The organism is Paraburkholderia sp. J12 (assembly GCF_905220215.1).
In the GTDB taxonomy this organism is placed as follows: domain Bacteria; phylum Pseudomonadota; class Gammaproteobacteria; order Burkholderiales; family Burkholderiaceae; genus Paraburkholderia.
In genome coordinates, this window is the sequence record NZ_CAJMZC010000010.1 from 227,774 (window position 1) to 276,930 (window position 49,157).

A 49,157-nucleotide genomic window follows, 5' to 3' on the forward strand; every position below is an offset into this window, starting at 1 on the left:
CAAGGACCCCATCGTGACTTCTCATGCGACACAGACGGACGCGCTCGCGCGGCTCGACAACATGCCGTGGACGCGCTTTCATACGCTGATGACCGTGGCACTCGGCGTGGGCTGGGCGCTGGACTCGTTCGAGACCAACATCATCGGCAGCGTGTTCGGCGCGCTCAAGGCGCAATGGCATTTGTCGGCCTCGCAAGGATCGCTTGCCGTGAGCATCTGGGTGTTCGGTATGCTCGTGGGCGCGATCGCGTTCGGCTATCTTTCCGATCGCTTCGGCCGCAAGCGCCTTTTTCTCGCCACGCTGCTCTGGTATGCGGCATTCAGTGTCGCGACGGTGTTCGCCTGGAACTACGAATCGTTTCTGTTCTTCCGCGCGATGACCGCGCTGGCGGTGGGCGGCGAGTATTCTGCCGTTACCGCAACGATGGGCGAATTCATTCCGAAGAAACACCGCGGCCGAACCGATTCGCTGATCCTCTCGGGTTTTCCTGTGGGCGCGCTGCTCTCCGCCGCCGTTTCATGGGTTGTCCTCAACAATCTTCCCGGCGATGTGTCGTGGCGCGTGGGCTTTGGCTTCGGCACGACCATGGCGTTGCTCTTCTTCTGGATTCGCCGCGTGATTCCGGAGTCGCCGCGCTGGCTGCTGCAACAGGGCCGCGTGGCGGATGCCGAAGCCGTGGTCGAGCGCATCGCCGCCGCGGCCTCGCATGCCGGCGCCTCCGCCGAGATGCGCGCCGCCGTCGCGAAGCGCTACCCGCCGGTGGCGTTTGTGCCGCAGCATCCCACCTTCTGGCGCAACGTGGGCACGCTCTTCGGCAAGTACCGCATGCGCTGTGCGCTCGCGAGCGCGCTGAACTTCTCGCAGGCGGCCATCGTCTATGGCGTGCTTTCGCTGATGGCGCTCGTGATCCTGCCGTACATGAAGGTGAGCGCCGCCGATATGCCCATCTACTACCTCTACGGCAACGCCGCAGCGCTTGCGGGCGGGCTGACGGCTGCACTGCTCGTCGAGGCATGGGGGCGTCGCGCTTCGCTGTTCGTGAGTTATACGTTCACGACGCTCGCGGTCTGCGTGATCTACGCGATGCATACGCTTGCCGGCATGGTGATTGGCTACTGCCTGATCCAGTACGGCGTGACGTGGGCGTATATTTCGGGCTACGTAGTTTCGTCGGAGGTGCTGCCCACGCGCATTCGCGCCACGGGGCTGGGCGTTTCGGTGGCGATCGGGCGCGTGGGGGCGATGGTCGCGCCGCTCATGCTCACGAGCGTGTTCGCTTCGTCGGGCACGCCTTCTTCGGCGCTCGTCGTGCTGCTCGTGCTGGCGCTGCCGGGTCCGCTGGCGGCCGCACTCTGGTGGTGGCAGGGGCGCGAGACGCGCAACATTTCGCTGGAGGACGGCAGCACGCAAGGAGTGGCCGACACGTGGCCCGAGACGGCCGCCGTGGCGCGCTGAGTCTGGCGGTACTGCCGCCGCACGATGCCTGCTAATTAGTGCAGATGCCGCAACTTATCCGGATTGCGCACGACGTAAATCGCCGCGACCTTGCTGTCTTCGATTTCGAGCGCCGTGGTCTGCAGTTCGCCATCGGCTTCGAGCGTGACGAACCCAGGCAGGCCGTTGATGAAGCCCACTCGCACGAAGGTCGATCGCTTCTCGCGAAAAAGTCTGGCCAGCCAGGCGTGCACCTTCATCACGCGCTCGAAACCCAGCACGGGCAGGCGCGCAGCCGGCCGCTTGCCGCCGCCGTCGGCGTGCAGGCTCACGTCGTCGGCCAGCAGGGCGCCCAGCGCTCCCATGTCGCCGCTGCGCGAAGCCTCGAAGAAGGCCTTCGCCAGTTCCAGCCCACGGGCTTTCTCCACGCGAAAACGCGGGCGCGATTCCCGTACATGGGTCCGCGCCCGCGCCGCAAGCTGGCGGCACGCAGCCGGCTCGCGCTGGATCGTCGCCGCCACTTCTTCGAAGTCGAGCCCGAATACGTCGTGCAGCAAAAACGCCGCGCGCTCGAGCGGCGAAAGACGTTCGAGCGCGAGCATGAGCGGCAGCGTGACGTCTTCCCGCTCCTCTTCTTCGACGACCGGGTCGGGCAGCCACGGCCCGATATAGGTCTCGCGCTGGTGCCGCGCGGACTTGAGCTGATCGAGGCACAGGCGCATGACCATGCGGCGCAGGAACGCCTCGGGCACACGCACTTCGTCGCGATCGACGTGCATCCAGCGGATGAACGCGTCCTGCACGATGTCCTCGGCATCGGCTACCGAGCCGAGCATGCGGTACGCCACGCGGATCAGCTTGCTGCGCAGCGGGTTGAAGCCCGCCGCGGCCTGCGCGGAAGCCGGGTCCGTCATGCCGCGACCGCCCTCGCCATGGCCTTCGCCGCCGCCGGATCGACCCACAGGCCGAAGCCGACTGCGAGACGGTTCCAGCCATTGATGACGTTGATCATCAACGTGAGCTTCACCTGCTCCTCCTGGGTAAATTGATCCTCGAGCGCCGCACGGGCGCCCTCGATCGCGTGGCCCGCTGCCCGGCCTTCGCAGAGCCGCGTGAGGGCATCCGTCCAGCCCAGCGCCGCCCGCTCGCGATCGGTGTAGCAGGGCGCCTCGCGCCAGGCATCGAGCAGGTAAAGGCGTTGCTCGGTCTCGCCGCCGTCGCGCGCATGGGCCGTGTGCATATTAAGGCAGTTCGCGCAGCCGTTGATTTGCGACGCGCGCACCTCCACGAGCGCGATGAGGCTGGGCTCGAGGCTGGCAGCCGCGGCGAGCGACGCGCTCATCCAGGACTTCATCAGGGCGGGGGCGACGGCAAACGGGTCTAGCCTGGCAGTCATGGTTCCATCTCCTTGTGTGTGGGTTCCGATGACATGACGAGGCAGCCCGCGCCGAATGTGACATCGGCACGAGATTTTTTGCGTGAGCAGCGTGAGCAACGTGAGGCGGGGCGAATCTCAGTCGTCGGGGCCGGGCGGCGGATCGACCTGCCTGGCCGTTCCCGCGCCTTGTTCGGCGATGGCGCGCGCGAGCAGGCGCTTTGCTTCGCGGCTCGAGGTATCGAGAGTCACGGCGTGACCGGCGTTCTGCCACACGCAGACCCATTTGGCCTCGCGCTCGCAAAGTCGCGCGTAGCCCAGCAGGGAATCGCGCTCCTGCTCGCGGGAGACGAGTTCGGTGCGCATCTGCAGCGCTTCGCTGTTGTTGGGCTGCTCCGCGAGCGCCGTGGTGACGGCCCGCCGGGCCGGCCAGAGGCTGTTCTTGTCGAGGCTGGTGCGTGCGCTCGCCAGGTTGCGGGCGACGTCGCTGCGTGTCGGGGATTCGGCGTTTTTTGCGGCGGCTGCGTGGTCGTCGGCAAGCGTCGCTGCCACCGGCACCGGCGGTTGAGCGCGATGCGGCGGCACGACGGCGACGACGGGCGCGGCATGACGGGAGGCGGGAGATCTCGTCGCTTGCGCCGCCGAAGCGGCCTGCGGTTCGACCACGGACCCCTCCACCACCTGAACGCCAGGTGTCGGCTCTTTTTCGTCGCGATGCGAAACGATATAGGCGGCAAGCACGAGCGCAATCACTGCCAGCACGCCGCACGCGTAATAAGGCAGGCGCGCTTGGGGGAATCCGCTGCCTTCATATTCCTCGCGCTCGACATGCAAGCTGGCTTCGTGCCTCGGGTATCGGCCGGCGAGCGCCCGCGCCCCGCCAAAATGGAGAGGCAGCGCGCTCCAGTACCCGCGCAGACGCTGCGCGAGGCCATGCGGCGCTTCATGCGCCATGGCGTTGCCCGCCGGCGCCATGCGGGGTGAACCGGCGATCTGGTTGGCCCCGCACTGGGGACAAAAGATCAGCGGAGCATTGAGCTTCGCGCCGCAATAGAGGCATTGCAGCGAGCCGGCGCCGCCGCGGCCAGATTCGTTGAACATGGGAGAGCTACGGCTTCGATAGCATCAAATGACCTGCTGCCGCGCTCGAGAGCGTCGCAGCGGGGGACGACGGAGCGCTACGGGGCACGAAGCCATACGCGCAAGACGAATTGCGTGCCGGATAGCGCGGATCGATGGGCGGTAGACGGAATCGTAGCCTTGAATATGGGCTACATCGTCGTGAAGATCAATCGGCGGATTCCGCCAGAATGGCGGCTCTTTTGGCGCTTCTACACGCGCGTGGCCTGATGAATTACCGTGCTCAACCGGGGCGCCCGATGGGGCGGCAGCGCTCCACGGCCGCGAAGAACGAGGCGACGAGGCGGCTCTCGCGCCGCTCGCGCAGGCAGCACACGTGGATATGGGTGACGACCGGGTCGCCCTCGATGGCGAGCGGACACAGGCGCTCGTCGGGCACATATTCGGCCTGCGAGACCGTGCCCACGCCGAGGCCCCGCGCGACGGCTTCGCGCAGCGCCTCGCGGCTGCCGATTTCCATTGCTATGCGGGCGGCAAGCCCCGCGTCGTGCAGCGATTCCTCCAGGGCGCGACGCGTGGTCGAGCCCGGTTCGCGCATGAGAAGCGGTTCGTCCGCGAGTTCCTTCAAGGTGATCGATGCGCGTCCCGCGTAACGGTGCGCCCGGTTGACGAAGGCGATCACGGGGAACGTGGCATAGGACTGCGTTTCGTAGCGCTCGTCCTCGAATGCGCGCGCGACCACGCCCACGTCGCACGCGTACTGGTCGAGATCGCGCAGCACCTCCTCGGAATTGCCGAGCGTGAGCGACAGATGCATGCGCGGATGGAGCGCATGCCACGCCTCGATCATTTCCGTGACGTGAAACGGCCCGACTGCCCCGATCTTCAACGTGCCGCGCTGGAGCCGGCCGCTGTCGTGCAGGAGCGAAATGGCGTCGCTCTCGTAGCCACTGATGCGCCGCGCGAGCGGCAGAAATTCCAGCCCCACCGTGGAAAGCTCCACCCGCCGGCCGCGGCGATGAAAAAGCTCGACCCCATGCTCGTGTTCCAGCGCCTGGATCTGCGAGGTGATCGTCGTCTGGCTCGTCGAGAGCGCCCGCGCGGCGGCCGTGAAGCCGCCGTGCTGCGCAACCGCGATGAAGCTGCGGATCTGGGTGAGGGTCATGGCGGCATCCAGCGAAAAAATCGTGCAGCGAAGCGGAATCGAACGGAAACCTCAATCTATCCGCATCGTATGACAGTTGTGGTTTCCGTCCCTCGTGTCGAGGTCAAAACGCGTAATCCGCCGTGCTGGCGAGACGCACGAAGGGGCCCGCGAGCGTGGCGTTGTGGTGCGCGACGATTGCCGCCGCGCCGAGCGCGGGCGTGTCCATGCAGGTGTGCGCGTCGGCGATCAGCACGGGGCGCAGGCCCAGATCGGCGGCCGCTCGGCAGGTGCTGTCCACGCAGTACTGCGTCTTCATGCCCGCGATCACCAGTTCGCCGATATCCGCTTCGGCCAGCCACCCGGCGAGCGGCGTGCCATGGAAGCAGTTGGGGAGCGTTTTGTCGAACACGCCGTCGCGCCGTTCATCGACGAGCAGCTCGGGCAGCAGTTGCGAGAGCGCGCTGCCGGGGGCGAGCGGCGAACCCGGGGGACCGGTATGCCGCGCGGCGAACACCGGCGCCTGGGCTTCGCGTGCCTTGCGGACGAGCGTATTGATGTTGGCCAGAACGCGGTCGCCGTCGTGCGGGCGCTCGGGCCCGGCAAACATGCCTTGCTGGATGTCGATGACGAGCAGCGCGCGGCGCGGCCGATGGGGTTCATGCATGGCGTTTCTCCAGTTGAGCCTGCGGCGGACGGAGAAACGACAAGGCCCCGTCCGATGCGGGCGGGGCCTTGGGGGATACGGTGACTTGCCGGTGATACGTTCGCGCCCGTTCCCTCACGACCCGCCTGAGGCGGTCGTGGTGGTCGCTGTGGCGAAGGTGGCGAGGGCGGAGATCATGAGCTTCATCGTGAAGGGCGCTCTGTCAAATGTCAATTTAAATCAGAAGACTGCACGGCCGGGCATCGGGCATTGATCCTGCGCAAGTTCCATGATATTTATCCTGTTCGGGATAAATACTTATCCAGCAAGATAAGCCCAAGTCGTCTTGAAAGGGATCGGACATGCTGGAGTCGAGCGATGTGGGCAGCTTTCTCGGGGAATGCCAGTTAGTAGAGCTAATAGCTATGCCGAAGGTGGGACGCAACAAGGGAGAGGCGCCACGGGAACAGCACCGGATTGCATGGGCCAGGGGTTCAGCGTGAACGACAAGCAGACAGCACGGACCCACCGCATGAGCCGGGCTCTCGTACGCAACGGCGACCCGACAACAACCGGCGGCGTGGTGATCGCAACCACAAGCAGCCGGTGCGACGGCGGCAAACCCCTTGCTCTCGATGGCGAGGAGGCCACCTGCGGAAAATGCAAGGGCATCTTCAAGATCTTCGGAACATGCACCAAAGTCACCTGGCAGGGAAGGGCAAGTGTCTTTGACGGGGATCTGGTGTTGTGCCCTTGCGGACAGAACCGGGTGATCGCCGGGCCCGATGCGCGTTGCTTTGCGGTGAGCGGGGATCGACTTCCTGTAGCAGTCCGTACCTTTTCTGTGGACCCGGAGGAAGTCACGTCGGGTTTGAGCGATGCCTATAACGAACTCGAACATTACTTCGAAATGATCGATGCGGTTGCTGGCGTACCCGTCGAAGGGATGACCTACACGTTGCTAAGCAATGGTTACTCGCTGGTCAAGAGCGAATTGCTCGTGGCTGGAAAAACCGTGGCCGTCTCGAGAGACGATCACCCGGATCTGAGAATGATTGCGTGGCGAAGCGGAAGCGTGCGATGAGCGATGCGATCGACAAAGACGAGCGCTTGCTTGCCGCCGTAGCCTACGGAGAAGCATCGACGGCAAACGATCCCGAGGAAATTGGCGGTATAGCGTTTGCCGTGGCCAACAGGTGTCGTGCGTGGGGGAACAAAACGGTATCGGAGTTGCGTAGTGCCGATCCAAACTATGCCTATGCGTGGGACGGTTCCAATGAGCGCTTCAACAAGCTCATGCGAACGCCCGATGCCGCAATAGCATCGAATGCCGGGATGAAACTGGCGCTCGATTGGGCACAAAAGGCGCTGGCCAACAGTGGCCCGGATCCGTCAAACGGTGCGTTCTGGTGGGACGGCCTCGATTTCAAGACCGGATATGCCAGACATCCCAAGGTTCGGGATGGGTTCAGGTGGGGGGATCCCTCGCACAACCTGTTCGACGTGCCGGAACAGCGCCGGAGTGTCGTTGTGTATTGGCGGGTGAGGAACAAGAAGACCGGGCAAATGGTTTCCGGGACCGAACGCGGTCGATACGACTCGGTCTGGACTTCGACAGCAGCACACGGCAGTACGATTTTCTGGATCCACACGCCGGACTACCTGCAAGCCACAGGCGGAAAGGCATACAGATGAAAATTTCGACATTCATCGTGGCCACGCTCTGTGTCGTTTCGACAGGCTGCCATGCAGAGCGTCGTTACAGCGACTATGACGTGTTTTATGCCGGGCAACCCGGTGCACTGTTCAAGACTCCGGTCAACCAGGACCGATCCGCCGTTTATGCCAATTCGGGGGGAGGCGGAATCTACACCGACGTGCAGGCAACGATAGGCGGCAAACCGGTGAAAATTCAGGTTGGGTCGAATTATCTGTCGATCAATCGGAAACGATATCGATTTGCGCAAGCCGCAATCTTTCCGGGCGAACACGTAACGGAGTTGTACCCCAATGCCGCCGATATTTTCATTGCGCAAAGAGCGGGCAATGTCCCGCCGCTTCTCTGCCTGGAAGGACATGGCAATGGATCCGGCGAAGCCGATCGTTACCAGCAGGTCTACCTTCTGGTCGACCCATTAGGCAGGAAAGGCAGGAAACCTGAATTTCTCCATTTGCCCAGCCTCCTTTCCTCATGCCGGGCCGTATTGAAAACCGCTGACGACCGCATTGCCTTCCCAAAGAACGACTACCTCGTCGACGAGAGGCAAGGTACACGGGTAGGGCTGCTTGTCTCCTACTTCACATACGAGCACGGCAGCTTTATGCCGACGAACGACACAATCCGTCTTCGCTTCGTCAGCCCGGATAACCCGTTCCAATTTTCACGGCAAGACGAATGACGCAGGCAAGCGCCGTGGCCCGGTCGGTGGCCGCGGCGCTTGCTACATCGCTCTATCGCTGTGCCTCGATACGCTTCACGCCCAGCCGCACCGCCCGATCCGGCCGCAACGTGATATTCAAGACCGGCCGCGGCGCCGCAGCGCCCGCCGGCACTTCCAGCACGAACTGCTGCAGCACCATCGCCGCGATGACCATCATTTCGTTCATGGCCAGATGCTGCCCGAGGCAGACACGCGGCCCGGCCCCGAACGGCAGCCAGGCGCCGCGCGGTATCGGTGGTGCGTCGGCGGCGAATCGCTGCGGGAGAAAGCGCTCGGGCTCCGGAAACCATCGTGCGTCGTGATGCATCACCTGAACCGGCAGCATGAAGAGCGTGCGCGCCGGGAATTGCCAGGCACCGAGCGCGACCGGTTGGGTCGTGCGGCGGCTGATGAGCAGGGGCGCAGCCGGATACAGGCGCAGCGTTTCTTCGATCGTCTGCTTGAGCCAGCGCAGCGAGCCCAGCATGCCCGCTTCCGGCAACCGGCCTTGCAATACACGGTTGATTTCGTCGCGTGCGATCGCCTGCGCTTCCGGATTGGAGGCCATGCACCATGCCCACCACGTGAGCGTGGCAGCCGAGGTTTCGTGGCCGGCGAGGAAGATCGTCATGCATTCGTCGCGGATCGCCTGCAACGGCCACGCTTGCGGGGCATCGCGGTGCAGGCGCAACAGACGCGTCAGCAGATCGTCGGGCCACTGCTCCTCCGGCACGCGCAGCCGCATTTGCAGATGACGGTCGATCAGGTTCTTCAGTGCCGCCACGGCCTCTCTCTTGGCGCGCTTCCACGGCAACCAGTCGGGGCCGCTCACGAGCGCGTAAAACTCGGCGTTGGCCGCTTCGCTGGTCGTGCGGACCGCCTGTTCGGCCACGCGGGCATCGTCGCCGATGGCCTGCGAAAACAGCATGCGCACGATCACGTCCATTGCCAGCGAGGTGAGGGCGCTTTCGATCGGCCAGTCCGGATTCCCGACGGGCCACGCCGCCAGGGTTTGCTCCGTGACCGCTGCAATGGCCGGGACGAATGCCTCGACCGGCTTCGGGGCAAAGCCGGGCTGCAACGCATGACGTTTGCTCCGCCAGGCTTCGCCTTCCGCAACGAGCACGCTGTGCCCATGCACCTCGCGAAAGACGCCGATGCCCCGCTCCCAGCGGATGAGCGACGTGTGGTGGGTCACCAGCAGTTCGCGCACGAGCGCCGGGTCCGTTACGCCGATCACGTGTTCGGGGCGAATGTGCAGGTGAACCACATCGCCATAGGTGCGCTGCCAGTCGGCGAGTGTGCTGGGCAGGTCGCGCGCCATGCTGCGCAGCAGGCCCCAGCCCAGCAGGCCCGCAGGCGGCCCCGGCGGCCAGACGCCGGGCGGGTGGCGCTCGACAGGGGCCGAGGGTGGCTCGGCGTGGAAGGGGCAGCGGGAGGAGGTCGGCGTGTTCATGCGAGGGATTGTGCCGGGACGACGAAGGGCCGTCTTGAACGTAAGCGACATCGACAGGCCCGCCGCGCATCCCTATACTGCGCCCTCATGTCCTGCCAACCGCCTTCCACGCCGCCGATTTGTCCCGCGCTGCTGGCGCGCGCGCCGCGTGCGTCACGCACGTCGCATAGCGGCCGCGAGCCGCACAGCCGCCTTTATGTCGCGCCGCCGGGCCTGCACGGCGCGGTGGTGGCCGTGGTCTGCCGCGACATGCGCGACTTCGCCCTGAACGATGCGCAGCGGCTCTCGCATTTCCCGGCCTCGCCGCTCGTCTGTCTTTCCTGGTATCAGTGGCTGGACGCAGGGCTCGTCGAGCAGACGGCCGGCGGTACGCAGTGGCGTCCGTTCGGAACGTCGGTCACCCTTTCGGGCAGCCAGTCGCGACCCACGGCAAGCTGGGGGTCGGGCAACGGGCGGGGCGGCATGATCTGTTTCACCACCGACGTGGCGAAGATCCTGTTCGGCGTCGATCCCGCCGCCATTCACGACCGTTTCTGCGATGCCTTCGCACTGCTCGACGACAGCTGGCAGCCGTTTCTCGCCGCACTGCTCGAGGCGGACGACGATACCGCGACCCTGGCTGCCCTCTCGCACCATCTCGCGCCGCGCTGGCTCGCGCTGCGGCCTGCCAGTTCTCCGGCCGCGGCGTTGCGCGAGGCCGGGCGTCGCTGGGTTGCGCGGCTCGCCTGGCAGGCGCGCGAATGGCGCACGACGCATAGCCCGCGTCAGGTCGAGCGCCGCATCAAGGCTTTCAGCGGCCGTTCGCTGCGCGAGTGGCAGATGCTGGTCAAGACCGAGGGCGCGTTCTTCTCCGCCCGCGAGCGGTTCGATGTCGGGGAGCCGGTCGACTGGGCCGCGCTCGCGCACGAGGAGGGTTTTGCCGATCAGGCCCATCTGAGCCGTGCGGTCCGGCGCACCACGGGTTTTTCGCCGGGCGAGTTCGTGCGCCGCTTCGAAGAGGACGAATCGTTCTGGATGTACCGCCTGTGGGTGTGACGGGGCGGTTCGCACGCTGTCCCGGCTCCCGGATGCGTTGGGCCCGATGCCATTACAATGCGTCGTCAACGCTTCAGAAAACGTAATTGCACCATGAAAACCCTTCTTGCACCGACCATTGCAGCGCTGCTGCTCACCTGCAATACGGTCGCGCACGCCGATGCGTCCAGTACCGGCGTGACATCGGCAGATCAATGTTCCGTCGCTCACCTCACCGGCGTAGGCGGGTCGGTCCAGAGCCTGCGCGAGTACCTGGCGGCGCCGGATCGCGACCGGGTTCGCTATGTGATCGACCATCCGATCCAGTGCAAGGTCTCGGACGATGGCCGCGCCTCCGACTGCACGGGGCTCGACAGCTTTCGCAACGAGCGCGTCAGCGTGTACGACGACATCGACAGCAACATGATGTCCGTGGTGGTGCGCGTGGATCTCGACCACGGCACCGCGCCGGCTATCATCGCCGTGCTCAAGAAAGACCTGCGCTGCGACCAGTAAGTCAGTTGGTCAGACAGTCGCGCACTGAACGGCGGCGTGCAATGCGCCGCCGGTGCCTTTTCTCTTCTGCCTCCCCAGGCGCAGATTTCCCTCGAAGAAGCCGCACACCGTGTTTCAGCGCGGCCAGCGGCTACGGGAAACGATAGCGAAACTCACGGCAATCGATCCGGTCTGTGCACGCTCGTTCTCCGCCGGCGTCACGAGAGCGAAGCGACGGCGGCGCCCGCGTCGCTCGCCGCTTTGGCTGGCGTCGCGCATCGATTCGGGATCTCCGGCATCGTTGCAGGCATCGGCATGGATACGGGTGGGCGTCGGCAGGCAGGATTCGAGTCGTCGGGAGCGCATGGTCGGTGACGTGAGCGAGAACATATCCGTATTGAACGCGTTGCGGATCGATTAGTAAAATGAATGATTCGATCGATACGATAACGGCGTGGAATGGAAATCAAACTGCTGAAAACCTTCCTCACGGTGGCCGAGTTGCGGCATTTCGGGCGCGCGGCAGATGCGCTCCATATGAGCCAGCCCGCGTTGAGCAAGCAGGTGAATGCGTTAGAAGAGAGCCTGGGCGCAAGGCTTTTCGAGCGCGGGCGGCACGGCGCGGAGCTCACGACCTTCGGCGAAATGTTCCTCCCCGACGCGCAGGCGCTGGTCTATGACGCCGACGAAGTGCTCGCCCGCGCGAGGGAGGCCAGCAGCGGCCGGCGCGGGCACTTGCGCGCGGGCATCTGCCTGTCCGTGCTGACCATCGCGCCGCCGATCATTGCCGACTTTCGCCAGCAGAATCCGGGCGTGGCCGTCTCGCTGAGCGACCTCTCTTCGGGCGAGCAACGACGCCGCCTTCTGGCAGGCAAGCTCGACGTGGGCTTCATGCGGCTGGCGGGAAGCGAGGACTTCGCGTCGCTCGCGGTGATGGAAGAAAGTCTCGCGCTTGCGTTGCCACCGCGTCTCAAGCGCATTCGCTTGCCCGAAGACTTCGGCATGCTAAACGATATCGGCTTCGTGACCTTGAGGCGCGCACGCGGCGCCGGCCTTGCGGCGCAGATCGACAACTGGTGTCGCGAGCACGGCTATGCACCGAACGTGACGCAACAGGCCGACGACGTGCAGTCCGTTCTCGCAACCGTGGCGGCCGGCGCGGGGGTGGCCTTCATTCCATCGCGTGCCGCCCATCTGCTGAGGGATGCGACGGTCCTGCCGCTGCGGGGCAAGCATGCGAAATGGCGGGTGGGGCTCGTCTGGCCGCGCGGGCAGGGCAATCCCGTCACGGAGCGGTTCGTCGCGTTCGTGCGCGCCGCGTTGAAGAGTCCGCGCAAGGACGCATTGAAGGATGGGTGAAACGCGCCGCCGTTATCGCGAGGCCGGATAACGCCGAGTGGCGCGCGCTCAGCTCGAACTCTCGATGCCGCCCATGGCCGATTGCTGGTAGTTCTGGATGCCGACCTTGTCCACGAGTTCGATCTGGATTTCGAGCCAGTCGATATGGTCCTCGGTGTCGTCCAGAATCTCGACGAAGATCTCGCGCGAGACGTAGTCGCTCACCGATTCGCAGTACGCAATCGCTTCCTTCAAGGTGGCCTGGGCGGTCACCTCGAGCTTGAGGTCGCACTGCAGGCACTCCAGCGTGTCCTCGCCCACCAGCAGCTTGCTCAGGTCCTGAAGATTGGGCAGCCCGTCGAGCATGAGAATGCGCTCGATCAGCTTGTCCGCGTGCTTCATTTCCTCGATCGACTCTTCGTACTCGTGCTTGCCGAGCGCTTCGAGCCCCCAGTGCTTGTAGAGCCGGGCGTGGAGAAAATACTGGTTGATCGCCGTGAGCTCGTTCTTCAGTTCGGCGTTCAGATATTCGATAACCTTCGGATCGGCTGCTTTCATATTCCCTCCTGGTTCTCGCCCATGCGCTGATCGGCCATCTCCCTGCAGGATAGACCGTCAGCGCGAGAACGGCGCGAATGATGGAGGGAAAAAGAACCGTTTCGGTTCAGGCGGGCCGCGCCCACATGCGGCGGCAATATCGTCTGATAAAACCGTCCTGCTGGAAGAGGCCCATGCCCACCATCATCGTGCCGATGAGCAGGGTGGCGAACTGGTCGAGGTGGGCGAGGCCGGTCATCGTCCCCAGCACGCCGATGGCGGCGGCGCCGGCCGACATGGCGTCGGCGCGCGCATGCCAGGCGCTTGCGGAGAGGGTATCGGCGGCGCGAGCGTGCGTGGCGTTCACGCGCGCCGCCACGGCGTGCAGGTGACGCGCCACGGCTTCGCGCGTGCCCAGCACGAGCAGCGCGACCAGCAGGCCGCCGAACTGGGCCGAAGCCGGCGCCGCGGCGGCGCTGCCGGTTTCGGCGAGCCCCTGGCGGATCAGCTCGGCGCCCGTGAGCGTGAGCAGCGTTGCGGCGACAACGGACGGAAACGCCGCGCCCAGCGCGCCCGCGCGGGCCAGCAGCGCCATGCCGGCGGGCCGCAGCGTGAAGAAGAGAAGCGCGTCGATGACGAGATCCACGAACGTGTGGATGCCGTCCGCAACGATCGCGTGCGACCCGGTCAGCCAGCCCGTGGCGATCTGGACGGCCATCAGCGCCGCATTGGCCGCAACGGCTATACGGGCGGCCCGAAGCGTGGCCTGTTCTGGTTGTGCACTAGCTGGGCGCATGCGGCGTTGGGGAAATTTGTTTTCCGCGAGAGTAGGTGCCGCAGATGGCACGCGGATGACAAGTGACAGAGCACGCTAACTTTCCCCTCACTCGGGCTCGTCAAGATCGCGTCCATCGACTCACAGGACGCGATCATCATGAAACGCTCATCGACCCAAGCCAGCCCCCGTACGCCCCGCAGCGCCCGTTTTACCCGGATTGCCGTGCCGCTTGCCCTGATCGCCGTTGCGCTGACCGGCTGCGCCGTGGTGCCGCCCACCGGTCCTTCCGTCGTGGCGTTGCCGCCGAACGGCAAGCCGCTCGCCCAGTTCCAGCAGGAAGACTATGCCTGCCGCGACTATGCGTTCCGCTCCGATGGCGCCGCACAGGCTTCGTCGCAAGGCGGGATGCAAAGCGGCGTCGGCAGCAGCGCGATCGGGACGCTGGGTGGGGCAGCGGCCGGCGCGCTGCTGGGCGCCGCCGCAGGCAACGCGGGCGTAGGCGCGGCCATCGGCGCGGGCACGGGCCTCCTGCTCGGCAGCGCGGTGGGAGCCAACAACGCCAGCGTCTCGTCGGCCAGCCTGCAGGCGAGCTACGACGCGGCTTACGCGCAATGCATGGCTTCGAAGGGCAACCGCATTTCGCAGCCCGCGGTGTACTCGACCGTGCCGGCCTATGCCGCGCCGCCGGTCGTTTATGCACCGCCGATGGTGTATGGGCCGCCGCCGCCCGTTGGCGTCTGGGCCTGGTAAAGGGTAAAGGGCCGTTGGCGGCGCTCAGTGCCGCCAGGCTGCCCCGTCGGGAAACGCGTACTCGTCGAGCGAAGCCGCGTGCATTTCGATGCTGTAGCCGGGGCGCCTGGGCGGCATGTAATGGCCGTTGCGGATCACGACGGGGTCCACGAAGTGTTCGTGCAGATGATCGACGTATTCGAGCACCCGGTTATCGAGCGACGCCGAAACGCAGATGTAATCGAAGAGCGAAATATGCTGGACGTATTCGCACAGGCCCACGCCGCCTGCATGCGGGCACACCGGCACGCCGAATTTGGCCGCCATCAGCAGCACGACGATCACCTCGTTGAGCCCGCCCAGGCGGCAACTGTCGATCTGGCAAAAGTCGATGGCCTGGGCCTGCAAGAGCTGCTTGAACATCACCCGGTTCTGGCAATGCTCGCCCGTGGCGACGCCGATGGGCGCGATGCGCCGGCGGATGGCTGCGTGGCCCAGCACGTCGTCGGGGCTTGTCGGCTCCTCGATCCACCACGGGTCGAATTCGGCGAGGCGCCGCATGTTCGCCACGGCCTCATCGACGTCCCACACCTGATTGGCGTCCATCATGAGCTTCAGGTTCTCGCCGATTTCTTCGCGCAGAATGCGCGCGCGCCGCATGTCCTCCTCGATATTGGCGCCCACCTTCTGCTTGAAGTGCGTCCAGCCGTTCGCCACGCCTTCGCGCGCGAGCCGGCGGATCTTGTCGTCGTCGTAGCCGAGCCATCCGGCCGAGGTCGTATAGGCCGGATAACCGCCGGCCAGCATCTGCGCCTCGCGCTCGCCTCGCGTCTTCGCGTGGCGGTGGAGCAGGGCAATGGCTTCCTGCGGGGTGAGGGCGTCGGTCACGTAGCGAAAATCGAGGCAGCGCACCAGTTCCTCGGGGCTCATATCGACGAGCAGCTTCCAGACGGGCTTGCCCGCCGCCTTCGCCCAGAGATCCCAGACCGCATTCACGAGCGCCGCCGTCGCAAGATGGATGGCGCCCTTGTCCGGCCCGATCCAGCGCAACTGGCTATCGGACGTGATGGCGCGCCAGAAGGCCCCCATGTTCGCCGCAATGTCTTCGAGCGTCTTGCCGACCACGAGCGGCGCGAGCGCCTTCGCCGCGGCCACGCAGATCTCGTTGCCGCGCCCGATGGTGAACGTCAGGCCGTGGCCCGTGAGTCCGGCGGGCGAATCCGTTTCGAGCGTCACGTAGGTCGCAGAGTAGTCGGGCGCGGCGTTCATCGCGTCGGAGCCGTCGAGCGAGCGCGACGTGGGGAACCGGATGTCCTTGACGGCAAGCGCGGTGATGGTGGTCATGGGAATCGCCCTCCACAGATGCGACGGCGGCGGACGCCCCGCCGCCGTGCCATGCAGCCGCCGGCGCCGGTTATGGCGCCGGGCGGGTCGAAGCAATGCGAAGCAGTTCGAAGCAACCCGCTCAGTCGTAGAGCACGGCCGAGATCTTCGGGTCGTTCATGTTGCTCTTGTCGTACCAGTAGAAGCCGGTATCGATACGCCTGGGCAGCGTTTCGCCCTTGAGCGCCTTCACCGCCGAATCCACGACACACTTGCCGATCCCCACCGGGTTCTGCGTGATCGCGCCGAGCATCAGGCCGGAATTGATATCGTCCTTCTGCTCCTTGCCCGAGTCGAAGCCGATCAGCACGAGCTTCTTGCCCGACTCCTTCACGCCGATCGCCGCACCTTCCGCCGACCCTTCGTTGGAACCGAAGATGCCCTTGAGGTTGGGGTTCGCCTGAATGATCGTCTTGGCGATTTCGGCCGATTTCAGGTGGTCGCCGCCGCCATACTGCACGGAAACGATCTTGATGCCGGGATACTTCTTGATCTCGTTGAGGAAGCCGTCGCGGCGGTCGATGCCGGTGCGGCTCGTCTGGTCGTGCACGATCAGCGCGACGTCGCCCGACTTGCCGATGGCCTCGGCCATCTTGTCGGCGGCGAGGCCAGCGGCGGCGAGATTGTCGGTCGCGCAGGTGGTGATCGGAATGTCGCTATCGACGCCCGAATCGAACGCGATCACGGGAATCTTCTCGTTCTGCGCGCGCCGCAGGAGCGGAATGGCCGCCTTGCTGTCGAGTGCGGCAATGCCGAGCGCCTGGGGATGCTTGGCGAGCGCGGCCGAGAGCATGTCGATCTGCTTGTCGACCATCGCTTCGGTTTCCGGACCCTCGAACGTGATCTTCACGTTGCTTTCCTTCGCCGCCTGTTCGGCGCCGGCCTTCACGGCCTGCCAGAACTGATGCTGGAAGCCCTTCGAAATGAGCGGAATGTAGGGTTCGTCCGCGTGTGCGAGCAGCGTGCCGCCCACGAGCGCGCTAACGCCTAGCGCAATGCCGAGCAGTCTTCTCTTCAACATGGTCTTCTCCTCCTGGGGTGGGGCCATCAACCATCAGCCGTGGGGGGAGCCGCTATGCGCTCCCGTTGTTCACTGCGTCATTTCACTGCATAAGCACGAGTACGAACCTGAGTACGAAGTCGCGCGTCAAAGCTTCTTGCGCCGCAGGATATCGGCATAGACCGCGAGAATGATGATGAGGCCCGTGACCACGATCTGCCATTCCTGGGCCACCGAAAGAATGCGCAGTCCGTTGGTCAGCACGCTCATGATGAAGGCGCCGATGATCGTGCCGAGTATCGTTCCCGAGCCGCCGGAGAGCGAGGTCCCGCCGATCACGACGGCGGCGATGGCCTCCAGTTCGTAGCCCTGACCCAGTGCGGGCTGCGCCGAATTCAGGCGCGAGGCGATGAGCAGCCCCGCCACGCCGCAGATGGCGCCGCCGAGACCATAGATGGCGATCTTCCAGCGATCGACGTTCACACCGGAGAGCCGCACGGCTTCTTCGTTGCTGCCGATGGCGAACGTATAGCGGCCGAGTGCCGTGCGATTGAGCGTAACGGAGCTGACGATCGCAAGCAGAAAGAGAATGAGCACCGCGTTCGGAATGGGCACGCCCGGCAGCAGATAACCGATCAGCGAGTCCTGCGAGATCATGTAGAAGTTCTCGGTGTCGGTGAAATAGATCGGCTGGTCGGAGGACACGACAAGCGAGAGGCCCTTGAGCAGCATCATCATGCCGAGCGTAGCGATGAAGGGCGGGATCTTCATCTTTGCGGTGAGCGTGCCCGAAACGGTGCCGCACAGGGCGCCCGTACCGATGGCGGCGAGCACGCCGGTCCACATCGGCAGATGCCAGTAGGTGAGGAACACGCCGCAGATTACCGCCGTGAAGGTCATCAGCGTACCGACCGAAAGATCGATGCCGCCCGTGATGATCACGAAGGTGCAGGCAATGGCCAGCACGCCGTTTACGGCCGTCGCCTGCAGAATGCCGAGCATGTTGTCGATCTGCATGAACGCCGGCGAGGCGAAGCTGAAGAACACCAGCAGCAGGATCAGGCTCACGAAAGCGAGCAGCTTCTGCACCGTGGCGGGCGCGAAGATGCGTGCCTTGAGGCTCGAGGGCCGGTCCTCTTTGGCCAGTACGGAGGTGTCCGAACGCAATGTCATGGAGTGGGCCTTGTAGACTTCAAGCAGGGTTCACGCGGAATCAGGCCGCTTTCAGGGATTCGCGCAGCGTGGCGAGCTGCATGATGCGCTCCTGCGACGCCTGCTCCGCCGTCAGTTCACCTGTGATGCGGCCTTCGCACATCACCACCACGCGGTCGCTCATGTGCAGGATCTCGGGCAATTCCGAAGAAATCATGACGATGGCCTTGCCCTGCGCGGCGAGCGTGCGCAGCAGCTTGTAGATCTCGCTCTTGGCACCCACGTCGATCCCGCGCGTGGGCTCGTCGAAAAAGAGCACGTCGCAGTCGCGCTCCAGCCACTTGGCGATCACGATCTTCTGCTGGTTGCCGCCCGATAGGAGGCGCACCTGCTGCGCCGCCGAGGGCGTGCGGATGGCCAGCAGCTTGATGAAATGCGTGGCGCGCTGACGCATCTGGGCGCGGCGCAGAAAGACCCGCAGCGAAAGAAACTTGCCGAGGTTCGACATCACGATGTTCGACTCGACGTCCATGCCGACCGCAAGGCCGAATTGCTTGCGATCCTCCGAGAGATAACCGATGCCGCGGGCCACGGCGTCGCTCGGCTTCCTGATCACGACCTTCACCCCTCGCACCCACGTTTCGCCGGATTCCACCGGATCGGCGCCGAACACGGCGCGCGCCACCTCGGTGCGGCCCGCGCCCATCAGGCCGGCAAAGCCCAGAATCTCGCCCTGGCGCAAGGTGAAGCTCACGTCCCGCACGAGCGGGCCGGCATTCAGGTGCTTCACTTCGAGCGCGATCTCGCCGTGCCGGGCCGTGCCCTGTGTGGGCTCGACTTCGGCCAGCTTGCGCCCGACCATCATGCTGATGATCTCGTCGACGCTAGCGTCCTTCGTTTCGACCGTGGCCACGTACTCGCCGTCGCGCAGCACCGTGACGCGCTCGGAGATGCGCTTGAGCTCGTCCATCTTGTGCGAGATGTAGATCACGCCCACTCCGCGGCTTTTGAGCTCGCCGATGATGCGAAAGAGCTCGGCAATCTCGGCGTCGTTGAGCGCGGAAGTCGGCTCGTCCATGATGAGCACGCGCGAATCGAAGGAGAGCGCCTTGGCGATTTCCACCATCTGCTGGCGGGCCACGGTAAGCGTGCCGACGAGCGCGCGTGGATCGAGCTTCACGTGCATGCGCGCAAGGATGTCGCGGGCCTGGGCATTGAGCCGGTCTTCGTCGAGAAAGAAGCGCAGACGCGACCGCGGCTCGCGGCCGATGAAGATGTTCTGCGCGACGGTGAGGTGATTCATCAGATGGAGTTCCTGATGAATGATGCCGATACCCACGGCCTGGGCTTCGCGCGGGCTCTGGAAATTCACGGGCTGGCCGTCGTAGAGAATCTCGCCCGTATCGCGGGTATAAACGCCCGCCAGGATTTTCATCAGCGTCGATTTGCCGGCGCCGTTTTCGCCCATCAGGGCGTGCACCTCGCCGGGCCGCAGCTCGAACTGCACGTCGTGCAGCGCCCGCACGCCGGGAAAACGCTTGCTGAGCTTCGTGACCGAGATGAGCGGGTTCATGGCGCGGCTTTCACGACAAATCCACGACGGCCTCGAGGCCGGATCGGGAGAAGCGGTTGAGAAAGCGCCGGGCGCGGCGGCTTCGGGCGTCGCCTTGCCTGGCATCCTGAATCGGGTGTCGCCTTCGGGTGAGGCCAGCGGGCGCCCTGTCGCCCACGCCAACTGCACAAAGTAAAACGATTCTACGACTCGGGTTGGCTGCGATTCAAGATCGGGAATTTGCCTATGCCTGATTTATTCACTGGTAAATTTCGACGCGTTATGTTGTGCGACGCAGCATTCGCTTCGTGGTGAGTGCAGTGCACAAGCGTGTTGACGCCTTCACGAACAAACCGCAGTTGCGCGCCGTTGAACTTATGCACCGTATATTCCGCGAGCGTATCTAAGGAGAACGTAATGGCCGGGTTTGCCGCTGCGATATCTGCCTTCACGTTTATGTATCTGTTCAATTCAAGCGTGAAAGGGGCCGCTCATGTGGACGCTACCGTTGATCATTCTCGTTCTGGAAGAACGGCCGCCTTATGGCGTGGATCGTGAATGGTCATTACCGCACGCCGCGCATGGGCTATTTGATAAGATCAGACGCGTAAGGAGATCAGGCTAATTAAAATATTCATCCAGCATCGAGATGACCCAATACGTTCAAACGATTTACTTTGGCCCGCCAGGATGCGGAAAGAGTTTCAAGCTACGTGAAGTCTCCCGGGATCAATTGATGATCGAACCCGGCAGTGCCCGTTTGATCGAGACGACCTTTCATCCCGAATACAGTTATGGCGATTTTGTCGCCAGGTTGTTGCCTCAATCGCGTCGTCACCAGCAGGAATACGTGGTCGCGAACGAGGGTGGCACACTGCACGGCGTGAAGCTGCGGGAAATGCACGAGGGCGTGAAGATCGAATACAACGTGCACGCCGGCCCGTTCATCAAGGCGCTCGCCATGGCCTATACGGAGGCCCAGCAGGTGCTGCTTGCCATCGACGAGATCAACCGCGGCAACTGTGCGTTGATTTTCGGCGACATGTTCCAGTTGCTGGATCGGGACGAATCGGGCTGGTCGCAATACGGCATCGATCTCTCCGATATTCACCAGTTTGCGCTAGAGGAAGAGTTGAAGCGGCTCGGAAAGTCCATTGCCGATATTCCCGACCACTTGTGTATTCCTTCGCGTTCCGGCGGCAAGCCGCGTATCAAGCTCAAGCTTCCACCGACGCTGTCCATCGTAGGCACCATGAACACGAGCGACGAATCGGTGTACTACATGGATACGGCCTTCAAGCGACGCTGGGACTTCGAGTATATGCCGTGGACCGGCACGGGAAGCGGCGAGGCGGTGCAAGCGCAGAGCAGCGTGCTCATCGAAGGCACGGACCATTCCTGGCGAGCGTTCCTCGAACGGCTCAATGCCTATATCGCCGAGCGCTTCATGGGGCGCAACGTGGACGACAAGCAACTGGGCTTGTGGTTTCTGCGAAGGGGGCGCGGCGAGAAGGCCAGACGGTTGGCGGATCTGCACGCCCGGCTCGAACCGCTCAAAGGCTCTACGCAGTGTGCAGACTGGAAGAAAGTTTTCCCGAGTGCCCAGGAATATAACAACAGCACATACCTGGCGATCCCATCGATCATCGCGGACTTCGAAAGCTACGGTGTGCGATGGCCGAGCGCTGCGCCTTCGGGCTATCCCGAGAAACTGGCGGAACCGCTCATCAAGTATCTGGGCGAGGAAATTGCGAAGATCGACCTGGTAATTCCGCGCGCGGCAATGCGTAACAAACTGCTGTTCTTCCTCTGGGACAACGTCTTTTCGCGCGATCGAACGCCGCTGCTGAATCTTATTGGCCCCTTCGAGGCACACCGTCCGCCGCCCTGTACCTTTGGAGACTTCGCGACCGATGAGCATCTGGAGCGCCTGATAGCGACGCTGATGGCAGCTCCTGCCGCTGCGGCCGATCTGGCTGCCGCATGAACTCCGCAACGTGGCATTTCGAGGTCGATGCCCCGGAGTCGGGGCGCTCGTTCGAGGCCTACGTCGGCCTGGTGCGGGACCGCGATACCGGGCTCCAGACACTCCGGCTGCCGATCGGATATGCCACGCTGCCCGTGGACGATCGGCATCGGTGCCTCGGCGAAGTCACAAGGGTCATTGCGCACTTTTGCACGCTGTTCTCGGAGAACCGGGCATCGGAATACCCGCGCGATGGTTACCTTCGACAGGCGCACGGTCAACATCTCGCAGCGGGTGAGAACACGGCACCGGAGTTTTCCCGGATTCACACCTGCCTTCAGTTGATGCGCCGACTGAAAGATCCCGCATTACTATCGGTTGTCCGCAAACCGGGGATCACGACGCAATTCAGCGACCGCCAGATCAGTCGCAGCCTCGAACACGCCCATTTCCTCGACGATGGCACGCCTGTATTCGAGCTCATGTGGGGGCAGCCGCAGCAGATACGTCGGGACGCGACCGACCTGGTCGGCCTGGCGGCATGGGTTGCACTCGATGCCTTGTCGCACCTCTTTCCCGACATTGCGGCCAAGGCTTTCAGCAGTGCCTTGCGTGCAGAGTGGGAGCTTCTCGCAGAGCGTTTCGCCGCCGACTTCGATATCGATCGCGGCGCCTCGCTGTTTACGGACGCATCGGGGCGCATCCTTACGCGAATACGCGACGCGCACGAGACACTGAGGCGAACGAATCCGGTCATGCTGATGGACGCGCGTCAGTTACACGAGTTGCTGGACACGTACCTCAACCACGCATTGAGCGATGGCGGCGAGATTCGGGGGTTGAAGGGCTTCAGCAGGGTATGGGAAGCGGCGTGCCTGCACCATGCGCGTTCGCAGTATGGCGACGGGAATATCTTCACCTGCGACGACGAGCTCGCGACGAACGTGGCGCGCTCCACGCGGGAACAGTGGCGCAGGAACCGCGAACGCGTTTTTGCCCGCAACGGCACGGCAAGGCGGCCGGATCTTGTCGTGCGGGAAGAGGGCGGTCGCTATCGGATCATCGATTTCAAGTATTCCCAAACATTTGGCCCAGGTGGCACGTTTCTGACCCGACGGCCAACGGCGCCCGATCTCGCTTCGTCGGTAACGGATGCGAAGTCGCTCGCCCGGTTGGGGCAGGAGTGGAAAGCTCATCAGGATGTCTCGAATCTCGAGGCTTACCGCTGGCTGCTCATGCAGCATGAACTCAAGTCGTACGATGAACGGCAGGTCGATATCGAACTCTGGGTACCGGCGCTGACGGCTGGCACCGAGGCGGTGGCATGGCAAGCGCGCGTCAAGGGCCGCAGCGTGCCGGAGTCGAATTTCATCGGCTTGTCTGTGCGCTATCAACAAGCGGCCAAGTTGCTTTCCGATTTTGCAAGCGCGTTCGAACTTCTCTAGCGACCACGTTCCGTTACGATCTTCGGCTCGCTCACCGCAACCCGCCTGGCGTACAGGTTGTCCCGATTCGATCACAGGATCCCGGGAAACCGGGCCGAAGGCTAGTGACGCACCGCCCGTCCCTTAAAACAAATCGCCAGGCCGCACAACGACAGTACCGCGCTAGCTACCGGTCCTCGACACGGCGCACCCACCTACCGGGCCCGTTAGCGCGAGACCGATATCGATGAACAAAATAAAGTCGTCACCACTTCGCCAATCCATCCGTGCAGTCAGGGAGCACCGAGCACGTCAGGAGCCACGAGGCGCAGCGTTCTGCTTGATATCGAACGTGCCCGTCACAACGCCCTTGCTTCCACCAAGGGCGTTCTGCATTGTGCGCTCCTGCTTCAAGGGAGCGTCATTTGACATGCGCCCACTTCCTTGTGATAAAGCGAGCCGCGCCCCACACAACCACGGTGGACAGGAGGAACGAGAGCGCGATGATGATGTAAAAGTAGGCATCCAGGATTTGCTCTGCGCCATAGACACCAAAGAGCGCGCAAAGCGGCGCAACGAGGTTGGTCCCCTTATTGAAGAACCACGTGAGGCCATAGAGCCACGTGAAGAAGAACGTCAGGACGAACGTGGCAGTGCTGCACGCGAGCACGCGAAGGTATCTCATTTGACGTCCACGGTCCCGTAGGCGAAGCCTTTGCCGCCCGGCATTGGAATGCGGCTCGACGCCTTGAGCGCCGCGTGCAGGCGCCTGAATTGAGCTTGGTCGGTGAGTGTAATGCACCCTTCACTCAGATGCTCGGGGCCGACAGGATGCAACCGGAAGTTGCCGCGGCGAACGCCATGCACGAATACCCAATCATTCATCGTCTGCGCGCTATAGAGCGAGAACCACTGGCTCTTGTCCGTGCTCCACGTGCGCGCGCCGATAAAATCTCGCAGTTGCGAGAACACACCACCCGATCCGCGATCCACAATGTAGTAGCGCCCCGGCGGAATAGGCCCGACACCGGCAATCGCGATGTCAGATGGATTGTCCTTACCCGACTTATCCCCCGAGAATGCGGCAAAGTCACCGACTCCAGGGCAGTGGAGGGAGGACACGGCTCGCCCGTTGAGGGTAAACGTGCAGTAAATTGGCATAGATCAGAAGAATAATAGCGACCAATCAACGCTATCACCGCCCAATTACAAAAAGCGTAAAACAATGTCAGGCGCCTCAACGCGCGCGCTGATACACGACTTTCCGCCATTCGCATAGTGCGATGTAGTGCGAACCTGTGCGGCACCATTTTCAGGCAACGTGGGTCTCGGGAAACCTCAACCAATATTTTGGTGCGGAATATGTTAATCATCTCCTGCGTGGATTGATAGTTACGCTTTTCCTCATTTCTGAGTTCCGTGTATGTGCATGACCGGAAAGCAATGCAAAGGGTGGGATGAAATCGAAGATCGATGCTGCGCAGATGGTGGCTACGCACAGTGCCGTTACCGTTTGCTCGCATCGTTGCTGATCACCTGAAAGTCAGGCACACCGAGATCAACTACCCGTCTTCCAAGATCATTGATGGTGTACATCAGGCGATTTACCACAACGAAATTTTCGATGGACTATCGGCCGAGATTCAGTCAACCCTCATGTGCTTCTACCAAAGCGTTGGCACAACAGGCGCGCGCGTTATCACGGGTTATGGTTCCGACCTGCTCGGCAGCAGCGCCGAGCAGGTGCTTCGGTCGATGACGATCGTCGTAGCGTGCGTGCGCGCCATATCACGTCACCGATATGCCAGGCGGGACCACGGTATCGCCAAAAACCGCAGCCGATCCAATGGCCGATCCGTACACTTTGGCGTTGTCGCCGATCACCGCGGTGCCGGAGGCCTCGCCATAGAGGGTCGCTTTTCCCCGAATCACCGCATAACCCCGTATCACGCCGAACACCTGTGCGTCCTCCAGCACGCGGGCCTCGCCGTAGGCCAGCGCTTCGGCATGCACCCAGGCCGCGCCGTCGCGGCTCAGATTGGACTCGTCTTCGATAAACCCGCCTCGCTTGCCGTCCAGTGTTTCGATCCGGCGCAGCGTTTTGCCCTCCACTGTGCAGCTTTCATCCGTAAAACGGTATTGCATGGCTCTCTCCTGGTTGCGTGTTACGGCAAAGTATGCAAAGCCACTACTGTTGCGTAAAATGAAATTCGGTTAAAGATATATTGCGTCAAACGCACGATTGAAGATATGCCGAAACCCCTTCCCACCTTCGACCTGAACCTGCTGCGCGTACTCGATGCGCTGCTGGAAGCGGGCAGCGTAGTCGGCGCCGCGCAGCGTGTACATCTCAGCGCACCCGCAGTGAGCCGCGCGCTCGGGCGTTTGCGCGACATGGTGGGCGATCCCCTGATGGTGCGGGCCGGCCGCGGCCTCGTGCCAACGCCGCGAGCCGAGGCTCTACGCCCCCAGGTCCGCGCCCTGCTCGAGCAGGCGCAGCACATGCTCGCACCGGGCGCCCTCGATCCGGGCGGCCTGAAGCGGACCTTCGTGATTCGCGCGATGGACTCGTTCGCGACGACTGCCGGTCCCATCCTCGCGCAGCGTCTGCGCGAATCGGCGCCGAACGTGACGTTGCGATTCGTCTCGCAGGGGACCGAGGCGGTGGAACCGCTACGCAGCGCCGAAATCGACCTCGATATCGGCGTGATCGACGACACCGGGCCGGAAGTGAAGCGGCAGGCGCTCTATCGCGAGCACCTGGTCGGCGTGGCGCGGCGCGGTCATCCGCTCGTGGGCACAGGAAGGAAGCGGGTCGTCAACGCCGCGAAGTTCGCGGCCTGTGCGCAGGTTGCGATCGCACGCGTTTCGCCGCGCGGGCCGCTCGATGCAGCGCTTGCCGCGCGGGGGCTTTCCCGCAGCATTTCGCTCGTGGTTCAGCACGAGAATGCCGCCTTGCTCGCGGTGGCCGCCAGCGATCTCGTGACGGTGGTGGGAGCGTCGCTCGCGCGGCATGGTGCGAACCTCGGCCTGCCGATTGCCGTGTTCGAATTGCCTGTGAGCGTGCCGGACGTGCAGATTTCGCTGGCGTGGCACCCGCGTCTCGATGCGGACCGCGCGCATCGCTGGCTTCGCGATCTGATCCGCTCGGCCGTCGCCGCGCGTTAAGTTTTCTCGACGACCACCGTCAGCGCGGCGCTTTGCCGCCACGTTTCGGTTTGCGGTGAAACATTCGCGAAAAGATCTGGGTAAGCTCGGTGCAACCTCCACATCGAACGTCCTGACCCATGACCTTCACTCGCGACTTCTCCGCGCACCGCGTGCTGGCGGCCACCAGCATCAGCTACACCGTGGTCCTGCTCGATGCGTCGATCGTCAACGTGGCGCTCGGCGAGATCGGCCGTACGTTCGGCAGCCCTGTGTCCGGACTGCAATGGGTCGTCAACGCCTATACGCTGACCTTCGCGAGTCTGCTGATGACGGGCGGCACGCTCGGCGACCGCCTGGGCGCGCGCGACGTCTATCTCGCCGGGCTCGCGATCTTCGTGCTGGCTTCGGTGGGGTGCGGCCTGGCCCCGGACCTCGCGACGCTCACCCTGGCGCGTACCCTGCAGGGAATCGGTAGTGCAATGCTGGTGCCGTGCTCGCTCGCGCTGATCAACGGTGCATACCCCGACGCCTCCGGGCGGGCCGCGGCCGTGAGCGTGTGGATGGGATGCGGCGGGGTGGCCATGGCCGCCGGACCGCTCATCGGCGGGCTGCTGATCCATGCGCTCGGCTGGCGCAGCATCTTCTTCGTCAACGTGCCGGTGGGGATCGTCGGAATCTGGCTGACGCTTTTTGTCGATCGTGCCACGTCGAGCGCTACCGCGCGCCATTTCGACGTGAAGGGGCAACTTGCCGCTATCGTGGCGTTGGGCACATTGATCGGTGTACTGATCGAAGGGCCGGTGCTGGGGTGGCAATCGGCGCTGGTGCAGGCCGGGATCGCAACGAGTGTCGCGGCGTGGGTGGCGTTCTTTGTCATCGAAACGCGGGCGCGCAATCCAATGCTGCCGTTGCAGTTCTTTCGCAATGCGTTGTTTTCGGCCTCGACTTTCGTTTCGATGGCGTCGGCTTTCGTGTTCTACGGCATGCTGTTCACGTTCAGCCTGTACTACCAGCAGGTGCGCGGCTACTCGGCGCTCGAAACCGGGCTCGCATTCCTGCCGATGACGAGCATGGTGGCGGCCGGCGGTCTGATGTCGAGCCGCATCGTGAAGCAGGTGGGCGGCCGGCGGTCGATGTGTATCGCGTTCGGTTTGTACGCAGTGGGGGCGCTCGGCATGACGCTCTCCAACGCGACGTCGCCTTACTGGCTCGCAGCCGTACCGATGGTGCTGATGGGTCTCGCGTCCGGTTTTATCTCGCCGGCGGCAACTTCACCGGCGCTCGGCACAGTGGAAAAACGCCGCGCGGGTATTGCCTCGGCCGTATTGAACTCGGCGCGGCAAAGCGGATCGGCACTCGGTGTTGCGATCTTCGGTTCGTTCATCGCCACCGGACGCACATTCGCTCCGGCGATGACGCTGGTGCTCGGCGTCGTCGTGGCAACGTCGCTCGTAGCGGCATTCGTGTGGTGGGCAACGTCTGCCCCGGTGCCGGTCGAGCGCGGTCAGGTTTCCTGAGCGGACCCGCTCACCTCGGGCGGTCGCCTTCGAGCAGCCCGTAGAGCGCGCTGTCCGATACCTCTTCGTTCACCATCCAGCGCTCGCGCAGCAGCCCTTCGCGCACGAATCCCTGGCGCTCCAGCAGGCGCGCCGAAGCGAGGTTGCGCGGGTCGATATCGGCTTCGAGGCGGCGCAGCTTCATCGTGTCGAATGCATGCGCGATCAGTGCGGAGACCGCTTCGTTCATGTAGCCGCTGCCCCAGTGTCTGCGTTGCAGGCTGAAGCCGATTTCGGCGCGCCGGCACTGCTCGTCCACGCGAAAGAGCGCGCAGTCGCCTAACACCTCGCCGGTGGCCTGCGAGGTAAGCACGCAGATCAGATCCTCGCCGGCCGAGGACATTTTCGCCTTGCTTACCACGCGGTCTCTCGCCTGTTCGAGGCACGTCATCGGCGGGAACGAAAAATAACGCATGGCATCCGCGTCCGACCACATCGAGAAAAGCGGTACCGCATCTTCTTCGCGCAGCGGCCGTAGAACCAGGCGGGACGTGGTCAGCGTGACGGGAGTGAAAAACGGCATGAGAGCGTCTGGATGCGAAAATTGAAAGCTTTTATTAAAGCATGAGAGGCTCTCTGACAACAACCGTCTGTGCCGCCTGAAGCAAAAGGTATTGCAGCACAGCCTCACCGCGAAATAGATCTGCTCGTCGCACATCAAAGCATAAATGCACAAAAGCCATGAGCCGCCTCGCGGCGGCCCATGGTGTTCTCTAGACGACTCTACTAGTGCAAGCAGCACCGTTCAGTGTGCTCAGCTCCCCAGCGCGGGATCGCTATAGCTCGGCCGCCCCGTTTCCACGTGGCCGCCCAGACGCCGCACGAAGCTCGCATCGGTATTGACCGTGATCGTCAGGTCATACCAGCCGTGTGCGTTGCGCAGGTCCAGGTAGAGCAGGTCTTCGTCGCCGCCGCGCACCGTGTGCTCGATTTTCGCCGACGGATCGTAGGCGTTGGCGACCGTGAACTGACACGCCGCGCTGCCGGTGTTGGCTAGACGCAGCTCCAGATTGCCGTTGGCCACGTCATAGCCTTCCGCCACCTCCGGCCGTGCCGTGCCTTTGCCCGCCAGGCTGCCGGTCTGCTGCGTTCCGGCATAGCGGCGCAGGAAGCCGTTCGGCCCGAATACGCTGAAGTCGTACACACCCGAAGAAGCCACCGTCAACTGGTCCTCCAGGCGCTTGCCCGCTTCCACGGTGTACGAGCGCGGCGCCGTGCTGCTGCCCGTTTCGTACACGAGGAAGGCGGCACCCGCACGCCCGGTGTTGATGAAACGGATGCCTGATTCGCCTGTCACCGCACCCGCGCTGAAGCGCACGAAGAACTCGTAGGGCAGCGCGCGTGCGGGGCGCACGCCGGACTCCTGCTTCGGCAGGCTGCCCACGGCAGGCGGCGTCGGCACATAGTCCGGATGGCGGTTCTGGTCGGGTGGCACATAGCTGCTCGTGGAGGGCAGCGTCGGCAGGCCCTCGTTCGGCGTGGCGAAGTTGAACGCCGACATCAGGTCGCCGCACACCGCGCGACGCCACGGCGTGATGTTCGATTCCCGCAGGTCGTGATGCTCGCCGAAGCGTTTCTCGATGAAGCGGATCACAGAGGTGTGGTCGAAGGTCTGCGAGCACACCCAGCCGCCGCGCGACCACGGCGAAACGGCGATCATCGGCACGCGCGGGCCGAGGCCATACGGGCCTGCCGGGTACTGGCTGCTGCCCGCGAAGTACTCGTTCGCGGTCGAGACGGTGGAGAGGCCGTTCGCGCTGGTGGCCGGTGCGAACGGGGCGGCGACGTGATCGAAGAAGCCGTCGTTCTCGTCGTAGTTGACGAGCAGGACGGTCTTGCTCCAGAGATCCGGATTCGACGTGAGGATCTGCAGCACCTGGTCCACGTACCACGCGCCGTAGTTGGCGGGCCAGTTCGGGTGTTCCGAGTAGGCTTCCGGCGCGACGATCCAGGAAACCTGCGGCAGCGTATTGTTCTGCACGTCCTGCTTGAGGACGTCGAAATAGGTGCCGCCCGAGGAGACATTCGTGCCCGTGCGGGCGCGGTCGTAGAGCGGATTGCCGGGTTGCGCGTTGCGGTACTGGTTGAAGTAGAGCAGCGAGTTGTCGCCGTAGTTGCCGATGTACGGATTCTCGGTCCAGCCCCACGAGCCCTGGGCGTTGAGCCCCGTGCCGATGTCCTGATAGATCTTCCACGAGATGCCCGCGCTTTGCAGCACTTCGGGATACGTGGACCAGCCGTAGCCGAGCTCCGCGTTGTCGATCACGGGGCCGCCCCCGTTGCCGTCGTTGCCCACCCAGCCGGTCCACATGTAGTAGCGGTTCGGGTCGGTGGGCGCCATCGTCGAGCAATGATAGGCGTCGCAGATCGTGAAAGAATCGGCCAGCTGGTAGTGGAACGGGATGTCGTCGCGCGTGAGGTACGCCATCGTCGTCGGGCCCTTGGCCGGCACCCACTGGTTGTAGAGGCCACCGTTCCACGCCTGGTGCGTCGTGGTCCAGTCGTGCGCGAGGTCTTCGAGGAACTGCAGGCCGAGGTTCGGTGCCGTGGGGTGGAACGGCAGGACCTGGCCCGCGCCGCCGGTGCCCGGCTGGTTCCACACCGGCTGGCCGCCCGGCAGCGTGATGGCGCGCGTGTCGCCAAAGCCGCGCACGCCGCGCAGCGTTCCGAAGTAATGATCGAACGAGCGGTTCTCCTGCATCAGGATCACGATGTGCTCGACATCGCGAATGCTGCCGGTGCGGTTGTTGGCGGGAATGGCGAGCGCGTTGCGAATGCCGGGGGGCAGCATCGTCAGCGCGGAGGCCGATCCCACGGTCATGGCGGCGGCACGCAAAAAGTCACGGCGGGTTCTCGTAGTCATTCGTTCTTCCAGTCGTTCTCGGGGGTGGGCAAACGCGCGCGGCTCGCCGGCGTCGCCGGTCGGCCAGGCGCGGGCTGGGACTTCAATCTGCGGTGTGAATCACGGGTGTGACGAGCGGATCGATACCCGGGCTGCCGTCGGCCGGCGCCTGGGCGGGAGTGCGTACGGCGAGCGCAGGGAGCGCGACGTCGCTTGCGCCCGCATTCGCCTCCATGCTTTGGCCCGCGCTTTTGCCGGTTGCGGGCGCGCCGGGGGCGTCGTCGAAGGCTGCGATCGTGTTCGCGGCCTCGTGCGCCTTGCCGCCAGAGAGTTCGCGCGCGGCGGAGTCGGTGAGCGTGGCGCGGTCGTCGTCATGCCCGTTGCATGCGGCGGTCGCGCAGAGCACCAGCACGGCGGCGAACACTGCTGGCGCGCGCAACGATCGGGCATTGAAAGGCATTCGCAAACGTTTGCGCGGCAAGCTCCGCGTTGGAGCGCTTCTCCGCACGAATCGGGCAGTCATGCATGTCTCCAGCCAGTGCTCGACCCGCCGATCGGGCAGCGGGTCAAGCAGCGGGTCGAGCCAGTCTGGCAGCGCACTGGCAGCACACAGCGGCGCCGCGGCAAGACCCGGTAATAGTTGGTAAGGAACGGCAGACCAACGCCGGAGGATAGCGAAGCTGCTTTTAAGATTTATGACGCGAACGCGTCTGGGGAGATTTTCTTAGTGAGGAAGATCCGTCTCGCCGGGTGCCGGCGCGCGCATCGCACGCCACGCCACCCACGCGGAAGCGAAGCCCGAGGCCGCGCCCACCACCAGGGCCCAGCGCGGCCCGAGATGATCGGCCACCCAGCCTACGATCGGCGCGCCGATGGGCGTGCCGCCCAGCGCCACGGCCAGCCGGATCGCCAGCACGCGGCCGCGCATGGCCGGTTCGGTGGAGAGTTGCATCAGGCTGTTGGTGGTGGTCGTGAAGGTGAGCGCGGCAATGCCGATCGGCACGAGTGCCGCGCCGAACCAGCCATAGCCGGGCGCGACGGCCGCCAGCGCACAGCCGGTCCCGAAGAGTGCGGATGCAACGAGCAGCGACTCGAAGCGCGGCTTGCTGCGCTTTGCGCCGAACAGCGCGCCGGTCACCGTGCCCACGGCCATCAGCGAAGAGAGCAGGCCATAGCCGCCCGCATTGGCGTGAAAAACGCTCACGGCCATCGTCGAGATGAAGATCGGGAAATTCAGACCGAAGGTGCCGATCAGCGCGAGCATGAAGATGATCGCCTTGAGGTCCGGCCGCGACCACACGTAGCGGAATCCCGCCGTCATGCTGCCGCGCGCGGGGTGGGCATGATCGCGCACGCGCAGGTCCTGGATGCGCAGGCGCGTGAGCGAGAACAGCACGGCGACGAACGAGAGGCCGTTGAGCACGAACGCCCAGCCCACGCCTACCGAAGCGATGACGAGGCCCGCCACCGCGGGGCCCACCATGCGGGCGGCATTGAACGAGGTGGAGTTGAGCGCGACCGCGTTGGCCAGATCGCCGTCGCCGACGAGCTCCGATACGAAGGTCTGCCGCACGGGCGAGTCGAGCGCCGTGGTGCAGCCGAACAGGAACGCGAAGGTATAGACCTGCCAGAGTTGCACGACACCGGAGATGGTCAGCACGCCGAGCCCGAGCGAGAGCGCGCCGAGCGTCGCCTGCGTGAGCATGAGCAGCCTGCGTTGATCGAGGTGGTCGGCGGCATAACCGGACCAGGGCAGCAGGAGCAACTGCGGCCCGAACTGCAGGCCCATGACGATGCCCACGGCGGCGGCGCTATGATGCGTGAGGCCCGTGAGCACGAGCCAGTCCTGCGCCGTGCGCTGCATCCACGTGCCGATGTTGGAGACGAGCGCGCCCGCGAACCACACCCGGTAGTTGAAGCGGCGCAGCGAGCGGAACATGCCGTCTTCGGACACCCTCATGCAGGCTCCGGCGCAGGCATGCGCAGGCCGGCTCTCGCCTCAGTGCTTGCGGATTCGGGTAGGGCGCCGTGGCGGATCATGCCCGCATTGTAGAAGATATGCGCGCAAGGCAAAACGCACCTTCACCGGATCGCCCCGCTTTGGCGTTAAGATCATTCGCGCGACGGCAGGGCGGCCGCATGCAGGACCCACCGAAGGACCCACGATGCAGACCACCGTACTCACCGACTGGCAGCAGTTCATGGCGCTGACCACGCAGCTCGACGGCTGGGCGTTTCGCGGCCAGCAGAACGCGGCCTGGCAACTGGAAAGCTCGCTCTCGCGCACCATGCGCGACTACGTGCAGGACCGCGGCCAGTGGCGCTCGCGCGAGGAGCGGGCGATTCGCGTGTTCCGGCGCAAGGCGCACAACTTTCTCGCGCATCCCGCACTGCTGGGCGACGACCTGCGCTGTCTCGCGCTGATGCAGCACCACGGCGCGCCCACGCGCCTGCTCGACTTCACGAAGAGCCCGTTCGTGGCCGCGTTCTTCGCACTGGAGCGCGCGACCGGCGACGCCGCCGTGTTCGCGCTGAACACCCCGGCGCTCTGGAACAACCGCGCGCTGCCCCGGGCGAACCCCTTGCTCACGCGCGACGTGATCGATCCGCGCGCGCACGACAACTTCCAGCAGTACTTCTTCTCGAACACCAACGAGATCCTGTGGTCAGGCGAGCCCACGGAAATGGACGACCGGCTCGTGGCGCAGTCGGGCACCTTCGTCGTGCCGGGCGTGATCGACAAGTCGTTGCAGGCGATCCTGGACGGCTACGAGAGCAGCGAGGAACTGCTGCACAAGATCGTGCTGCCCAAGACCATGCGCATGGACGCGATGAAGTGGCTGTACCGGATGAACATCACGAACGCCTCGCTCTTTCCGGGCCTCGACGGCCTTGCGCGCTCGATTGCGGTGGAGCTGGAAATCGTCTGGTCGGGGCTCGTGACGTCGCCCTGAGTCGTCTTGCTCGTCTTGCCTGCTGCCGCTTCGCTAGCGCGATGCGCGCAGCATGACGGGTTCGAGCAGATTGCACAGTGCCTTCAGGGTGAGCGGCCGCGAGAACCAGTAGCCTTGCGCTTCGTCGCAACCCATCTCGCGCAGCGCGTCGGCCTGACCGGCCGTCTCTACGCCTTCGGCTGTCACGGCAAGGCCCAACCCGTGCGCCATCGAAACGATCGCCTGAACGAGCGCCGCGCTGCGCGTATCTTCGGTCATGCGCATCACGAATGCGCGGTCGATCTTCAGCCGGTTGATGGGCAGGCGCGCGAGATAGGCGAGACTCGAATAGCCGGTGCCGAAGTCGTCCACGGCCACTTCGATGCCCGAGGCCCGCAACGCCTGCAGCGTGCTCACGGTCCGCTCGGCATCGCCCATCAGGACGCTCTCGGTGATCTCGATTTCGAGCTGCGATGGCACGAGTGCCGCCTTCTGCAAGGCGGCCTCGATCGAGGCGACGAGATGCGGATTCGCGAATTGCTGGGCCGAGACGTTCACGGCCACGTGCGGCAGCGCGCCCGTGAGCCGCTGCGCGTAGCTCGTCTCGCGGCAGGCGGTGGCCAGCACCCAGTCGCCGAGCGCGTGGATCATGCCGGTCTGCTCGGCCACGGGGATGAACTCCCCGGGGCTCACGAGGCCGAGTTCGGGATGACGCCAGCGGATCAAGGCCTCCGATCGCGAGACTTCGCCGGTGCGCAGCGAGACGCGCGGCTGATAGTGCAGGAACAACTGGCTCGTGTTGAGCGCGCGGCGCAGCCCTTTCTCCAGCTCGATCGTTCGCGTGGCCCGGCGCTCGAGCGCGAGCGAGAAGCGGCAGAGCTGGCTCTTGCCTGCCCGTCGCGCCTCGGAGAGCGCCACGCCGGCGCGGCGGATCAGCAGGGCCGCATCGTTTCCGTCCTGCGGCCAGGAGGCCGCGCCGATGCTCAGGCTCACGGGCGGCCACGCGCCGCGCTCGCTCTGCGCGCATCCCGCGCCGTTGGCGGCCTCGTGGCTCTCCTCGTGCCCGGCATGCAGCCGCGCGGCCAGATCGCTCACGCGGGATTCGCCGCCGGGAAAGACCAGCGCGAACTGGTCTCCGCCGATCATCCCCACCGCCGCTTCGCCCCCCGCCAGCCGGCGCAGCCGTTCGCCCGCGAGCGCCAGCACGAGGTCGGCACCTTCCGGGCCGAGCGCGGCGCGCGTGAGATCGAGATCGTCGATTTCGGCCACGCAGACGGTAAGCGGTGTCTCGTCGCGGCGGCTTCGGGCGAGCGCGAGTTCCAGGCGCTCGACGAAGAGCTCGCGGTTCGGCAACTGCGTGATGGGGTCGTGATAGGAGACGTACCAGAGGCGCGCCTCGGTATGGGCATGGCGCGACATGTCCACGGCCACGCCGACGTAACGCGGGGCAGGCGCGGCGCCGGGATCCGCCGGTCGCACGCTCGAAGCCGGCAGCGGCGCGAGCTGAAACGAAACCGGCACGCGCGTGCCGTTGCGGCGCACGTAGGTCCACTCGGCGCGCTGGCGCGCGAGCGCCTCGATCGACACCCCGTCGCGAGAAGGCGCGATGCGCCGCAGAAGTTCGGCCGGGTCATGCAGGGCGATGCACGTGAGCTTGCCGACGAGTTCTTCGCCGGAGAAGCCGGTCAGCTGCTCGTACGCCGGGTTGACGTGCGTGAAAATGCCTTCTGCGTCGCAGAGGAATGCGCCGTAGGGTCCGGCGAGGAAGGCGGACTCGTAAAGGCTGTGGCTAGGCATGCCGTTCTTCGCGGGCCGGGTTTCGTTGGCGTGTGGTGCGCCGGGGCGGGCGGCGCGCCGTGTCTCATGCAGGACGCGTGCCAATGCGCTCGGGCCCGGAGTGCGGGCGGCCCGCGAGCGGTTGAAGGGCGGCTCAAGGACGCCCGCGCGGCTACTCGGCCGGGATCCCGGCCACGATACGAAGCGCGTCCGTACCGTGTTGCGCTGTGCTACGTAACGCTGCCGCGCACACCGCGCTGGATGTTACGTAACCGCCCCCGGCGCGCGTGGCAGGTTTGTGTAGACCCGCGCTCAAGCGTCCGGGTGGCCGGTCCCGAAAAGCGCATTGAGTTGCGCGCCCGAGGCATTGCCCTCGAAGCCGTCGAAGCGGCCTTCGACGAGCGCCTGGGCGGCACGCATGAAGCCGCCCCAGGCGGCCCGGGCGAGCGCACCGCCCACGCTCACGCGCCGCACGCCCATTGCGGCGAGCGCATCGAGCGTGAGCGGCGATGCCGAGCCCACCAGCACGTTGACCGGCTTCGGCGCAACCGCGGCGACCACGGCTTCGATCTGCTCGCGGGTGTGGATACCCGGTGCGTAGAGGCAATCGGCGCCGGCCTCGGCGTAGGCCGTGAGCCGGCGAATCGTCTCGTCCAGATCGACCTCTCCGGTGATTACATGCTCCGCGCGCCCGACGAGCAGCGTGTCGCCACCCTGCGCGTCGATGGCGCGCCGAGCGGCGGCGATGCGGGCCACGGCGGCGTCGAGCGGAAAGAGCGGTTCCGCCTCGTTGCCGGTCGAATCTTCGATGGAGAGGCCCGCCACGCCGGTCTGCACCGCGAGCGCGACGCTCTCCCCAACCGCGTCCGGATCCTTGCCGAAGCCGCTCTCGAAGTCGGCGTTCACGGGCAGGTCGGTGGCGCTCACGATCGCGCGCAGGTGGGCGAGCACCCTCTCGCGCGTGACCGAGTTGTCGGCGTGCCCCGTGGACCATGCGAAGCCGGAGCTCGTGGTGGCGAGAGCCTTGAAGCCCTGTTGCTCCAGATAGCGGGCGCTGCCCGCGTCCCACGGGTTGGGCAGCAGGAAACAGCCGGACTCGTGCAGCGCGCGGAAAGCGGCGCGCTTTTCTGCGGTGGTGCGGGGCATGAAGGGTCTCCAGATTGGATGGATGAGGCGGGCGGAACAGGCATCGCCCCACGAGGATAAGCGCAAGCTGCCATGGCGCGCCCACGATTGCCCGAGTTTGCCGGTTTACGGGCACTTTACACAGACGAATGCCCTGTATACGGGAATTCGTTTAAAGAGCAGTGCAGCATGCGCCGATAGCAAAAGTGACACCGAAGCCTACTGACTGGACATCATGCTGAAAAAATTGACCGTGTTGCAGAAACTGCTGGTTACCTTCGGCGCCGTGGCGGTGATCGGCGCCGCCTGCGGGGGCGTGGGCATCGCGACGCTGTCGCGCATGTACGGTTTGACGCGCGATGTCGCGCACGACCAGGTGCAGGGCATCTATCTCCTGAGCGAGATTGCGCGCAACAAGCTCTCCACCGACCTCGACGCCGCCAATCTCGGCTACGCGAAAACCGACGCCGCGAAGCAAGGCTTGATCGACGACATCCGCGTCAAGCTGGGCGCACTCGACGACTCCATGCGCCAGTACGGCGCGATCGCGAACCAGAGCGACGAAGGCCAGGCACTCTATGCCGAGCTGCAACGCACCAACGACGGCTGGGAGCCGATCGTGAAGCAGGAGGCCGGCTTCACGCCGCTCGCGCCGCAATATGCGGATCACGATCTGCTCGTGCACGACGCGATTGCGGCGAGCGACAAGATGAAGACGGCCATTGCGAAGCTGGCGGCTTACCGCAAGCAGCGCGCGGACGAAGCGGCCCAGAATGCGGCCAGCCTCTACGCCAACATGAGCATCCTGCTCTCCACGCTGGTGGTGACAGGCTTCGCGGCGAGCATGGCATTCGGCTTTTTCATCGCACGCCAGTTGCAGCGCCAACTGGGCGGCGAGCCCTCCGAGGCGCAAGCCGTGGCGCGCGAAATCGCCGACGGCAATCTGGCCTCCCGCGTGACGCTGCGGGCAAAGGACACGACGAGTCTGATGGCGGCGCTGGCTTCCATGCAGGAGCGCTTGCGCGAGATCATCGGCACGATCCAGGTGTCGAGCGATTCCATCGTGAACGCGTCGGGCGAAATCGCGCGCGGCAATCTCGACCTGTCGCAGCGCACCGAAGAGCAGGCCGCCTCGCTCGAAGAAACCGCGGCGAGCATGGACGAGCTCACTTCCACGGTGAGCGCCAACAGCGCCTTCGCCGCCGACGCGTTGCGTCTTGCCGAGCATTCGTCGCACGCCGCGACGGACAGCGGCTCGGCCATGCAGGAGCTTTCGGGCAGCATGGAATCGCTCGTGAGCCATGCGAGCAAGATCACGGAGATCATCGCCACCATCGACGGCATCGCTTTCCAGACCAATATCCTCGCGCTGAACGCCGCCGTGGAAGCGGCGCGTGCGGGCGAGCAGGGCAAGGGCTTTTCCGTGGTGGCGGGCGAAGTGCGCAGCCTCGCGCAAAAGAGCGCGGTGGCGGCCAAGGAGATCAAGCAGTTGATCGACACCACCACGCGCGACATCCGCAGCGGCTCGCAGGTCACGCAACGCACGGCCGAATCGATGGGGGCCGTGCGCAGCGCCGTCGAGCGCGTGGCCGCGCTCATGCGCGACGTGACGGCGGCCTCCGACCATCAGAGCACCGGGATCGGCCAGATCAATCAGGCGATGCGGCAGATGGATTCCGTCACGCAGCAGAACGCGGCGCTCGTGGAGCAGGCCGCCGCCGCGGCCCAGAGCATGAGCGAGCAGGCGGGCGCGTTGCGGCAGAGCGTGTCGGCATTCCGCCTGCATTGAACGCGGGCGGCACGCTCAAAGATAGATAGCGAGCAGGGCGACGATGATCGCAGCGGCCGCCATCAGCAGCGCGGCGAGCCAGGGAGAGGCTCGCGCGGGCACACGAATCGCCGCAGGCAGGCGCTTGCGGCCCGTGAGCATGGGCCGCAGCAGATTGTGGCCTTTCGCGAGGGCATAGACCGCGATCGCGCAAACGTGCAGTACGACTGCACCCAGCAGCACGTCCCAGCCCCAGGCGTGGAAGGCGGCGATGAAATTCGCCATGCTTGCCGGCACGAATTCGGAGAGCGGGCCTTCGTCGGCGATGTCGTTGTAGTCGTAAAGGCCGCTCAGCGTTTCGGCCAGCAACAGCGCGAGCAGGAAGAGCACCATCCAGCCGCCCGCCGCGTTGTGTCCTACCTGCACGTCCGGCTCGCGCCGGAACAGATGCCGCAGGTGGCGCCAGGCCGCCCAGGGGGATGCAACGAAACGCCCAAAGCGCGCGGTCTCGCTGCCGGCCATGCCCCACATGAGCCGGAACAGCACGAGCGCGAGCAGCGTCTCGCCCAGCCGGACATGCCACTGCATCCAGTTCAGGCGCTGGGTGGCCCAGCAGCCCGCCACCAGCAACACCGTCAGCCAATGGAAGAGCCGCGTGGGGAGATCCCAGACGCGCACGCTACGCGCGCCGGCGGTATCGGGACGTTCGGCGGCCATGGGCGGACGCTGGGGACGCGGGGGACAGTTAAGGCCGGCTTCAGGCCTGCGCCAGGATCTGCTCGATGGCCCGCTCGAAAGCGTCCACCGGCTGGCCGCCCGTGACCAGATAACGGTCGTTGAAGATGATCGACGGCACCGACTGGATGCCCATCGCCTGAGCTTGCTGCTCTTCGGCGCGGACTTCGTCGGCGTAGAGGCCGCTTTCCAGCACCTCGCGCGCCTTCGCGGCGTCCAGCCCCACGGACTGCGCGGCTTCGACCAGCACGGCGCGATCGCTCGGGTCCTTGCCCTCGCCGTGGTAGGCGCGCAGCAGCGCGAGCTTGAGCGGCAACTGCTTGCCTTCGAGGCCCGCCCAGTGCAGCAGGCGGTGAGCGTCGAAGGTGTTGTAGGCGCGTTCGCGCGGGCCGAATGCGAAGCCGACTTCGGCGCCGCGCTCGCGAATCATGGCCTGGGTTTCGGCGATCTGCTCGGGCGTGCGGCCATACTTCTTGCCGAGATACTCGACGATCGATTCGCCGCCCGGTTCCATCTGCGGGTTCAGTTCGAAAGGGTGCACGACGATCTGCGCATCGACCTTGTCGCCGAGGTGCTCCAGGGCGCGTTGCAGCGAGGACAAGCCGATCGCGCACCACGGGCACGCGATATCGGAGACGAAGTCGATCTTGAGGGGTTGTTTCATGGCGAATCCTATGTCTGTGTGCCTGGTCGTATCGGCCCGATTAGGGGATCGCTCCGATACAACCTCAACGCACAGGGTAGCCTGAAACGACGCGCCTTGCAGGGCGCCACGCCGCGCGGGCGCGATCGACGTCGGGGCTGCGATACGCCGATTCGGGAATGTCCGAGAGCCGCGACACATGCACCTGGCCGCCCGACAGCCCGTAAAACTTCTGGAAGCTCATGATGAGCGGATTCCATTTGTCCGGATCGATGCGGTTGGGCTGGCCGTCCATCAGCAGGTCGGCGCGAACGTGCACGCGCGTCACGCGCAGCTCGAAGAGCTCGATCGCGCCGCGCAGGTCCGGGGCGTCGTCGGCGAGCCCGTGGCGCGCGGCGACGGTCGCTTCGAGGTGGATCGGGCACTCCTGCGCGCGCGGCGCGCCCACCGTCTGCGAGTCGAGCGGCGTGAGCCCCGCGCGGCCGAACTTGTCCGGCTCGAACGTGTAGCCGCGCGCCAGCTTGCGCGCGGGCACCGGATTCGAGCCCGTGGTGCGCGCGATGCGGTCCACGGCGCCGGCTTCGTCGGCCGAGGGCAGGTTCAGCGTGCATTCGCCAGTGCGCTTCAGATTGGCCGTGGTTTTCGAGGCGGCCGAAATGCCGATGACGCAGCGCCAGCCCAGCCAGAACGCCGACGAAATGGGCGCGAGGTTCGCGCCGCCGTCGTCGTTGCAGGTACCGACCAGCACGACGGGCGTGCCGAAATAGAGAATGGCGGGTTCGCTCAAAAGGTGGGAGGAGGACATGCCTGGGCCTTGTGGTGAGTGGGTGTGAGGCCAGTTTCGTTCGCCGGGCCCCGGCCTGCACTCCAGTTCTTGCGTTGTCGTTCGGGCCAGGCAGGCCATGCGGACAAGACGCGCGGGAAGCCGGAGAAGGCGTGCGCTATCATGCTGCGCGGCCCGCAAGCCGCGCGCCCTCAACCCGTGACGCCCAATCCTTACCGCGATGCTGCCTATCTCACTCTCCGGCGGACTGCTCTATCCCCATCTCCAGGCGCTGGGCCCCGCGGCGCTCGCCGGCATCGCGTTCGCGCTGGTGCTGGGCGGCATGGTGAAGGGCGTGACGGGCATCGGCGTGCCGCTCGTCGCCATGCCCATCCTCACGCACTTCATGCCGGTCAAGGAGGCCGTGCTGCTGCTCTCCATGCCGATCATTCTCGGCAATATCCCGCAGGCGATCGAAGGCGGCGAGATCCTGCCGACCGTGCGGCGCATCGCGGCGCCGCTCGTCGGCACCGTGATCGGCAACGTCGTGGGCGTATGGGTGCTGATCTCGCTCGAGCCGCATCACGCGCAATTCGCTTCGGGCCTCGTGCTGATTCTCGCGGCCGCGTTGCTGCTGGCGTCGCCGAGACTCACGCTCGCGCCCGCGCTGGTGAAGCCGGTAGGTCTCGTGCTGGGCTTCGGCGCGGCGCTCATGGAAAGCATCGCCTCGGTGCCGGGCCCGCTGCTCGCCATGTACCTGATCGCAACCGGCGCGACGGGCCGGGCCTTCACCAGGCAGATTGCCATCATTCTCGTCGTCTCGATCGTCACGCTGCTCACCACCTTCAGCAGCGGCGCCCACGCGAATGCGACGGATCTCGCCATCTCCGCCGCGGCCAGCCTGCCGGCCATCGCGGGCATGTGGCTCGCGCGGCCGCTGCGCGACGGGCTGCATCCGCTCGCCTTTCGCATGGTCGTGCTCGTGTGCGTGCTGGCCGCCGCGGTGCAGATGATCTGGAAGTCCGGCGTGCTCTGAAGCCGGAGCCGGCACGCGTCCCGCGCAAGCTTTCATCAGCCTTAAAGCGCCTCGGACAAGCATCAGAGCCTGCGATAATTCGAATCCGGATTTGCGATTTTTCCGATGACACGCGATCCTCTACGATGGAGGCATCGCAGCCAGCGTCCGGCTTCGCCGGCCGAAGCAGACTTCGGAGAAACGATGGAACACAAGGCCCGCACTCAGGACGAGCAACTCGAAGTCAAGACGACGACCTGCTACATGTGCGCGTGCCGCTGCGGCATCCGCGTGCATCTGCGCGACGGCGAGGTGCGCTATATCGACGGCAATCCCGAGCACCCGCTCAACCAGGGCGTGATCTGCGCGAAGGGTTCTTCGGGGATCATGAAGCAGTACTCGCCCGCGCGCCTCACGCAACCGCTCATCCGCAAGCCGGGGGCGCTGCGCGGCACGGCGCAGTTCGAGCCGATCTCGTGGAGCGACGCCTTCGATCTGCTCGAAAAGCGTCTTGCGCATCTGCGCGCCACCGATCCCAAACGCTTTGCGCTCTTCACCGGGCGCGACCAGATGCAGGCCTTGACGGGCCTCTTCGCCAAACAGTTCGGCACACCGAACTATGCGGCGCACGGCGGCTTCTGTTCGGCGAACATGGCCGCGGGCATGATCTACACGATGGGGGGATCGTTCTGGGAGTTCGGCGGCCCGGACCTCGACCGCGCGAAGCTCTTCTTCATGATCGGCACGGCCGAGGATCACCACTCGAATCCGCTGAAGATCGCCATTTCGAAGTTCAAGCGCGCGGGTGGCCGGTTCATCGCGATCAACCCGGTGCGCACGGGCTACGCGGCCATTGCCGACGAGTGGGTGCCCATTCGCCCCGGCACCGATGGCGCGCTTTTCATGGCGCTCATGCACGAGCTGATCGGCCAGAACGCTTACGACCACGAGTTCGTGGCGCGCTACACGAACGCGGCGGAACTGCTCGACCTGCGCGAGACGAGCGAGACCTATGGGCTCTTCCTGCGCGACGAAACCGCGGACGAGAGCAACCGCCTCTTTCCGCAGAACCACCTGTGGTGGGACCTCGAAACGGACCGCGCGGTGCTGCATCACACCCCGGGTGCGCGAGCCGCGCTGGACGGCCGCTACACGCTGGCGGACGGCACGCCGGTGGCGCCCGCCTTCGCGCTGCTGCGCGAGCGCGTGGCCGGCTGCACGCCCGAATGGGCGGCGGAGATCACGGGCATTCCCGCCGCTACGATCCAGCGCCTCGCACGCGAGATGGCCGAAGTCGCACGCGATCAGCAGATTAGCCTCCCGATACGCTGGACCGACGCCTGGGGCGAAACGCACGAAACGGTAACGGGCGCGCCCGTGGCGTTCCACGCGATGCGCGGACTCGCCGCTCACTCGAACGGCTTCCAGACCACGCGCGCGCTAGCGGTCCTGATGTCGCTGCTCGGCACCATCGACCGGCCTGGCGGCTTTCGCCACAAGTCGCCGTTTCCGCGCGCGGTGCCGCCTTCGGCCAAGCCGCCCAACAGCCCCAACGACGTGCGTCCGGACACGCCGCTTGCCACCGGGCCGCTGGGCTGGCCGGCCGCGCCCGAGGATCTCTTCGTGGACGACGAGGGCGGCCCGGTTCGCATCGACAAGGCCTTCTCGTGGGAATACCCGCTCGCCGTGCACGGGCTCATGCATAGCGTCATCACGAACGCGTGGCGCGGCGACCCGTATCCCATCGACACGCTGCTGATCTTCATGGCCAACATGGCATGGAATTCGTCGATGAACACCGTGGAGGTGCGCAAGATGCTGGCGGACCGCCACGAGAACGGCGAGTACAAGATTCCGTTCCTCGTGGTGTGCGACGCGTTCCAGTCGGAGATGACCGCGTTCGCCGATCTCGTCCTGCCCGACACCACGTACCTGGAACGTCACGACGCCATGTCGATGCTCGACCGGCCCATTTCGGAATTCGACGGACCGGTGGATTCCGTGCGCGTGCCGGTGTTGCCGCCCACGGGGGAATGCAAGCCGTTCCAGGAAGTGCTGATCGAATTGGCCGGACGCCTGAAGTTTCCCGCGTTCACGACCGCGGAGGGCCAGCGCAAATACCGCGACTACCCCGATTTCGTCGTCAATCACCAGACTTCGCCCGATTCCGGCGTGGGCTTTCTGATCGGCTGGCGCGGCAAGAACGGCGACGCCGCACTGGTGGGCGAGCCCAATCCGCGACAGTGGGAGCTGTACGCGGCCAACAACTGCGTCTATCACTACACGCTGCCCGAAACCCTGCAATACATGCGCAATTGCAACGGGCCCTATCTGCAGTTCGCGGTCGAGAAGGGCTTTCGCAAGTTCGACGAGCCTATCGTCATCGCGCTTTATTCCGACGTGATGCAGAAGTTCCGGCTCGCCGCGCAGGGTAAGACGAAAGGACGTCAGCCCCCCGAACATTTGCGCGAACGCGTGGCCACCTACTTCGATCCGCTGCCGTTCTGGTACGCCCCGCTCGAACGCGAAGAGACCGACACGGCGCGCTATCCGCTCGCGGCCGTCACGCAGCGCCCGATGGCGATGTACCACTCGTGGGACTCGCAGAACGCATGGCTGCGCCAGATACACGGCGAGAACTATCTCTATGTGAATCCGCGCACGGCCGCGGCCCAGGGTATCGAAGACGGCGCCTGGATCCATGTGGAATCGCAATGGGGCAAGGTGCGTTGTCTCGCCCGCTATAGCGAGGCGGTGGAGCCGGGCACCGTGTGGACCTGGAACGCCATCGGCAAGGCAGCCGGTGCGTGGCAACTGGGCGCGGACGCAAACGAATCGCAGCGCGGCTTCCTGCTCAATCACCTGATTACCGACGAGTTGCCCGCTACCGACGCCCGACCCTGGCGCCTCTCGAATTCGGATCCCGTGACGGGGCAGGCGGCGTGGTACGACGTGCGCGTGCGCATCTACCCGGCCGAAGCCGGCGCGGATCGCACGCTGCCGCAGTTCGATCCCGTGCGGGGCATGCCCGGCGTGGTGGGGGAAGGCGAAGCAAAGGGCGGTGTCATTCACCGCACGATACAGGCGTATTTCGCAGGGCGCGGCGAATTCGCCGCGCGTCTGCGTGCAGCATCGAAACGGCGAAAGGCACCCCCTTCCTGACAACGGGAGTTTGCTATGACCCAGATGGCCCTCGTCATCGACCTCAACGTATGCGTGGGTTGCCACGCATGCGTGACGAGTTGCAAGGAATGGAACACTTCGGGCGAAGCAGGCAGCCTCGCCGACCTGAACCCCTACGATGCCGATCCGTCCGGCACGTTCTTCAACCGCGTGCAGACGTTCGAGGCCGGCGAATTCCCACTTGCGGATACGATCCACTTTCCGAAGTCGTGCCTGCACTGCGAGGATCCGCCGTGCGTGCCGGTGTGTCCGACCGGGGCAAGCTACAAGCGCAAGGAAGACGGCCTCGTGCTGGTCGATTACGACCGCTGCATCGGCTGCAAGTATTGCGCGTGGGCCTGCCCCTATGGCGCGCGGGAACTGGACGAAGGCCGCAAGGAGATGACCAAGTGCACGCTGTGCTCGGACCGCATCCATAACGAAGCGCTGCCCGAGCGCGACCGCAAGCCGGCCTGCGTGCTCGCGTGCCCGACCTCGGCGCGGCTCTTCGGCGACATTCACGATCCGGACTCGGTGGTCTCGAAGGCGATTCGCGAGCGCGGCGGCTATCAACTCATGCCGGAGTGGGAGACGCGGCCCTCGAACCATTATCTGCCGCGCAAGCCGGTGGCTTCATGCGGAAGCGGATGCGGTTGTGCAGGAGCAGGCGAGGGTGGGGCATCGTCGCTCGAAGACGACGAATTGCACCTCGCGTCGATTGCAAAGCGCATCGGATAGACCCGGGTGCCGGAAGGAGATCGAATTTGAAACCTGCATTTTCCGTCGTATTCCTGACGACCCTGAGCGGAGCAGGGCAGGGATTGCTCATCACGCTTGTTGCCGTGGAGGCGGCGGTCCGGCTCGGCTTCGTCACTGCCGATAGCGTGCCGGCCGCGTTTTATGTCGCCGGTGCGGCGCTCGCGTGCGTGCTGGGAGCCCTGGGACTGCTCGCCTCGTTTTTCCACCTGGGGCATCCCGAGCGCGCCTGGCGGGCTATCGCCATGTGGCGCACGTCCTGGCTGTCTCGCGAATGCCTGTGTTTGCCGGCCTTCCTCGGCTGTGCGTTCGCATTCGGCCTCGCGCATGTGCTGAACTGGCCTTATACGTTGGCTATCGGCGGACTGGGCGTGCTGGCGAGCGCGCTGCTCTTCGTCTGCACCGGAATGATCTACGCCTGCCTGCGCTTCCTTCAGGAATGGGCGACGCCGCTCACGGTCGTGAATTTCGCGCTGCTCGGCTGCGCTTCGGGCGCCACGCTTGCCGTTGCCTGCGCGGCCTGGTTCGTACCCGGGCTCATCGCGCCGCTCGCGGCACTCGCCTGCCTGCTCACGCTTGCAGGCGGCGTTTCGCGCGGCGCCTCGCTGGTCCGCAACGCACGCCTGCGACCGAAGTCGACGGTTCAAAGTGCCACGGGCATCCGGGCTGCGCGCGTGGTGCAGCAGTCGCGCGGGTTCACCGCCGGGGCGTTCAACCTGCGCGAGTTTTTTCATGGCAAGACGCCGGAGACGCTACGCCGCGTGAAGTGGATCTTCATCGTGGCCGCCTTCGTCGTGCCGTTTTGTCTGGTGGCGCTGGGCGGCAGCCTGCGTCTGCCGGTGGCCGCGCTGACGCTGCTATGGCTCGCGGCTGCGATCCAGTACGCGGGGCTCGTAGCCGAGCGCTGGTTCTTCTTCGCGGAAGCGCGGCATCCGCAGAATCTCTACTACCGTCAGAGTTGAGAACGGCGCACCGTCCGTGCCGCGGCAATCGCGCAAGGGCTACGCCAGGTAGCCCGTGATTGTTTCGGATCGTTAATCCTGCACGGCCTTCACCCAGTTACGCGGCGTTTGCCCCGAGACTCCGGGGTTGCCGTTAACCACTCCCACGCTTTACCCATTCTTGACATGCAGCACGGCCGCAGCCTTTAACGGCGCGGCGGTTGCCCGTTTTTTGAGCATCCCTCCTTTCCTTCCTTTGGGCGGCCTTTACGCACGACGGCAAGAACGCGAAGCGCCAGAGGACGCTCAAGCCTGAGGAAACCCCAATAGCACGAAAAGTTGTCTATACAATACGATGAAATCGCTGACCGCAAAGATTCATCACCATCCATCGCCTCGATTTATTGGGAGGAACTCGTGATCGCGTCGTCCAGAGTAAGTCATTTGATTTCAAAGTTGTCTACTCTACTCGGCGTAGCTTGACGCAAGCCAAATATTCGCGATCGAGTGGCTCGCAGCGCGCCAGCGGCTGGATTTCCCGGGCGGCCTGAAACGACGGCCGCCTCTGAAACCGCACGCCACATTCCGCGGCAAGCGGCCCGCTTTAAAGAGGGAGCCGCGAGAAAAGACGGGATATATCCGCCTATCCGACGCGCAATCGGAACGGGCGGCCCCGTGACATTACGGAGACAAAATGGACAATCTGCAACGCAATCTCGGAGCACGGCATATCCGGTTCCTGGCCATCGGCTCGGCTGTCGGGACGGGGCTCTTTTATGGTTCGGCGTCAGCGATTCAGCTTGCCGGCCCAGCGGTCATTCTTGCGTATATTCTCGGCGGCGCGGCGGTGTACATGGTGATGCGGGCCCTCGGCGAGATGGCCGTGCGCAATCCGGTATCGGCTTCATTCGGACGGTACGCAGCCGACTATCTCGGCCCGCTTGCCGGGTTTCTCACCGGCTGGACCTACATTCTCGAAATGATCATTGTCGGACTGGCCGACGTCACGGCCTTCGGCATCTACATGGCGTTCTGGTTTCCGGGTGTGCCGCAGTGGATCTGGGTACTGGCCATCGTCATCCTGATCTGCGGCCTGAACCTGTGCAATGTCAAATTCTTCGGCGAACTCGAGTTCTGGCTTGCGCTGGCAAAGATTCTCGCCATCGGTGCGATGATCGTGGGCGGCGCCGCCATCCTCGTTCTGGGTGTCAGCATGAACGGCGAACATGCTGCCGGATTGACGAATCTCTGGTCGCATGGCGGGTTCTTCCCGCACGGCAGCGCAGGACTTGTCGCTTCGCTTGCGGTGGTGATGTTTGCCTACGGCGGCGTGGAAATTATCGGCATAACCGGGGGCGAAGCCAAAAATCCCGAGGTCGTTCTCCCCAGGGCCATCAATGCGGTGCCCGTGCGCATCCTGCTGTTTTACGTGTTGACCATGGTGGTCCTCATGGCTGTGTTCCCGTGGAGCGGGATCGACGGCAAGGGCAGCCCGTTCGTGCAGATTTTCTCCGGCCTCGGTATCCGGTCCGCTGCCACCATCCTGAACATCATCGTGATCTCGGCCGCGGTCTCCGCCATCAACAGCGATATTTTCGGCGCATGCCGCATGATGTATGGCATGGCGAAGCAAGGGCAGGCACCGCGCATCTTCGCGCGCACATCGCGAGTCGGCGTGCCCTGGGTGACCGTGCTCGTCATGGCCGTGGCACTGCTCGGCGGCGTGCTGCTGAACTATCTGGATCCGGACCACATCTTCCTGATCATCGCGTCGCTTGCGACGTTCGCGACTGTCTGGGTCTGGCTGATGATTCTCCTTTCTCAGCTTGCAATGCGCCGGCGCCTGTCAGCCGACGAGGTGCGGGCGCTGAAGTTCAAGGTGCCGATGTGGCCCGTCGGTCCTGGGCTTGCAATTGCCTTCATGCTCTTCGTCATCGGCATTCTGGGCTACGGGGAAGATACCCGGATGGCCCTCTACGTAGGCGCTGGCTGGATTGCACTGGTCTCCGCCGGTTGGTACGTTTTCGGCAGGCGCAACAGCGTAAAGCTTCTTGCAGAGGAGGCGAGAACGCAGTAAAGCCAGCGCAATACCGTTCCCATCCCATGGCACGCCAACCCGAAAGGGCAGACGTGCCAATCCGCTGCATTCTGTTCGCACCGTCCTCCAGTTCCTTTATCGCTTCAGTCGTTTACGGCTCCGGTGTATCAGGCTGTCTTGCTGCGATAGAACCAGCCTATGCTGGGATGCCAACAATCACAAAGTTGGCTATACAAATAGGCAAACCCACAAACAATCAACGATCGGTGTCGTTACTGAGAAATGCGTTAGCCCAACGACTGAAAAACACCGTAATTTATGTATTCTTAGTACTTTATCCGGGTATACGTACAGCCCTCCTAACTTGTATATACAAGATGGAGGGGTTAATCTCCCATCATCTTGTACAGACAACTTTAAAGAAATGATTACTCTGACTCCCGGCCACCTGACCCTGCCTCAACTGCGCCAGATCGCGCGCCAGACGGATCAACATCCGGTGAAGCTCGAACTCGATCCCGCGAGCTTCGCCGCCATCGACGCGTGCGCGCAGGCCGTTGCGGAAATCACGGCGAAGGGCGAGCCCGCCTATGGCATCAACACGGGCTTCGGGCGTCTTGCCAGCACGCATATTCCGCGCGACCAGCTCGAACTCCTGCAGCGCAACCTCGTGCTCTCGCACGCCGTGGGCGTGGGCGAGCCGATGGCGCGTCCGGTCGTGCGCCTCCTGATGGCACTGAAGCTTTCGAGCATGGGCCGAGGCCACTCGGGCATCCGCCGCGAGGTGATGAACGCGCTGATTACGCTCTTCAACGCCGACGTGCTGCCCGTGATTCCCGTGAAGGGTTCGGTGGGCGCTTCCGGCGACCTCGCGCCGCTTGCGCATATGTCTGCGGTGTTGCTGGGCGTGGGAGAAGTGTTCGCGAAGGGCGAGCGCATGAGCGCGGAGGAGGGGCTGCGCCTGGTTGGCCTCAAGCCGCTCGCGCTGCAGGCGAAGGAAGGCCTGGCGCTGCTCAACGGCACGCAGGCA

The 49,157-nt window shown here is 64.7% G+C and carries 46 protein-coding genes and 1 pseudogene; 21 read left to right on the forward strand and 26 right to left on the reverse strand.

Going from position 1 to position 49,157, the window contains the following annotated elements:
- Positions 1 to 61: 61 nt before the first annotated feature.
- Entirely contained in the window at positions 62 to 1,456 is a 1,395-nt protein-coding gene (locus tag U5760_RS21535) for an MFS transporter (RefSeq protein ID WP_322014371.1), read from the forward strand.
- A 35-nt stretch (positions 1,457 to 1,491) separates the two neighbouring features.
- Here U5760_RS21535 and U5760_RS21540 read toward each other — a convergent pair whose 3' ends face one another.
- The 5 genes from U5760_RS21540 to U5760_RS21560 form a co-directional block, all read right to left on the reverse strand.
- On the reverse strand, positions 1,492 to 2,349 hold the full coding sequence (locus tag U5760_RS21540) for a sigma-70 family RNA polymerase sigma factor (RefSeq protein WP_322014320.1): 858 nt from the start codon (positions 2,347 to 2,349) through the stop codon (positions 1,492 to 1,494).
- Entirely contained in the window at positions 2,346 to 2,831 is a 486-nt protein-coding gene (locus U5760_RS21545) for a carboxymuconolactone decarboxylase family protein (protein ID WP_322014321.1), read from the reverse strand. The genes U5760_RS21540 and U5760_RS21545 overlap by 4 nt, the downstream gene beginning before the upstream one ends.
- Positions 2,832 to 2,948: 117 nt before the next feature.
- Entirely contained in the window at positions 2,949 to 3,911 is a 963-nt protein-coding gene (locus U5760_RS21550; protein ID WP_322014322.1) for a hypothetical protein, read from the reverse strand.
- Between the two features lie 262 nt (positions 3,912 to 4,173).
- On the reverse strand, positions 4,174 to 5,055 hold the full coding sequence (locus U5760_RS21555) for a LysR substrate-binding domain-containing protein (protein ID WP_322014323.1): 882 nt from the start codon (positions 5,053 to 5,055) through the stop codon (positions 4,174 to 4,176).
- A gap of 103 nt (positions 5,056 to 5,158) precedes the next feature.
- A complete protein-coding gene (locus U5760_RS21560; protein ID WP_322014324.1) occupies positions 5,159 to 5,701 on the reverse strand; it encodes a cysteine hydrolase family protein in 543 nt (180 codons plus the stop codon).
- A 478-nt stretch (positions 5,702 to 6,179) separates the two neighbouring features.
- Between U5760_RS21560 and U5760_RS21565 the strand changes: the two genes are divergently transcribed.
- Genes U5760_RS21565 through U5760_RS21575 form a run of 3 tightly spaced genes read left to right on the forward strand, consistent with a single transcriptional unit; the run spans position 6,180 to position 8,079 of the window.
- The gene (locus U5760_RS21565) at positions 6,180 to 6,764 is read left to right on the forward strand and encodes a PAAR domain-containing protein (RefSeq protein ID WP_322014325.1); all 585 of its coding nucleotides are present in this window, start codon (positions 6,180 to 6,182) and stop codon (positions 6,762 to 6,764) included.
- On the forward strand, positions 6,761 to 7,375 hold the full coding sequence (locus U5760_RS21570; protein WP_322014326.1) for a hypothetical protein: 615 nt from the start codon (positions 6,761 to 6,763) through the stop codon (positions 7,373 to 7,375). The genes U5760_RS21565 and U5760_RS21570 overlap by 4 nt, the downstream gene beginning before the upstream one ends.
- Entirely contained in the window at positions 7,372 to 8,079 is a 708-nt protein-coding gene (locus U5760_RS21575; protein ID WP_322014327.1) for a hypothetical protein, read from the forward strand. The genes U5760_RS21570 and U5760_RS21575 overlap by 4 nt, the downstream gene beginning before the upstream one ends.
- A gap of 52 nt (positions 8,080 to 8,131) precedes the next feature.
- On the opposite strand, the gene U5760_RS21580 is transcribed toward U5760_RS21575, so the two are convergent.
- Positions 8,132 to 9,556: a cytochrome P450 gene (locus tag U5760_RS21580; protein ID WP_322014328.1), complete on the reverse strand. Its 1,425-nt coding sequence runs from the start codon at positions 9,554 to 9,556 to the stop codon at positions 8,132 to 8,134.
- 87 nt (positions 9,557 to 9,643) lie between these two features.
- Between U5760_RS21580 and U5760_RS21585 the strand changes: the two genes are divergently transcribed.
- Both U5760_RS21585 and U5760_RS21590 read left to right on the forward strand, forming a co-directional pair.
- Positions 9,644 to 10,591: an AraC family transcriptional regulator gene (locus U5760_RS21585; RefSeq protein ID WP_322014329.1), complete on the forward strand. Its 948-nt coding sequence runs from the start codon at positions 9,644 to 9,646 to the stop codon at positions 10,589 to 10,591.
- Positions 10,592 to 10,684: 93 nt separating this feature from the next.
- Positions 10,685 to 11,086, forward strand: coding sequence for a hypothetical protein (locus U5760_RS21590; RefSeq protein ID WP_415914148.1), 402 nt, complete (start codon positions 10,685 to 10,687; stop codon positions 11,084 to 11,086).
- Between the two features lie 114 nt (positions 11,087 to 11,200).
- Here U5760_RS21590 and U5760_RS21595 read toward each other — a convergent pair whose 3' ends face one another.
- Positions 11,201 to 11,455 carry a hypothetical protein gene (locus tag U5760_RS21595; protein ID WP_322014331.1) on the reverse strand — a complete coding sequence of 85 codons (255 nt, stop codon included), beginning with the start codon at positions 11,453 to 11,455 and terminating at the stop codon, positions 11,201 to 11,203.
- Between the two features lie 69 nt (positions 11,456 to 11,524).
- Between U5760_RS21595 and U5760_RS21600 the strand changes: the two genes are divergently transcribed.
- On the forward strand, positions 11,525 to 12,424 hold the full coding sequence (locus tag U5760_RS21600) for a LysR family transcriptional regulator (protein ID WP_322014332.1): 900 nt from the start codon (positions 11,525 to 11,527) through the stop codon (positions 12,422 to 12,424).
- Positions 12,425 to 12,472: 48 nt separating this feature from the next.
- On the opposite strand, the gene bfr is transcribed toward U5760_RS21600, so the two are convergent.
- Both bfr and U5760_RS21610 read right to left on the reverse strand, forming a co-directional pair.
- On the reverse strand, positions 12,473 to 12,961 hold the full coding sequence (gene bfr, locus U5760_RS21605; RefSeq protein WP_322014333.1) for a bacterioferritin: 489 nt from the start codon (positions 12,959 to 12,961) through the stop codon (positions 12,473 to 12,475).
- A 106-nt stretch (positions 12,962 to 13,067) separates the two neighbouring features.
- Positions 13,068 to 13,736 (reverse strand): cation transporter, encoded by a 669-nt coding sequence (locus tag U5760_RS21610; protein ID WP_322014334.1) that lies wholly within the window; start codon positions 13,734 to 13,736, stop codon positions 13,068 to 13,070.
- A gap of 138 nt (positions 13,737 to 13,874) precedes the next feature.
- Here U5760_RS21610 and U5760_RS21615 point away from each other — a divergent pair, with 138 nt between their 5' ends.
- Positions 13,875 to 14,468, forward strand: a complete 594-nt coding sequence (locus U5760_RS21615; RefSeq protein ID WP_322014335.1) for a glycine zipper family protein — start codon at positions 13,875 to 13,877, stop codon at positions 14,466 to 14,468.
- A gap of 24 nt (positions 14,469 to 14,492) precedes the next feature.
- On the opposite strand, the gene U5760_RS21620 is transcribed toward U5760_RS21615, so the two are convergent.
- The 5 genes from U5760_RS21620 to U5760_RS21640 all read right to left on the reverse strand — a co-directional run bounded on the left by U5760_RS21620 (position 14,493) and on the right by U5760_RS21640 (position 19,986).
- Positions 14,493 to 15,791, reverse strand: coding sequence for an L-fuconate dehydratase (locus U5760_RS21620; RefSeq protein WP_322014336.1), 1,299 nt, complete (start codon positions 15,789 to 15,791; stop codon positions 14,493 to 14,495).
- Positions 15,792 to 15,912: 121 nt separating this feature from the next.
- Positions 15,913 to 16,851, reverse strand: a complete 939-nt coding sequence (locus U5760_RS21625) for an ABC transporter substrate-binding protein (protein ID WP_322014337.1) — start codon at positions 16,849 to 16,851, stop codon at positions 15,913 to 15,915.
- A gap of 126 nt (positions 16,852 to 16,977) precedes the next feature.
- Complete coding sequence (locus U5760_RS21630; RefSeq protein WP_322014338.1) at positions 16,978 to 18,003, reverse strand: ABC transporter permease; 1,026 nt, start codon at positions 18,001 to 18,003, stop codon at positions 16,978 to 16,980.
- Between the two features lie 40 nt (positions 18,004 to 18,043).
- Positions 18,044 to 19,555, reverse strand: a complete 1,512-nt coding sequence (locus U5760_RS21635; RefSeq protein ID WP_322014339.1) for a sugar ABC transporter ATP-binding protein — start codon at positions 19,553 to 19,555, stop codon at positions 18,044 to 18,046.
- Positions 19,556 to 19,737: 182 nt separating this feature from the next.
- Entirely contained in the window at positions 19,738 to 19,986 is a 249-nt protein-coding gene (locus U5760_RS21640) for a hypothetical protein (RefSeq protein WP_322014340.1), read from the reverse strand.
- 197 nt (positions 19,987 to 20,183) lie between these two features.
- Between U5760_RS21640 and U5760_RS21645 the strand changes: the two genes are divergently transcribed.
- Complete coding sequence (locus U5760_RS21645) at positions 20,184 to 21,521, forward strand: hypothetical protein (protein WP_322014341.1); 1,338 nt, start codon at positions 20,184 to 20,186, stop codon at positions 21,519 to 21,521.
- Positions 21,518 to 22,945: a hypothetical protein gene (locus U5760_RS21650; protein ID WP_322014342.1), complete on the forward strand. Its 1,428-nt coding sequence runs from the start codon at positions 21,518 to 21,520 to the stop codon at positions 22,943 to 22,945. The genes U5760_RS21645 and U5760_RS21650 overlap by 4 nt, the downstream gene beginning before the upstream one ends.
- A gap of 400 nt (positions 22,946 to 23,345) precedes the next feature.
- On the opposite strand, the gene U5760_RS21655 is transcribed toward U5760_RS21650, so the two are convergent.
- Positions 23,346 to 23,609 carry a hypothetical protein gene (locus U5760_RS21655; protein WP_322014343.1) on the reverse strand — a complete coding sequence of 88 codons (264 nt, stop codon included), beginning with the start codon at positions 23,607 to 23,609 and terminating at the stop codon, positions 23,346 to 23,348.
- On the reverse strand, positions 23,606 to 24,046 hold the full coding sequence (locus tag U5760_RS21660) for a DUF2778 domain-containing protein (RefSeq protein ID WP_322014344.1): 441 nt from the start codon (positions 24,044 to 24,046) through the stop codon (positions 23,606 to 23,608). The genes U5760_RS21655 and U5760_RS21660 overlap by 4 nt, the downstream gene beginning before the upstream one ends.
- A 351-nt stretch (positions 24,047 to 24,397) precedes the next feature.
- On the opposite strand from U5760_RS21660, the pseudogene U5760_RS31705 reads away from it, so the two are divergent.
- A pseudogene (locus U5760_RS31705) lies at positions 24,398 to 24,637 on the forward strand (asparagine synthase-related protein); the annotation flags it as partial.
- A gap of 75 nt (positions 24,638 to 24,712) precedes the next feature.
- On the opposite strand, the gene U5760_RS21665 reads toward U5760_RS31705, so the two are convergent.
- Positions 24,713 to 25,069: a hypothetical protein gene (locus U5760_RS21665; protein WP_322014345.1), complete on the reverse strand. Its 357-nt coding sequence runs from the start codon at positions 25,067 to 25,069 to the stop codon at positions 24,713 to 24,715.
- Positions 25,070 to 25,174: 105 nt separating this feature from the next.
- On the opposite strand from U5760_RS21665, the gene U5760_RS21670 reads away from it, so the two are divergent.
- Together U5760_RS21670 and U5760_RS21675 are read left to right on the forward strand one after the other, a co-directional pair.
- A complete protein-coding gene (locus tag U5760_RS21670) occupies positions 25,175 to 26,092 on the forward strand; it encodes a LysR family transcriptional regulator (RefSeq protein ID WP_322014346.1) in 918 nt (305 codons plus the stop codon).
- 119 nt (positions 26,093 to 26,211) lie between these two features.
- The gene (locus U5760_RS21675) at positions 26,212 to 27,591 is read left to right on the forward strand and encodes an MFS transporter (RefSeq protein ID WP_322014347.1); all 1,380 of its coding nucleotides are present in this window, start codon (positions 26,212 to 26,214) and stop codon (positions 27,589 to 27,591) included.
- Between the two features lie 10 nt (positions 27,592 to 27,601).
- On the opposite strand, the gene U5760_RS21680 is transcribed toward U5760_RS21675, so the two are convergent.
- The 4 genes from U5760_RS21680 to U5760_RS21695 form a co-directional block, all read right to left on the reverse strand.
- Complete coding sequence (locus U5760_RS21680) at positions 27,602 to 28,153, reverse strand: GNAT family N-acetyltransferase (RefSeq protein WP_322014348.1); 552 nt, start codon at positions 28,151 to 28,153, stop codon at positions 27,602 to 27,604.
- Positions 28,154 to 28,384: 231 nt separating this feature from the next.
- Positions 28,385 to 30,493: a phosphocholine-specific phospholipase C gene (locus U5760_RS21685; protein WP_322014349.1), complete on the reverse strand. Its 2,109-nt coding sequence runs from the start codon at positions 30,491 to 30,493 to the stop codon at positions 28,385 to 28,387.
- Between the two features lie 82 nt (positions 30,494 to 30,575).
- Positions 30,576 to 30,932, reverse strand: a complete 357-nt coding sequence (locus U5760_RS21690) for a hypothetical protein (protein ID WP_322014350.1) — start codon at positions 30,930 to 30,932, stop codon at positions 30,576 to 30,578.
- Between the two features lie 264 nt (positions 30,933 to 31,196).
- Positions 31,197 to 32,432 (reverse strand): MFS transporter, encoded by a 1,236-nt coding sequence (locus U5760_RS21695; protein WP_322014351.1) that lies wholly within the window; start codon positions 32,430 to 32,432, stop codon positions 31,197 to 31,199.
- A gap of 205 nt (positions 32,433 to 32,637) precedes the next feature.
- On the opposite strand from U5760_RS21695, the gene U5760_RS21700 reads away from it, so the two are divergent.
- The gene (locus U5760_RS21700; protein ID WP_322014352.1) at positions 32,638 to 33,426 is read left to right on the forward strand and encodes an FRG domain-containing protein; all 789 of its coding nucleotides are present in this window, start codon (positions 32,638 to 32,640) and stop codon (positions 33,424 to 33,426) included.
- A 33-nt stretch (positions 33,427 to 33,459) separates the two neighbouring features.
- Here the strand turns inward: U5760_RS21700 and U5760_RS21705 are convergent, their stop codons facing one another.
- Together U5760_RS21705 and U5760_RS21710 are read right to left on the reverse strand one after the other, a co-directional pair.
- Positions 33,460 to 35,202, reverse strand: a complete 1,743-nt coding sequence (locus U5760_RS21705; protein ID WP_322014353.1) for an EAL domain-containing protein — start codon at positions 35,200 to 35,202, stop codon at positions 33,460 to 33,462.
- 291 nt (positions 35,203 to 35,493) lie between these two features.
- Entirely contained in the window at positions 35,494 to 36,327 is an 834-nt protein-coding gene (locus tag U5760_RS21710) for an isocitrate lyase/phosphoenolpyruvate mutase family protein (protein ID WP_322014354.1), read from the reverse strand.
- A 214-nt stretch (positions 36,328 to 36,541) separates the two neighbouring features.
- Between U5760_RS21710 and U5760_RS21715 the strand changes: the two genes are divergently transcribed.
- On the forward strand, positions 36,542 to 38,095 hold the full coding sequence (locus U5760_RS21715; protein WP_322014355.1) for a methyl-accepting chemotaxis protein: 1,554 nt from the start codon (positions 36,542 to 36,544) through the stop codon (positions 38,093 to 38,095).
- Positions 38,096 to 38,110: 15 nt separating this feature from the next.
- Here the strand turns inward: U5760_RS21715 and U5760_RS21720 are convergent, their stop codons facing one another.
- The 3 genes from U5760_RS21720 to U5760_RS21730 form a co-directional block, all read right to left on the reverse strand.
- The gene (locus U5760_RS21720) at positions 38,111 to 38,791 is read right to left on the reverse strand and encodes a cytochrome b/b6 domain-containing protein (protein ID WP_322014356.1); all 681 of its coding nucleotides are present in this window, start codon (positions 38,789 to 38,791) and stop codon (positions 38,111 to 38,113) included.
- A 40-nt stretch (positions 38,792 to 38,831) separates the two neighbouring features.
- Positions 38,832 to 39,473 carry a DsbA family oxidoreductase gene (locus U5760_RS21725; RefSeq protein ID WP_322014357.1) on the reverse strand — a complete coding sequence of 214 codons (642 nt, stop codon included), beginning with the start codon at positions 39,471 to 39,473 and terminating at the stop codon, positions 38,832 to 38,834.
- 64 nt (positions 39,474 to 39,537) lie between these two features.
- Complete coding sequence (locus tag U5760_RS21730) at positions 39,538 to 40,257, reverse strand: flavin reductase family protein (RefSeq protein WP_322014358.1); 720 nt, start codon at positions 40,255 to 40,257, stop codon at positions 39,538 to 39,540.
- A gap of 199 nt (positions 40,258 to 40,456) precedes the next feature.
- On the opposite strand from U5760_RS21730, the gene U5760_RS21735 reads away from it, so the two are divergent.
- The 6 genes from U5760_RS21735 to U5760_RS21760 form a co-directional block, all read left to right on the forward strand.
- Positions 40,457 to 41,251 (forward strand): sulfite exporter TauE/SafE family protein, encoded by a 795-nt coding sequence (locus U5760_RS21735; protein ID WP_322014359.1) that lies wholly within the window; start codon positions 40,457 to 40,459, stop codon positions 41,249 to 41,251.
- Between the two features lie 183 nt (positions 41,252 to 41,434).
- A complete protein-coding gene (locus U5760_RS21740; RefSeq protein ID WP_322014360.1) occupies positions 41,435 to 44,392 on the forward strand; it encodes a molybdopterin oxidoreductase family protein in 2,958 nt (985 codons plus the stop codon).
- A 15-nt stretch (positions 44,393 to 44,407) separates the two neighbouring features.
- Positions 44,408 to 45,130: a 4Fe-4S dicluster domain-containing protein gene (locus U5760_RS21745; RefSeq protein WP_322014361.1), complete on the forward strand. Its 723-nt coding sequence runs from the start codon at positions 44,408 to 44,410 to the stop codon at positions 45,128 to 45,130.
- A 26-nt stretch (positions 45,131 to 45,156) separates the two neighbouring features.
- The gene (locus tag U5760_RS21750) at positions 45,157 to 46,110 is read left to right on the forward strand and encodes a dimethyl sulfoxide reductase anchor subunit family protein (RefSeq protein WP_322014362.1); all 954 of its coding nucleotides are present in this window, start codon (positions 45,157 to 45,159) and stop codon (positions 46,108 to 46,110) included.
- A 673-nt stretch (positions 46,111 to 46,783) separates the two neighbouring features.
- Positions 46,784 to 48,166 (forward strand): amino acid permease, encoded by a 1,383-nt coding sequence (locus U5760_RS21755; RefSeq protein WP_322014363.1) that lies wholly within the window; start codon positions 46,784 to 46,786, stop codon positions 48,164 to 48,166.
- 385 nt (positions 48,167 to 48,551) lie between these two features.
- Positions 48,552 to 49,157: aromatic amino acid lyase (locus tag U5760_RS21760; protein WP_322014364.1), on the forward strand; the 606-nt coding region annotated here is incomplete at its 3' end.

Coding starts and splice junctions, on each gene's coding strand:
- U5760_RS21610 (WP_322014334.1), bottom strand. CDS start 13,736: ATGCGCCCAGCTAGTGCACAACCAGAACAGGCCACGCTTCGGGCCGCC.
- U5760_RS21725 (WP_322014357.1), bottom strand. CDS start 39,473: ATGAAACAACCCCTCAAGATCGACTTCGTCTCCGATATCGCGTGCCCG.
- U5760_RS21550 (WP_322014322.1), bottom strand. CDS start 3,911: ATGTTCAACGAATCTGGCCGCGGCGGCGCCGGCTCGCTGCAATGCCTC.
- U5760_RS21670 (WP_322014346.1), top strand. CDS start 25,175: ATGCCGAAACCCCTTCCCACCTTCGACCTGAACCTGCTGCGCGTACTC.
- U5760_RS21635 (WP_322014339.1), bottom strand. CDS start 19,555: ATGAACCCGCTCATCTCGGTCACGAAGCTCAGCAAGCGTTTTCCCGGC.
- U5760_RS21675 (WP_322014347.1), top strand. CDS start 26,212: ATGACCTTCACTCGCGACTTCTCCGCGCACCGCGTGCTGGCGGCCACC.
- U5760_RS21620 (WP_322014336.1), bottom strand. CDS start 15,791: ATGACCACCATCACCGCGCTTGCCGTCAAGGACATCCGGTTCCCCACG.
- U5760_RS21600 (WP_322014332.1), top strand. CDS start 11,525: ATGGAAATCAAACTGCTGAAAACCTTCCTCACGGTGGCCGAGTTGCGG.
- U5760_RS21700 (WP_322014352.1), top strand. CDS start 32,638: ATGCAGACCACCGTACTCACCGACTGGCAGCAGTTCATGGCGCTGACC.
- U5760_RS21720 (WP_322014356.1), bottom strand. CDS start 38,791: ATGGCCGCCGAACGTCCCGATACCGCCGGCGCGCGTAGCGTGCGCGTC.
- U5760_RS21705 (WP_322014353.1), bottom strand. CDS start 35,202: ATGCCTAGCCACAGCCTTTACGAGTCCGCCTTCCTCGCCGGACCCTAC.
- U5760_RS21735 (WP_322014359.1), top strand. CDS start 40,457: ATGCTGCCTATCTCACTCTCCGGCGGACTGCTCTATCCCCATCTCCAG.
- U5760_RS21740 (WP_322014360.1), top strand. CDS start 41,435: ATGGAACACAAGGCCCGCACTCAGGACGAGCAACTCGAAGTCAAGACG.
- U5760_RS21585 (WP_322014329.1), top strand. CDS start 9,644: ATGTCCTGCCAACCGCCTTCCACGCCGCCGATTTGTCCCGCGCTGCTG.
- U5760_RS21730 (WP_322014358.1), bottom strand. CDS start 40,257: ATGTCCTCCTCCCACCTTTTGAGCGAACCCGCCATTCTCTATTTCGGC.
- U5760_RS21690 (WP_322014350.1), bottom strand. CDS start 30,932: ATGCCTTTCAATGCCCGATCGTTGCGCGCGCCAGCAGTGTTCGCCGCC.
- U5760_RS21655 (WP_322014343.1), bottom strand. CDS start 23,609: ATGAGATACCTTCGCGTGCTCGCGTGCAGCACTGCCACGTTCGTCCTG.
- U5760_RS21685 (WP_322014349.1), bottom strand. CDS start 30,493: ATGACTACGAGAACCCGCCGTGACTTTTTGCGTGCCGCCGCCATGACC.
- U5760_RS21650 (WP_322014342.1), top strand. CDS start 21,518: ATGAACTCCGCAACGTGGCATTTCGAGGTCGATGCCCCGGAGTCGGGG.
- U5760_RS21590 (WP_415914148.1), top strand. CDS start 10,685: ATGAAAACCCTTCTTGCACCGACCATTGCAGCGCTGCTGCTCACCTGC.
- U5760_RS21710 (WP_322014354.1), bottom strand. CDS start 36,327: ATGCCCCGCACCACCGCAGAAAAGCGCGCCGCTTTCCGCGCGCTGCAC.
- U5760_RS21545 (WP_322014321.1), bottom strand. CDS start 2,831: ATGACTGCCAGGCTAGACCCGTTTGCCGTCGCCCCCGCCCTGATGAAG.
- U5760_RS21695 (WP_322014351.1), bottom strand. CDS start 32,432: ATGAGGGTGTCCGAAGACGGCATGTTCCGCTCGCTGCGCCGCTTCAAC.
- U5760_RS21570 (WP_322014326.1), top strand. CDS start 6,761: ATGAGCGATGCGATCGACAAAGACGAGCGCTTGCTTGCCGCCGTAGCC.
- U5760_RS21540 (WP_322014320.1), bottom strand. CDS start 2,349: ATGACGGACCCGGCTTCCGCGCAGGCCGCGGCGGGCTTCAACCCGCTG.
- U5760_RS21745 (WP_322014361.1), top strand. CDS start 44,408: ATGACCCAGATGGCCCTCGTCATCGACCTCAACGTATGCGTGGGTTGC.
- U5760_RS21560 (WP_322014324.1), bottom strand. CDS start 5,701: ATGCATGAACCCCATCGGCCGCGCCGCGCGCTGCTCGTCATCGACATC.
- U5760_RS21595 (WP_322014331.1), bottom strand. CDS start 11,455: ATGTTCTCGCTCACGTCACCGACCATGCGCTCCCGACGACTCGAATCC.
- U5760_RS21630 (WP_322014338.1), bottom strand. CDS start 18,003: ATGACATTGCGTTCGGACACCTCCGTACTGGCCAAAGAGGACCGGCCC.
- U5760_RS21665 (WP_322014345.1), bottom strand. CDS start 25,069: ATGCAATACCGTTTTACGGATGAAAGCTGCACAGTGGAGGGCAAAACG.
- U5760_RS21575 (WP_322014327.1), top strand. CDS start 7,372: ATGAAAATTTCGACATTCATCGTGGCCACGCTCTGTGTCGTTTCGACA.
- U5760_RS21580 (WP_322014328.1), bottom strand. CDS start 9,556: ATGAACACGCCGACCTCCTCCCGCTGCCCCTTCCACGCCGAGCCACCC.
- U5760_RS21555 (WP_322014323.1), bottom strand. CDS start 5,055: ATGACCCTCACCCAGATCCGCAGCTTCATCGCGGTTGCGCAGCACGGC.
- U5760_RS21680 (WP_322014348.1), bottom strand. CDS start 28,153: ATGCCGTTTTTCACTCCCGTCACGCTGACCACGTCCCGCCTGGTTCTA.
- bfr (WP_322014333.1), bottom strand. CDS start 12,961: ATGAAAGCAGCCGATCCGAAGGTTATCGAATATCTGAACGCCGAACTG.
- U5760_RS21625 (WP_322014337.1), bottom strand. CDS start 16,851: ATGTTGAAGAGAAGACTGCTCGGCATTGCGCTAGGCGTTAGCGCGCTC.
- U5760_RS21645 (WP_322014341.1), top strand. CDS start 20,184: ATGACCCAATACGTTCAAACGATTTACTTTGGCCCGCCAGGATGCGGA.
- U5760_RS21615 (WP_322014335.1), top strand. CDS start 13,875: ATGAAACGCTCATCGACCCAAGCCAGCCCCCGTACGCCCCGCAGCGCC.
- U5760_RS21535 (WP_322014371.1), top strand. CDS start 62: ATGCCGTGGACGCGCTTTCATACGCTGATGACCGTGGCACTCGGCGTG.
- U5760_RS21715 (WP_322014355.1), top strand. CDS start 36,542: ATGCTGAAAAAATTGACCGTGTTGCAGAAACTGCTGGTTACCTTCGGC.
- U5760_RS21755 (WP_322014363.1), top strand. CDS start 46,784: ATGGACAATCTGCAACGCAATCTCGGAGCACGGCATATCCGGTTCCTG.